Below are 54,955 nucleotides of genomic sequence, written 5' to 3'. Positions count from 1 at the left end.
TAACGAAGACATCCACCTCAGTGCAGATGGACAGATCAACCAAATTGCACAAGGAAGCATCAACACCAGTACCCAAGACAGCATACTTAGCCATGCCAGCAAAAAGATCAGTTTATTTGCCGCGCAAGAAGGGGCACGACTGTATGCAGGGAAAGGTAAGATCGAGATTCAAGCACAAGGAGATGGTGCTGACCTGATTGCTAGAAAGGGTGTGCAGATTATTTCCACGGAGGCAAATGTCGACATCACGAGTGCGAAAGAAATCGTACTGACCGCAGGCGGTTCACAGCTAAAAATAAATGCTTCAGGGGTATTTCCTACGACTGCAAGTAAGTTTGAGGTTAAGGCAGGGCAGCATCAGTTTGTGGGGGCCAGTTCTATAAGTTATGAAATTCCGTTACTACCTATTACAGATATTTATTCGCATCAATTCATTTTAAAAAACAAATTTGGGTTGGTTCTAACGAATACTAAATATGTACTAACAGGTAAAAATGGTAAATTGATCAGAGGTATTACGGACAGAGAAGGAAAAACAAAGAGAATTTATACTTCTGAAAAAGAAAATTTCAATTTGGACGTAGATATTTAAAATGAATAATAAACAATATCAAACTGATTTAGATAATCCCATATCTGAAGTAGCCTTAGATGAATATTATGTGGTTATTGGAACAGAGACTAATTTGCCAGAATTGGCTTATTTACCTAAAAGAACCTTTGCTTTGAAAAGTAAAAATCATCACGATTTGAAATCAGAGTTCCCAGAAAATAATAATAGTGGCGAATGGGGTCATGCATTTTTTTATATCACGAAAAATCAAGAGGTATTAACATTTTTTAGTTTTGGGCCTGCAGCTAATGGAAATAATATTATAGGCAACTTATCAACCTGTGATTATCCTATAACCGAAGTTAGCTATTTATATCGTGCTAAAATAAATGAAGATAGTGCAAGAAAAATTATGTTTGATGTAAATCAGATTAGAAAAAAAAGCTTGAGTATGATTTTTGATGAGGAAAAACAAGAATACATTGAAAATAATTCCTCTGAAAAAAAGTATAGGGCTTTAACGAATTCAACTTGTGCAAAAGAAGCTGAGAAAATTCTAAAAAAAAACTTAGGTGATATAATTCCAGATGGGAAAGGTTTCGTAAAGTACGGTCCTATATCAATTCCTGCAGTCAATCCATATTCTTGGTGGGAAAAATTACAAAAGTCATCGTTAAATAAATTTAAATATCCACAATATCCCGAGCTTGGTATTGCTAAATCAATGCTTGGAAAAATAATGAAAGATAATGAACCAAACTATGTCCATAGACTTTATGGAAGAAATTTGACTCATTATTATAATTCAGAAGATATCATCTGGAGAGAAGGTGATGATGCCACAAAAGAAGAGTATTGGGTTTTGGGAGTGGGTGATGTTGATCCGTTAGTAGATTGGGGCTATATAAATGAATAAATTTCTCACATATATGTTTCTAACTCTACTTTGTTTTTACTCAAATGTTACAGCATCAAATATAATTAAAGAATCAAATCGTGAGGCTATTGTGATAGATAATCAAAATTTCTGCACTGTTTTGAATGAGATATTTAAAGTATCTGAAAGTCAGAATTTAAATAGTGCTAAAAATTTAGGACCATTTCAATTGCATGTTTTCAAAGATGGTCGTCCTTCTAGTTGGGGTATGTATAGATTATCAAAGAGTATATTGGGTACTCCTGGTAAAATTGTTGTGTATCTAGATGGTGGAGTTGCAAGTGAGATGATTCTATCACCTAATGCAAGGCATCACTTCAAAAATGACTTAATTTTAAATGCAAATTGCATTAATAATCTTAATATCAGATATATCAATACAGAGCTAAAAAATAATCAAGATTACATATATGTACATGTATTTTCAATCAATCTAAATACTAAGAAAGTAGTGATGAGATTTTTCTCAAACATAGAATTCAAAGGCAATGATCTGAGTTTTAACCGATTAACTTTAAAAATTGATTGATAAATTAACGAGAAAGAGCTCTTTAGCGGTTTTTTTAAAAAGACATTACATATTCGAATAGCTCACACTACCTGCACCCTCAGGTGGAACCTAAGTAATTTTTTATAACGGATCTTTAGTTAAGATTAATTTGGCTGCGGAAAAATATCACCGTTTAATGTTGGATGATAAAGGCGTGCCTTTTTACATCAGGAATTAAAAACAATAACGGGGTGGAGTCAGAGCAAAGCAAACTTTCTCTTTGGAATACATCCAAGTAGTAATGAAGGGAAAAAATAACGATTTTTTTAACAAAAGTTTCAATATGAAAAATTATCTGAGTTTAATTTTTGGATTTTCGATATGTTGCCTATTATTGGCTTGTACTCCAAATACGAAAAGTAAAGGAAATGAAATCATGCCACCACAAAGTGCTATTTTACATTTTGGACAGCAAGGATTAAAAGATTTTATTCAATATAGTAACGCGCCAATAGACCGCCAACCTGCGGGGATGAATTTTTTGTCACTAGATTGGAGACCGCCCAAACTGGGACAGGTTAAAATTGTAACTGAACAAAGTAACTTTGAAATTGATAATGTTATTAGTGTAATGGGGACGCAAATTGCACGAATGGGCAATGATGGTGTTTTGATTATGGATGTAACCGCTAGTTTACATGCTAATGAATATACGACTAGAGAAGATGCATATCAGGCTTATGTAAAACTTATGAAGCAAATGAGTGAGAAAAACTGGAAGCAGTATTTTTTACCTTATTCGGAACGTATAGATAAAAAAGATAATTTAAAATATATGAGTCAAAACATGGGAGAGGTTATTGACCCTAGCTATATTTTAAGTTTTAAAGAGTGGCAAGAAATGATGGATCTGACTAATGGCCATATGTATTTTAATTTATATAATAGTAATATTAATTTGGGGATATCTCTTTCTAAAACATATAAAGATGATAAAAAAGAACAGTATATGCTGAGATACAGTTTTGAGCATTTTAGATATACTGGTTTTAATGCTATTTCTAACTCAGATGAAATGACAGCAGAACAGTTAAAACAAGCCTTTTTAGATGAAAGGAAGGAAAATGAAAAAGATCGTAAATTTAAGGAACAAAAAATTAAACTGGAAGGCTATCATATTGATGGCAGCTATGTAGACCCTGATGTTTGGCAATATATGAGATAGGATATTTGGTGGGCTTTGTTTCACAAAGTTGTTTGTTAGGTTTAATTTAGCAATATAATTGTGAGACGAGTAAGCCCACACCTAAAATCTATTCGACATCCAACTGGCCTAATTACAATAAAAAGTTTTAATTAATCGTGGAAATATTTCGATTTGTTTCGATCTTCAGACTCAATGGTGCACAAAATTACTGCAGTAGTTTCGCTAAGAAAAATGCAAACCTTGGAAAGATAAAACTGAGTTCCTAGAACGTAATGAGTTACTTCGAATAATTTACTGTTTAGGTTTAGGCAGAAACCTATGAAAATAATGGTTGGTTTATCATCGTCGCTTTGGTAGAAACCAAGATACATCGCATCAAATATAGATAAGCTGACAAAATGCACTGAGCCAGCGAACACTGATGATACCTAAAGCAGCCATGGTGGTATTAAGAAAGGGTTAGATGTTTATATGGCATCAGACCAAGATGATAAGGTTAAGGGTTCAGTCGGTACAACGGTGAGTGATGGGGTGCAAATGTCACATTTATGGATTGCTAATAAGATAAAAAGCTCAAAATTATTGAGTTACATGAAGAAAAATTGATTTTACAAATAGAAGATTGGCGACGAGTTAAATTCAAACCATCCACAGAAAGAAAACTAGGTAAAACCATCGCAATTCGATGCCCATATGATCAAAGTTTGGTTACTATTACTGGTGATAAATTCGATCATCATGAAAAATGTAAAGGCTTAAATAAACCTAATTGTACACGGACAGTAACTGCACACGGTATTAAATTAGAATTTGTTTTACCAAACGAGATGTTGGAGAGATGAAAGAATGTCAACACAAGTAGATGATCAAGAAATAGATTGGCAAAAATGGTTGAGTTTAGAAGTAAAAGATACAAGTTTATTTAGAGATAAGCTGCTTGAGCAAGAAATGTATCACAAGAGATTTGATACGTTTGTTAATGGTATATATACAGTTGTTGATGGATTTAGCGATTATAAAAATGATTCTAAATTGGGTGGATATATAGCATCTGGTCATCAAAGATTAAAAGATGCTCTGAACTTGATATCTTTACAATATTCAGCAGGTGGAGATTTAAATTTTATAAAAGAACTTTACCCGTATCTTCTTCATTGGGCAGAAGAATATGCTGAAACGAGTCATCTTTATAATTTAAGCCCTGATGCAGGTGGACGTTATGTCTGGCATATTTCCTTGGGAACTGAAGATTATTGGTATATTGCTTTACGATTGATATGCTTTGGTTTACTGACAGGGTATGCAGATCAAATGAGTCGAATTATGACGATTATCGACTACACAGAAGCAACACCTGAAGGACAAGAAAAAGATGGCTTAATCGAGCGATTGGTTGCTCCATTTGTAACAGATCGAGGCATACCACCGAATGATGCACGTCGTCATTTGCCTTATCGTAAGCTCATTAAAGTTTTTGATGCTGCACCTGAAAAACGTCCAGCGATGATGTTGCAATACTTAGAAGATTGGTATGAAGCCAGTCGTCGTGAACCTTATCATGATCAACATCCACAACCTGATATTAGATCAGGTATCAGTTATTTTGGTTATTGGTCATGGGAAGCGGCAGCTGTTACATGGTTGTTAGATATTGATGATACAAATTATCGAGAGCATCAATTTTATCCAAAAGATTTAGTCGATTTTGCTAAAGCACAATCAGAAAAAGTACAAACACAAGATTCAGTAGAAAAAATTAAAATCAAAGGTGGGGATAAATGTCCAAAAACAGGTTATTGGACGACTCCAGCCCAACCAAATGAACGTCAATATTTTGATAGAGGTGACATTTTACCAATGCTTTCAGAACAAGACTGGGGTGAAGTATATTGGTATTTTGATGGTGAAGAATAAAACTATATCGCTCAAGGGGAAACTTTCGTATTTATCGAAGTTTAATAAAAAACCCGCTTACGCGGGTTTTTTGATCTCAAACGAGATTACATATTCGGATAGTTCGGACCACCCGCACCCTCAGGTACAACCCAAGTAATGTTTTGTGACGGATCTTTAATATCACAAGTCTTACAGTGAACACAGTTCGCAGCATTAATTTGGAAACGCTTAGAACCATCATCATTTTCCATGATTTCGTATACGCCAGCAGGACAGTAGCGCTGAGCAGGCTCATCCCATTGAGGAAGGTTAACGTTTACTGGAATTGATGGATCAGTTAATTTTAAATGCGCTGGCTGGTTTTCTTCGTGTACTGTATTTGAAACAAACACTGAAGATAAACGGTCAAATGTAAGCTTACCATCTGGTTTTAGATAGTTTGGTTTGAAGTTCACTGCATCAACAGTTTTTAAAGCACTGTAGTCAGGTGTCAAATCACGTAAAGTGAACGGAACTTTAAATACATTTTGATCGATAAAGTTGAATGCGCCACCGAAGAATGTACCAAACTTATGCATTGCAGGGCCAAAGTTACGAGCATTATATAACTCTTCTTTTAACCAACTGTTGTTAAATTTCTCTGTATATGACGTTAACTCTTTAGCAAAGAAATCTTCGCCTTCTGTCACACGAGCAATTGCAAGGTCGCCGCCTTTTTCTACACCAGCTTTAATTGCTTCAAATACAGCCTCACCACATAACATGCCTGATTTCATAGCAGTGTGTGAACCTTTAATTTTTGCAAAGTTCAAGAAGCCAGCATCATCACCAATTAAGCTTCCGCCTGGGAAGGTGAATTTAGGAAGAGAGTTAAAACCACCTTTAACCACTGCACGTGCACCGTATGAAATACGTTTACCGCCTTCCAATACATCTTTAATTAATGGATGTGTTTTCCAACGTTGCATTTCCATAAATGGATACATATGAGGGTTTTGGTAAGATAAGTCGACAATCATACCCAATGATACTTGGTTATTTTCAGCGTGATATAACCACCAACCACCAGATGAACCAGTTTCAGTTAAAGGCCACCCCGCACCGTGCATGACTTTACCTGGTTTGTGCTTCGCTGGATCAATTTCCCAAAGTTCTTTAATACCGATACCGTAATGTTGAGGATCAGCATCTTTATCTAAGCCGAATTGAGCGATTAGGCGTTTACCTAAATGACCACGGCAGCCTTCAGCGAATAACGTGTATTTCGCATGGAGCTCATAGCCTGGGGTAAAGTTATGTGTTGGCTCACCATCTTTACCAATACCCATATCACCTGTTTGGATACCTTTTACAGTACCATCAGCATGATACAGAATTTCCGCCGCTGCGAAGCCCGGGAAAATGGAAACTTCAAGCTCTTCAGCTTTTTGTCCTAACCAGCGTACAACGTTACCCAGAGAGATGACATAGTTACCGTCGTTGTGCATTGTTTTAGGCACAAAAGCATGAGGCATTTTTTGAGATTTTTGATCTGAAAGAAGGAAGTATGTTTCATCTTCTGTAACAGGTACGTTTAAAGGTGCACCTTCTTCTTTCCAATTTGGGAACAATTCATTAATAGCGCGTGGTTCAAGCACTGCACCAGAAAGAATATGCGCACCTACTTCAGAGCCTTTTTCAACGACACATACAGATAAATCGTTGAGGTTGTTTTCAATTGCAAGTTGACGGATTTTGATCGCAGCTGAAAGACCCGCAGGGCCCGCTCCAACGATTACAACGTCAAACTCCATCGATTCACGTTCGATGTGTTCCATAAAGGACTCCTCATAAAGTAAAGGGTGGCAACCGATAATTCCGACGGTGCTGCCATGAGTGTTCTTAGTTGCAGGTACAATTTTGCTCTCGTACCTTTTATATATTTTGCGCTAGTATAGGTTCAAACCTTGATCAAGCCAATTGGCTGAGTCGCTTTATTTTCCGTCAGCAGGGCATAAACCATGGTAAAACAAAATGATTCTATAACAGCACAGCCTGATTCACTTGTACCTGATGATAAAAACTTAATCAATATCGTACAATATCTAAAAGATGCACAGTCAAGTCACAAAAGGTCAATCCCACCTCTTGAACAATGGAACCCAAAGCATTGTGGCTCAATGGATTTGAAAGTAAAAGCGAATGGTGAATGGTGGCACGAAGGTCAATTGATTAAAAGACAAAGCCTCATTGACCTATTCTCGACAGTACTATGGAAAGAAGACAACAAATTTTACTTAAAAACACCCGTTGAGCAAATCGAAATTGAAGTCGAAGATGAACCTTTATTGGTCAATCAGGTAGATCAAGTCGAGATTCAAGGGCTTTCCTATCTACAGCTAACAACGACCACTCAAGATCTCATTATTGTGGATCAAGATCATCCGATCTTTATGCGTGATTTTCAAGGAGAGATGCGTCCTTATGTGCATGTGCGCTTTGGCATCAACGCATTGATACAACGTTCAGCTTTTTTTCATTTAGTTGAAATGGGGGAGTTGAGCGAAAATGAGCAAGGTGAATCAGTTTTGAATTTAAAAAGTGGTAATCTGCTATTGCAATTAGGGACTTGAGGTTTAAGCTTAGCCCATTCATTTAAGCATTATAAAAGTAGTCGTTGAGATGTCTGCAATTTTACCCCAACCGAGCTCTAATGAGCCTATGCCTCATGCACTTGAACATGCCCCTATTGGGATTTTCGACTCGGGTATTGGTGGTTTATCAGTTGCATTGGAAATAGCAAAATATTTACCCAATGAGCATATCCTTTACTATGCAGATACAGCTCATGTCCCTTATGGTCCGCGCGAAGATCAAGATATTCGTCAGCTCACAGCACATGCAATTGAGTGGTTGTATCGTCAAGGATGTAAAGTTGCGGTTGTTGCGTGTAATACGGCATCAGCTTTTAGTCTGGATTACTTAAGGACGCATTATGGTGAGCGATTTCCGATCATTGGGTTGGTTCCTGCGTTAAAACCTGCAGTGTTACAGACACAGTCTAAAGTGGTGGCTGTATTGGCGACTCCAGCGACTTTTAGAGGCCAGTTAATCAAGGATGTAATGCAGAATTTTGCAGATCCTTTAGGTGTTAAAGTTCATCAAGTCACCAGTTTGGATTTGGTTCCTTTCGTGGAAGCAGGGCAACAAAATTCGCAAGCCTGTATTGCAACATTACAACGGATACTTGATCCCGTCATGCAAGATCAAGCCGATTATTTGGTGTTGGGTTGTACGCATTATCCATTTTTAAAATCTGCAATTGAGCATCTTTATGCAGAGCGACTGACTTTGGTTGATTCAGGATTTGCTGTTGCACGCCAAACAGCAAGAGTCCTTATCAAAAATAAATTCAATGCAACTCAACCATATGACAAATCAGTGCAGTTGCGTTGTGTCGTCAGTGGTGGAAATGCGCTTGAACTTCAGCCTGTATTACAAAATATGATCGGGCATGAAATACTATGGTCAATTGAAAATTTAACTGATACATTCGAAGAAGAATGATCAATATCAAGCTATACATTTTGAGCCTTATGAATAGGGCATTTTTACCTAGATGCAGGATTGGATTAAGGCATGCTAGATAAGCGTTACCAAGTGTTTATTACAACTTCTGGTAAAGAGATGCAGCCAGAACGTATGGTTGTGTCTCAAACGCTGATCGGAATGGGTTTTTTTTCATGGGGTTTAGAACAAAGAACACCTGTAACAACCGCTTTTGCACGCCGTCAAATTGATGATTGTGATTATGTACTTCTGCTTTTAGGAAGCCAGTATGGTGAGCAATCTGTCTCTGGCATTAGTTACATGCACTTGGAATATATCTATGCAGTGACTAAGCAAAAGCCCATCATTGTATTTATGCATGAACAGCCAGAATCGCGTGCGGAGCATTTACGAGAGCATGAAGCGGATCTTCAACAGCGCTTTCAAAATTTCCGTCAACAGATCGTGAAAGAAGTTGATCAGGTCGTATTTTTTAAAAGTGCTCGTGAATTAGAGCTTGCACTCAGGTCTCATATGCCTCAAATGCTTGAGCGTTACCCAGTTTTGGGTTGGGTAAGACCACAAAGCATTCAAGCAAAACAAGATGAGATTGATCGATTAAGAGCTCAGTTGGCACAAGCAAAAATGGAACAAGCCAAATCTGAAGTCGATCCTTTTCTATCTTTGCCTAGAATAGAATGGGATGATCAATTCAGTTTTGATTATCGTATGCATGCTTATGTTGATAGTCATTTTAAAGAAATTATTTGTATACGATCCATGCGATGGCATGAAATTTATACTGTTCTTGAGTCTCAATTTTCCCAAGCAACACCAGAAGATTTTTATTCTAAAGTGTTGAATCAGTATTTGACTGATACGGGGCTGGTCGATGCTCAATTGCAACTTCCTAAGGCACATATGGTATCTAGAGCACAGATTAATGTACGTGCATTGCATACCATCAAGCAACAAATGCGTAATAATGAATGGATCGTTCCTGTAGGACGAGATGATCGTCAGCGCATGTTATGGAAATGCATGAATAAATAGATCAAGTTCATATGATAGTTTTTCTCTGTCATTCACATTTTAAAAAGCAATCATAAAATCACGCCGAATTTACTTAGACTCTGATAAAGTATTTCTCAATTAAACAGTGAATTGATGTGGATCAGATGTCTGAGTTAAAGCCGAAAATCACCGTAATTATTGCCAACTTGGGAACACCAGATGCCCCGACAGTGCCTGCGGTACGAACTTTTCTAAAACAGTTTTTATCTGATCAGCGTGTGATTGAGATTCCATCGTTTTTGTGGAAAATTATCTTACATTGTTTTGTTTTACCATTTCGACCAAAGCATGTTTCTGAAGCATATGCGCAGGTGTGGAATGAAGATTCACCTATGCGTGAAATTCTGTTAAAGCAAACAGATTTAATCCGTCAAAAAGTTATTCAAGATTATCCAGATTTTGATGTTCAGGTCGTTCCTGCGATGACTTATGGTCATCCTAGTATTCATGAGGTTCTAAAAAAACTTTCTCAGACACCACAAGATCACGTCATTTTATTTCCACTTTTTCCTCAATATTCAGGGACATCTACAGCACCTTTGTATGATGCATTGGCGAAATGGGTTTTAACGCAGAGAAATTTACCTGGCTTAAGTTTAATACGCGATTATTATCAACATCCAAAATTTATTCAGGCTTTGGCAAAGAGTGTTCAGGTTTTTCAGGCGCAACACGGTAAAGCGGAAAAATTATTAATGTCTTTCCATGGGATTCCTCAGCCTTATGCAGATAAAGGTGATCCATATGCCGACCGTTGTAGAGTTACAGCGAAAAAAGTCGCAGAGGCTCTGGGATTACGTGACGATGAATGGGCTATCAGTTTCCAATCACGATTCGGTAAACAAGAGTGGGTCAAGCCATATACAGATGCGTTGCTGACTGAGTGGGGACAACAAGGAGTTCAATCTGTCCATGTGCTCAGCCCTGCTTTTTCAGCAGATTGCTTAGAGACTTTAGAAGAGTTGGCTGTGGAAAATGCCGAAACCTTTAAAACAGCGGGCGGGAAAGACTATGCCTATATTCCAGCGTTAAACACTGATGCAGCACATATTGATTTGTTGGTTGATTTAGTAGAAGCTCAACTGGATGCACTCAAGATTACCCTCCAACATTCTGCGTAAATTTAAAGGTTCCTATGCTTCAAGTTAAAATTATTCCTGTGACAGCATTTCAGCAAAATTGTTCATTGGTTTGGGATCAAGAGACCAAAGAAGCTGTGTTAATTGATGCAGGTGGTGAGCCTGAAAAAATTATGCAAGTTGTGCAAGAGTTAGACTTAACAGTGAAGGAGCTATGGTTAACTCATGGTCATCTTGATCATGCTGGTGCGGTCGGAGCATTGGCGAGAGAGTGGGGTATTCCAGTAATTGGTCCTCATAAAGAAGATGCATTTTGGTTAGATATGATTCAGGAAGTTTCAGCACGATATGGATTTCCGATACCTGAACCTGTTGTGGTTGATCAGTGGCTTGAAGGTGGTGAAACTTTAAAATTGGGGGATGAGTCCTTTGAAGTTCGATTCGCTCCCGGTCATACGCCTGGCCACGTCATGTTCTATAATGCTAACTATGGCTTGTTATGGACTGGCGATGTTCTTTTCAAGGGTTCAATTGGTCGAACAGATTTTCCCAAGGGAAATCATCAACAGTTGCTGGATTCGATTGAGAGAGAATGTTTTAGTTTGCCAGATGAAACACAGTTTATTTCAGGGCATGGTCCAATCAGTACCATTGGCTATGAGAAAAAGTTTAACCCGTTTGTGGCAGGTAAAGCTGGTTAATTAAAAACGAAAAAAGTGATCTCGATTGATGTCATTCAATTCCCAAAAGAGAAGGGCAGCGGCTAACACAATTAGTGCAGAGATTAAAATCAAGACGAAATCATGTTGATAAATGCCTAGACCTGCAAAAAGGAGGCCTAGGCAAGATAAAATTATACTGAGTGTGAATGTGAATTTATAAAGTCTCATGTATTTATGAAAGTAGAATTGTTGTTTTAATGTGATTATCATCACAATATCACAACACAAACCTAAATAAAATCTCATTTATTGAGTTTTCTTAAAAAAGCTAATTTTTTTGGTTGTGTAAATATAATTGAATTATTCTTTTAATACTGAGCAAAGTTGGCATTATTCATGATATTCCCCTTGATCAGCTTGAGGAGAATCCTGTGTTGGAAGGCGATATTCATCATTTGCCCAAGCTCCTAAATCGATAAGTTTGCATCGTTCAGAACAAAATGGACGAAATTCATTGCCAGTCCATTGACTAGGCTGTCCACAGCGTGGGCACGGAAATGTTTTTGGCATAAATCAATCCTAGTAAAATAAAACAGCTAAAATAGGCAAAAGCATTTAGAGTTGCTAGACTTGTCGCGTTTTCATAAGTTTGATCTGATTATGCCGATTCGTCAATTTCAAGCACAGCGTATGCATGCGCCACGCGATTTTCAACCGATTCTAGCTGAACCACTATGTGTTGAGATTGGGGCGGGTAAAGGTAAACATGCTTTATTGTTTACGCAACAAAATCCGCAAAGACAACTAATCGCGATTGAACGAACTAGAGAAAAATTTCTAGCGATGCAAAAACAGCATCAATTAGACGGTCAAACCAATTTGCGACCTGTACATGCAGATGCAATCCCTTGGATCGTACATGCGCTATTTCCACAGCAAGTTGAAGATTTTTTTATTTTATATCCGAATCCTGAACCTCATAATCCAGCGCAACGTTGGTTGAATATGCCTTTTTTTGAATTTTTACTGTCTCGATTGCAACCGAATGGTACGATCACTTTAGCCAGCAATATTCCTGAATATATTGACGAGGCAGAGCAACAACTGCTTAATGTTTGGAACCTTTCTTATGTTAAAGAAAGAATCCCTTCAACTTCGGCAAGAACGCATTTTGAAGTAAAGTATCTAGAGCGTGGTGAATTATGCCAGCAGTTGATTATTCAAAAACCTGAAGCGTACCAAACTCGCTTCGATCACTTTATGCCTCTGCAAGGGCAAATGCCGATCTCTTCTGAAAATCAACAAACGAATAATCTATGAATTTGGAATATTCAAAGCGAATCGCAATCGTAGGCGCAGGTCCAGCAGGTTTAATGGCTGCTGAAGTTTTATCTGCTCATCCTGCATTTGAAGTTCATATTTTTGAACAAAAGCCTTCAGCTGCACGTAAATTTTTGATGGCAGGTAAAACAGGTTTAAATATTTCTCATGCCGAACCTATCGATCAATTTATTGGTCGTTATGATCATGCCGAATGGCTTGCACCTTGGGTAAAAAAATGGGATGCGCGTTGGATTCGAAATTGGATGAAAAACCTAGGGATTGAATCCTATGTTGGAAGCTCTGGTCGTATATTTCCCAATGAAATGAAAGCAGCTCCATTACTGCGTGCTTGGTTAAAAAGTTTAGTAGATACCAAGGTCAATTTTCATTATCGGCATCAAATTACCGCGCTTAATCAAAATGAACTGACAGTTTTTGATACTCAATCCAATTCAATACGAACTGAGCAATTTGATGCGATTGTATTGGCGTGTGGCGCTGTGTCATGGGCGCAGTTGGGTAGTGATGGGGCTTGGCAGTCATGGTTGGCTAAAGAAGAGTTAAAAGCGTTTTCCCCGAGTAATGCTGGTGTAGTCAGAGCTTGGTCTTCGTATATGGAACCTATATTTGGCTCGCCACTCAAACGAGTTGAAGCTTGGGTGGATCATCAGCCCAAAGCTAAGGGTGATATCGTGATCACCCATTATGGTTTGGAGAGTGGGTTGGTCTATAAGCATGGTCGGGCACTTCGAACACAATTGCAATATCAAGATTCCATGGTTTTAAATTTAGATTTACTGCCAGAATTATCTGAGCATGAAATCATCTCTAAACTTAAGAATGCTAAGAAGCAAAGCATGAATAATATTTGGCGAAAAATGGGATTAGACACTGCAAAGTCAAATTTATTACGTGAATTGACCTCAAAGCATGATTGGGCGATTGCAGAGAAAATGGCTCAGCATATTAAACATTTATCTATCAAACTAGACGGTTTTAGACCCATTGAAGAAGCCATTAGCTGCGCAGGTGGTGTACGGGAAATTGCCTTGACTAAACAGTTACAGTTGAAAAGTAATCCAATTGTTTTCTGCTGTGGAGAGATGTTGGATTGGGATGCCCCGACAGGTGGTTATTTACTTACAGCGTGTTTTGCAACAGGTCGAGCAGCAGGATTAGGTGTAATTGAATACCTAAATAAAACTGTTGAAAAAGACTAGCCAAGCGCTAGTCTTTATTTATGATTATTTCGCAGTGAGTGCATTTCCTTCAAATTTAATGCCATCCCATCCATGAATCATGAATTGACGGATATTTTGATGATCTGATGCTTCAGGTGTCGCCAGAACAGAAGCGTAGTGTTCTGCAAAAAGCTGTAATGTTTGTTCTTGAGAAAGACCATTTAATTTGGCAAAGGAAAAAACTTTAGCACTCCCTTGATTTTCATTACTGGCATTATATTGTTGACCATTACTAAATGCGGTTGGCGTATGTGTATAACCTGCTTCAATAAATGAAATTACGTCGGCAAATTTTGCTTCGCCATTTTTTAATTGTTCCAATAATGCTTGAGCCATAATTGAGTCCTTACACGTTTAAATTTGCTACATCTTAACGAAAAAACGCGTGAATCCAAGACAATAATTCGTTACTTTTTAAGGTAAAAATATGATCAATACACGAGAACGGACATAATATGAGTTGGTTATGGGTAGCATGTGGTGGAGCGATTGGTGCAACACTTCGATATATGACCAGTATGTGGTTCATGCAAAATGCAGATCAATTTCCATGGGCAACTTGGATTGTGAATATCTTGGGCTGTGTTCTAGCAGGGGGATTTTTTGCATTCAGTTTACAATATCCTGTATTACAACATGAGGCTCGCCTATTTTTTATGGTTGGCATATTAGGTGGTTTTACCACATTCTCTAGTTTTGGCTTGGAAACTTTTCAATTGATAAAATCTGGGCAATACAATTTGGCACTGATGTATGTTGTGAGTAGTATCATGATTGGACTCTTGGGATTGGTTTTGAGTTTTTTCTTTACTCAATTTTATTTAACCCATAAATAACGATAAGAATAAAAAAAAGCCTAAATTGGAGGAGTAAATTTAGGCTTTAAAATAGTGAGAGTCGAAAATTTTTTTATTTACGTTTAAAGCGACCGAAACGCTTATTGAAACTTGCCACACGTCCTTCATTATTAGCTTGACGGACTTCACCAGTATAGAAAGGGTGCGAAGCACTTGAAATATCTAGCGTGACATAGGGGTAAGTTTTCCCTTGATATTCTTTGGTTTGCTTTGACTGAATCGTACTACCGATGATGAAATACTGATCTGCGTTGGTATCATGAAACAGTACTTCATGGTATTCAGGATGAATATTGGGACGCATGGAAACACTCCGAATTATTTATATTTTGTTATAATATAACATAACAACAATGAGCATTGTAAGGTCTTGTTAATTTTTCAATTAGGAACGAGCGTTTCAAACAAATCATTGAGATTGTCATCGACTTTTAAGTTAATCAGATTCCAATAGTGTCCAGAAATAGTACGATTGACCATTAATGTGTCTGGAGAGGGCTTAAATGTATCCCAATACTTAAGTGATTTTTTCACTAAAATGACGCCATCATGATGAGATGAGTTTTCAGCAAAATTGTATTGAGTGGTAAGGGGTCTGAGCAACACTTCTAACCATTGTTTGTAAAGTTCCTCAGGGAATTTTCCTGTTTCAGCAAGAGCATCCAATGCGAATAAATGCTGTTCAATCTCTTGGATATTTTCAGCACGACCAGCGCGAACTAATTTTTTAAATCGATCCACCAGTTCAGCAGATAAGGTTTTAACACCACCGAAATCATAGATGATGACACTACCATCGGAGCGGAAAGCAAAATTGCCAGGATGCGGATCACAATGAAAACGTTTTAGATAGAAAATCTGATGACCAAGAGCTTGAATTAGTCGACGACCAATTTCGTTGCGTGTATCAAGCGGCCAAGTGCTTGCGGTTTCAATATTGTCACCTGCTTCTAAGCTCAATGTTAGAACTCGTCTGCTGGAATAATCTTTGAACACTTGTGGGATAATAATTTTAGAATCCAATGCTTGATGGAAGGTTCTAAATACCTCTAAATTCTGCGCTTCAATTTCATAGTTGAGCTCTTCGTGTAAGCTGTCTTGAATTTCTGCAAATAATCGATCTTGTAATTTTTTATCGACTTTTAGTACACCCATCAAACGTAAGGCCAAGCGAACTTGTTTTAGATCGCTTTCGCATGCTTCATCTACGCCTGGGTACTGTACTTTTACAACGACTTCTTGGCCATTTTTTAAGGTGGCTTTATGAACTTGCCCAATCGAAGCTGCTGCAAAAGGTTGTTCATCAAATGTTTTAAAAACATCTAACAGTGGCTGACCAAGTTCTTTTTCTACTTGTTGCTTGATTTGTTGGAAGGGCATCGCAGGGGCTTGACGTTGTAATTTAGCAATAGCCTTCGCGACTTCAGGCGGGAAAATATCTTTATATTGTGATGCAATTTGACCAACTTTCATTACAGCACCTTTCATTTCCCCAAGGGTATCTGCAATTTGAACACCAATGTCTTGAAATAGCTTACTTCGTGCTTCGTTTTTTTTATCATCATCTGCATTAAAGGTGCGGATAGAGTTGGACACGGTTTTAGTAGCAATACTTGCAGTCATACCTGCGAGTTTCATGAAACGACGGCCGGGAGAGCTCGCTTTGTTTGCCATGAGTTGAGAACCTCGATTCATTATTTTCATCTTCTGATTTGATCATAGGCGACAAATCAAAAGATGCATATTTGAAATTGTTAATGAGTTGTAAGTAAATGATTGGCATAAAAAAATAAATCCCGAGCATTCGGGATTTATTGTTCATGATGATTGACTACGCTCAAGTCGCTGATTATTCATATATAAACGTCCGAGTAAGAGTACACAGGCAATACTTAACCCCACGATCAATCCAATCCATACACCCGCAGGACCAATGTTGGTAAATCTAGAGAGATATACGCCTACAGGGAATGCAATCACCCAATAGGCAAGCATAGTAATCCACATAGGACCCTTCGTATCTTGCATGCCTCTTAGACATCCTGCAGCACTGATTTGCCAAGCGTCCATCAGTTGGTAAGCAACAGCGAATAGCACTAAGTAAACCGCAATTTGAGCCACCAATACATCAGAGGTGTACAACGCGACAATTTGATGGCGGAAGACCCACAATAAAATCATGGTCATCAATGCGAGTACAGTGCCTGTTGCTAAACCCAACCATTGGACTTTACGCATAGATTGGTAATCCTTTTCGCCATAATATGTTCCCACTCGGATGGTAAGTGCGATCGCCAGAGACATTGGGATCATAAATAATTGTGACGTAATGGAGATGGCAATTTGATGCGCTGCAACCGTAATTTCACCCAATGGACTCAATACAATTGCAGCGGTACTGAAAATACTGACCTCAAAGAAGATAGCCAAGCCAATTGGGAAACCTAAAGCAAGGATGCGTTTTAACCAGTAGCGATCAATTTTTTCAAAATGACTAAAGGGTTGGGTTTTTTGATATGCCTGATTATTCAAGATATACAATGCCAACGTGATCAGCATCAGCCACTGTAGAATTGCCGTTGCAAATCCACATCCAGCACTTCCTAATGCAGGAATTGGACCTAAACCATACATAAACACAAAATTAAGCGGAATAAGTACGACTAAGGCCATTAAACTGATCACAGTCACTGGGCGTGGATTACCAATCGCCTCAGAGTATCCTCGTAGTGCAGCAAACATGGTGACTGCTGGCATACCGAATCCAATCGCATGTAAGAATAGGCCAGCTTTAGGGTGAAGTGACTCTGGAACGCCAAGAAGAGGAAGCGTATAGGGGAGAATCTGTAAGACTAGACCAGCAATAATCCCGAGAACTAAAGCAACCCATAATGCTTGTCGTGTAATAGTGGCAATTTTCTCTGGAGTCCTCGCACCGTTTGCTTCAGCAACCAACGGCGTTGTTGCAATCATAATGCCGCTAAATAGCAACATGACAGGAATCCAAAGACCGACCCCGACAGCAATTGCCGCTAAGTCTAATGCAGATAAATGTCCTGCCATAATAGTATCAATCAGTCCTAATCCTGCTTGCGAAAATTGCGTAATCAAGATTGGGATCATGAGATGAAATAGTTTTTTTAATTCATAACTGATGTTGGAAGTTGCAGTCACATTAGACACAAAAATTACTCATCGTTTTTATGTGCTTAGAATGAAGGTTTAGCGTTGTAAAGTGAGAAGCACACCTATAAAAATCACCACGCCACCCAAAATGCGCTGCCAATTAATGGCAATTTTTTCTGTACCTAAAATTCCAAAATGGTCGACTATCATGGACATAACAATCTGTCCAAATATAATTAATGCCGATAAGGTTAAGAAACCTAATTTAGGTGCGGAATAAATACTAATACTGATGGCATAAACACCTAAAAAACCGCCAAGCCAAAGATGCCAAGGAATTTGTACAATTTCGCTCAATTGTGGTTTTTCAGTCTGTTGAAAAAAAACCAGTATTGCGAGAACTATTGTACCAATCAAAAATGATAAAAGTGCAGCTTGTAATGGAGAATATAAATATTCACGTAATTGTGTGTTAATCGCAGTTTGGAAGGTCATTGCGATTCCGATCCCCAGCGCTAAAGGGATAAAGAATAAAAATTGGCTCGCGACTTTAAACATAAATGCACCCACGTCCTTGTTTTATATTGAGTGTAAAGTAAAAACTGAATCAGTTCTGAGCGTTATGGTGTAGTCATGTTAAAATAAGTTTTTTAAGTTTTGAGCTGTACGTTTGGCTACTTTGAATCCACAAGATATTCCATTGTCACTTTATATTCATATGCCGTGGTGTGTGCGTAAATGTCCATATTGCGACTTTAATTCGCATGCAGTACCCAATGGGGCATTGTCCATGACGTTGGAGAAAGAATATTTACAAGCATTGGTTGAGGATTTCAAAACACAGATAAATTTTGCTCAGGGTCGTCAAATTCATAGCGTGTTCATAGGTGGAGGTACTCCTTCTCTCATTTCTGCTCAAGGGTATCAATGGCTATTTGCTCATCTAAGCGCTTTGATTCCGTTTGAGGATGATTGTGAAATTACCTTAGAAGCCAACCCGGGAACGGTAGAACATGATCCATTTGCAGATTATTTAAAGGCGGGGATCAATCGGTTGTCTTTAGGTGTCCAAAGCTTTAACTCGAATCATCTTCAAAAACTGGGGCGTATTCATTCCAACCAAGATGCAATTTCAGCAATTGGTTTGGCGAAAGATGCAGGCTTTAAGCGAATTAATGTCGATTTAATGCACGGCTTACCTGAACAAACGCTTGAACAAGCATTACTTGACTTAAAACTTGCCGTGGAGCACGGTGCTACACATATCTCGTGGTATCAGTTAACCATTGAGCCCAATACCGTATTTTTTCGAACTCAACCTATATTGCCTGTCGATGATGTATTAGAAGAAATTCAGGTACAGGGTGAGGCCTATTTAATCGAAAATGATTTTACTAACTACGAAGTGTCGGCTTGGCGTAAAGAAAAACCCTCAGCACATAATTTAAATTATTGGCAATTTGGCGATTACTTAGCGATTGGTGCTGGTGCGCATGCTAAAGTGACGCTAAGTGATGGTGTATATCGTTACCAAAAAACACGATTACCGAAAGATTATCTAGCGAAAGTCCCTGCAGAGCATTTGCATTTTAAGAAAATTGAAGCTGATGAAATGCCATTCGAATTTATGATGAATGCACTTCGACTTAATCAAGGTGTACCAACTTCACATTATGAAGCTCGTACAGGTTTATCTTTGCAATCAATCCAAGATCAAGTTCAATCATTGATTGACAGAAAATTAATGGTAGATGATCCAAACCGTTTGTCATGCACTGCTCAAGGACATTTATATTTGAACTCATTGCTTGAGGAGTTTCTGTAAGTTCTATAGTTAAACTCCAATGTAATTTTTAACAGCGAAACTGTTAAATCCACATTTATTTCGCTTTTTTACTGTGAAAATAATGATGATTTTTTTAATGGTTTTCATCAAGATAGGTAATAAAAATGAAATTAGTTCTAGTGGCTTCAATCTTGGGATTGGCATTCGTTGGTTGTGCTGATAAAAAACAAAAATAGTGAGCAAATGTCAGAACAAGAGAGACCAGCGCATTTAAATGCTGAAGCTTCAGCGCCTGTTGATCAAGTTGCTCGTGCTGAAGGTGAACAGGTGATCCATTTTACTGGACCAATGGATTTAACATTAGAGCTAAAAACAAAAGACAATTTTCAGACGGTAGAACTCAGGGATAACTCGGATGCGGTTTATCACTTGAAGAGCGCGGTTGCTGCAAGTGGTGTAAAACTTGCAAATAGAGATTGTGTTTCAATTCATTTTAAAAATTTCAATGGTTTGAATGAGGGAACAGTTGAACTCGTGAAAGATAAGCCAATAGAGATTAAAGAGTACCGTGAGCATTAAAATATATGCATTAATTTACAACACCTGATTGGTTGTTCAATCAGGTGCTTTTTTATTCCTTAATTTGAGCGTTGATCTTCAACATACTTTTTTAAATGATTGGCCATTTCCCACTGAGAACCAATAAAACGATATAGGGCTTCAACTTCTTGTTTTGTCGTGCCTTGAATAAATTTATCATCTAAAGTTACTTCAATTTTTCGTTCAAATTCTGTGCTATTGGCGTTGATACGATCAAATTCATAGGTAATTTTTGAATGGATTGGGACTTGAGCAAATTGCTCTATGGTTGCTATAACAAACTTCTTATCTTTCTCAAACTCAATCACATGCCATTCATTACTCCAATCTTTTATGCCTGGAATCGGGCTGCTAATAAACTCTTTAAAAGTCGTACCTTTTTGAACGCGAATATTCTTAGGCTCGATGGCTTGAGTTGCACCCAAATTAATTTTTGGCCAGAGATTCACATTGGTTAAAATATTGAAGACTTCACTCACAGGGCGATGAATAATGACCTCAGCAGATCCACTCGTCGAGTAATTCAAATTCTTTGTTGAATACGTCGTGGTTTTTTGGTGATGTTTAATATCCGATTCAGCGAAGCTATTTGTAGCGAAAAAGACTGCAATGAGTAAAGAGAGGGAGATCAAGGTCTTATGCATATTATTTTCCTTTTTGTATATTGATAAAAGCTCGTTTGGAATATTTATATCGCTTGATCAAGATACCACTGTTGTATTCTTGCTCTAAATGTAATTTCGTATTCTTAAAGTAAGATAGTTTATTCGATCAATAAAAAAAGACCGCCTTGGCGGTCTTTTTTCTATGAAATCTTAGTAATCAAAACTGAAGTGTTCAGCTTCTAAAGACATTAAAGTTTTCGAAGGGTTAACCATAGATTCAGCATGACCTTGAGCACGAGGAAGTAAACGCTCAAAGTAGAAATCTGCAACTTTGATTTTCGCTTTGTAGAATTCTGGAGTTTCTTGACCATCACCTGAAGCCAACTTCGCTGATGCCACTGCCGCTTGTTGAGCCCAGTAATATGCCATCATTGCATAACCAGAGAACATTAAGTAATCCACAGAAGCACTTGAAACGATGTCGCGATCTTTGCGTGCAGCAAGCATAATACGTACAGTTAATGCGTTCCATTGTGCACAAATCTTAGTTAAGTCCCAAGCAAAACGGCGCATGTATTTATTGCGTGCGTGCTGGCCACAGAATTTTAAGATTTCAGCTGTATAGTCACGAACGACTTTACCTTTAGAAGATAACAGTACTTTACGACCGATTAAGTCTAGTGCTTGAACACCAGTTGTACCTTCGTAAAGCGTTGAAATACGCGCATCACGAACGATCTGCTCCATACCATGTTCTTTGATATAACCATGGCCACCAAAGACTTGCATACCGTGGTTTGCTGCTTCTAAACCTAACTCTGTTAAGAAGCCTTTCAAAATTGGGGTATAGAAACCTAATTTATCATCGTAATCATCAAACTTCGCTTGATCACCTTGAGCTAAAGCATCAGTCATTTTGTCAGCAAGCTGTGCAGCATGATAGATCATTGCACGGCCACCTTCAGCAATCGCTTTTTGAGTCAAAAGCATACGGCGAACATCAGCATGATGGATAATTGAGTCAGCTACTTTTTCAGGCTCTTTTTTACCTGAGAGTGCGCGCATTGACATACGTTCTTTTGCATAAGGTAATGCACCTTGGAATGCAAGTTCTGCATGTGCTAAACCTTGAACAGCAGTTCCGATACGCGCCGTATTCATGAAGGTAAACATTGCGTGTAAGCCTTTGTTGACTTCACCAATCAGATAACCCGTTGCAGCATCAAAGTTCAGTACGGCAGTAGCAGATGCTCTGATCCCCATTTTGTGTTCAATAGAACCGCAAGTCACAGGATTGCGTTCGCCTACACCACCATCAGCAGTTGGGATGAATTTTGGAACGATGAATAATGAAATACCACGCGTACCAGCTGGAGAGTCTGGAAGACGTGCCAACACAATATGAATGATATTTTCAGTTAAATCGTGTTCACCCGCAGAAATAAAGATTTTAGTACCTGTGATAGCATAAGTACCGTCACCTTTAGGTTCAGCTTTAGTTTTAACTTGACCCAAGTCTGTACCACATTGTGGTTCAGTTAAACACATTGTGCCTGACCATGTACCAGCAGTAAGGTGAGGCATGTAGGTGTTTTTCTGTTCTTCAGTACCAAATTGCATGATGGTATTCATACAACCCATACTTAAGCCCGGATACATCGTGAAAGACCAGTTTGCTGTACCCATCATTTCTGATTTGATCAGGTTCAGCGACATAGGCAGTGCTTGACCACCAAACTCTTCAGGATACGAAAGACCTTGCCAGCCACCTTGTACAAACTGCTTGTAAGCTTCTTTGAAACCTTTAGGCGTTTTGACTTCGCCATCTTTAAAATGACAGCCTTCTTCATCTCCAGACTGATTAAGTGGAGATAATACATTTTCACAGAAATCTGCAGCACCTTCGATAATCATATCGACAGTATCAGAGTCAGCAGCTTCGCCGTTGCTTAGAGTTTTATAGTGCGCAGGATAATCAAAAACTTCGTTCATTAAGAAACGAATATCACGTACGGGCGCTTTATATGCAGGCATTGAACTTTTCCTAATTTGAATAGAGAAAATACTTGTTAGATGATCCGATTATTGACCTACAACACTAAAAAAACATTGATGTAAGTCACGGAAATAAATGTCAGAATTGCGAATTAGTGTTTAGGCTCTTGAATGAATATAAACTGAATTCATTTGTTGTAGTAGGAGTTTATTAGAAAAAATAATATTATTAATACATAAGCTTAGGTTGGTTTTGTTGTGTGGATGACCATATGTTTAATTTGAATTTATTCAATTTGAATATGCACTAAAAATATGTCACTAAAATCAATTCGAAGAGATTTAATCGATATTATAGAGAGAAAAAAGTGCAATTTAAAAAATTGCACTGTTCACAAGGCACTAAACGTGTGCAAAAACTAAATAAAATCTTTTAATTCTGGACGCACACCATTCCAAATCGCGAAAGATTCAATCGCTTGTCCAACGAGCATTCCAAATCCTTCTGCAGTCGGAATTCCACGCTGTTTCGCTTGATCAAGGAAAGTGGAAGGTTTGCCATAGGCCATTTCATAGGCATATTTGAATTTTAACTGTTGAGGTAGAGTGATTGCATCGCCAGATAAGCTTGCCGAGGTAGCATTAATAACAATATCAAATTCACCTGCTATGTGATCAAGACCACAAGCGTTTAGCTCTAGATCTGGGACAGCAGGTTGTAAGTCCTGAATCAATTGCTCTGCGCGAGCAACCGTTCGATTAGCAATCATGATTTTATTTACACCAGCTTTATGCAGTGGATAAATCACGCCACGTGTTGCACCACCTGCGCCTAAAATAAGCACGCTTGCTTGCTCAAGAGGCCAATTTAAATGTTGAATGGCTGCAACAAGTCCTTGGCCATCGGTATTGTCGCCATGCAATACACCATCTTTCATCCATAGTGTATTTACTGCTTTTGCAATTTTGGCACGTTCAGTGAGTACATCACATTGTGCAAAAGCTTGTTCTTTAAACGGCACCGTGACATTCAGACCAATACCACCAGCCTTAAAAAATTCATTGATACTCTGTGTAAAACCATCGAGAGGAGCAAGGCGTTTGCTATATTCAAGGATCACCCCAGTCTTTTGTGCGAACGCATGATGAAGCTCTGGAGATCGAGATTGTTCAATGGGATTTCCAATTACGGCAAATTGTTTGCGCATTGCTCTAATTCCTGATGAAGAAGTGGCAAACAATATACGTCAAATGCAGAAAGTTCCCAATATGAACATATTCAATGAAGTGTATTAATGACTTGGGTTACAAATTTCAAATAGGGTATGAAGTAAAATATGCGCAATGTTGAGCAGTAGACCAACAGCTGCAAACACCATCAAGCTAAAACCAAAGCTATCATTGAGTAGTGTTTCTGAAAATATAGTGGTACTGATTGCACTCAAAAGAGCAATAACCAGTGTCCAAAATACGACAACACGTGCGCGAATAGAGTTGTGTTGCATATCGATTCCTTATGCAGAAGTAAAAACTTCCATGAGTAATACAAGTAAAAATTGATTGTACAGTACTTTGCTTAAATTAAACTTAAGAGCTGTGTCAGAAGTGTGACAAAATTTAATCAATTTTATCTATTGTGCCTTTTTTTCTAAGAGAATGTAATGGAATTATTCAATTTCGTTAGACAATGGGATGAATATATTGCTCAACAAAAAAGCCCTGTTTTTAACAGGGCGAGTGATTTACATTTAATGCAGTTCAGCGAGCCAATCTCTCGGTTTTAAATAGTAGTCGGTTAATTTTTTTTCAGCAGAGCCTTCATCCCATTCAGGTCTGTATTTCCAACCCGTTAATGGAGGAAGACTTACTAAAATAGACTCAATTCGACCGCCAGTTTGTAATCCAAATAACGTCCCTCGATCGTAAACTAAGTTATATTCCACATAGCGCCCACGACGATACAATTGGAAATCGCGTTGAGCTTCACTATAGGGTTTATCTTGATTACGTTGGAAGATTGGTAGAATCGCATTGAGATATCCATTGCCTACAGCTTGCATGTATTTAAAACAAGTTTCGAAATCCCACTGATTTAAGTCATCAAAAAATAACCCACCGACACCACGTTGTTCATCACGATGCTTCAAATAAAAATAATCATCACACCATTTTTTATGATCTTGGTAGACATGATCGCCAAAAGGTGCACAAAGATCGTGCGCAGTTTGATGCCATGATTTAACATCTTCATCATTCGGATAAAATGGCGTTAAATCAAAACCGCCGCCAAACCACCAAATAGGATCTTGTCCTTCTTTTTCTGCGACAAATAGTCTTACGTTGGCATGTGAGGTCGGCACATTTGGATTTCTAGGATGGATCACTAAAGAAACCCCCATGGCTTGTGCTTGTGCACCAGCTATATGTGGGTGCCGTTCGGTAGCAGATGCTGGTAACTTTGAGATATTGATGTGCGAGAACATCACACCACCTTTTTCGATCACTGTACCATCTTGCAATACGCGTGATCTGCCACCACCACCTTCGGGACGTTCCCAATCATCGATCTCAAATTGGGCATTACCGCCACCTTGTTGTTCTTGTTGTTCAAGCGCAGCACAAATTCGAGTTTGTAAGTCGAGTAAAAATTCACGAACACGTTGAATATCTGCAGAAGTCGGGTGTGACATACCAAGCCTCTTGGGCAATGAAAAACTAGCTACATCAAAACATAAATTGTATGAAAGATTAAGGTGATTTTATCGATATAGCAGATCGAGATTTAAGTTTAGTCAGGGTAAACGTACTTTGTGATTTGAATTTGCTTATGAATCCTGACCAAGATACTAGGTTGAATTAAAAGAATAAGCTCCTCAAAATAGGATGACTGAAAGCAGTTAAGCTTTTAATATGTGGTGATTTTAAAGGTGGGGATATGTTCGAAAACGTTATTTCACTGGTGCAAAAATATAATGTTCCAGGTCCTCGATATACGAGCTATCCCACAGTTCCGTATTGGGAGCAGTCGACTTTTGATCAAGTACTATGGCAGCAAAAACTAAAAATACGTTTTGATCACTCGAATAGCCAACATGGTATTAGCCTTTACATTCACTTACCTTTTTGCGAGTCCTTATGTACTTTTTGTGGATGTCATAAAAAAATCACTAAAAAACATGAAATGGAACAGCCCTATATTTTGGCTTTGTTAAAAGAATGGAAATTGTATTGTGAGTTATTTGTAGAGCGTCCTTTGATTAAAGAGATACATCTAGGGGGGGGGACACCTACATTTTTTTCTCCTCAGCATCTTAAACAGTTGATTGATGGGCTTTTAGCGCTATCACAAGTAGCTGAAGATCATCAATTTAGTTTTGAAGGACATCCTAATAATACTTCTTACGATCATTTAAAGACGCTGTTTGAATTGGGTTTTAGACGCGTTAGCTTTGGTGTGCAGGATTATAATGAAACCGTGCAGAAAGCGATCCACCGAATTCAACCTATTGAACACGTAAAGCAGGTTACAGAATGGGCGCGTGAAATTGGTTATACGTCTATTTCGCATGATTTGGTCTACGGGCTGCCCTTTCAATATTTAGATGATGTTTTAAACACAATTGATCAAACCATTCAAATTAAGCCAGATCGTTTAGCCTTTTACAGTTATGCACATGTACCATGGATCAAAGGTAATGGGCAACGTGGTTTTAAAGACCATGATGTTCCGCGCGATGAAGAGAAAAGACAGTGTTATGAGCAAGGAAAACAAAAATTATTGTCTGCTGGATATCATGAAATAGGAATGGATCATTTTGCGCTTGAGCATGATGATATGTATCAGGTATTTCAAGCCCAACAGTTACATCGTAATTTTATGGGATATACCGTTTCAAAAACAGAAGTGATGATTGGCTTAGGGATATCAGCTATTGGCGATTGTTGGCAAGGTTTTGCCCAAAATGAAAAGACGCTTGAAAATTATTATGCTCGATTAGAACAAAATGAAATTCCAGTTTTTAAAGGTCATCTTTTAACAGAAGAAGATTTGAAAATCAGAAAACACATTTTAAATCTCATGTGCCACTTTGAGACGAATTGGCAAGGTGACATGGATTTTGCACAGCGACCACAAGTTTTAGAAGATTTAGCTGAAATGCAAAATGACCAACTTGTGAAGATGAGTGAATATGGATTGAAGGTAACGGAAGCTGGAAAACCATTTGTACGAAATATCTGTATGGCTTTCGATTTAAGGTTAAAAAGAAACAAACCTGAAAATCGGATATTTTCTATGACGATATAGTCATCTTCACAAATTAGATTGAGTCTAAGTGAAAAAATACCCCTAAGCATCGGGGTATTTTTTTACAACGATTAAATTATGCTGTAGTTAAAAATCATCCTTTTGATACATATGTGACATGCGCTCATGTTTGGTTTTTAAGTATTCTTCATTGAATTTATTCAAACCGACCGTTAACGGGACACGATCAACCACATCAATTCCTAAATCAGTTAAAGCTTTAATTTTGAGAGGATTATTCGTAACCAGTTTGACTTTTTTCACTTGTAAGTGATCCAGCATGATACTGCACATATCGTATTTACGCGCATCAGCGGGTAAGTTGAGCATCAGGTTGGCATCCACTGTGTCATGCCCTTGATCTTGCAAGGCATAAGCACGAATTTTATTGGTTAAACCAATACCACGACCTTCTTGACGTAAATATAAAATTACGCCTTGTCCTGCTTCGTTAATCAGTTTTTGAGTTGCTTGAAGTTGTGGGCCACAATCACATTTTAATGAAGCAAAAGCATCACCTGTTAAACATTCGGAATGGATTCTTACCAAGACAGGAGAGGTGGGTGCTGTATCTAATCCTTTTGACAATGCTACGTGTTCTTCACCTGTTTTAGGATCTTGAAAAACAGTGATTTTAAAATCACCAAAGGCAGTGGGTAATTTAGATGTGGCAACAAACTCTATAGGCACAGCGACTTCCATTACATGTTCATAATTTGGCTAAAGTATAGCTGAATGATCAGACCATAGTTGAGTATCATTGTGCAAATTTACACAGAAGATTTCCTTTTTTTTGCAAAGCACAAGATAATAGTTGATAAGTAGCATCGATATTCAGGATAATCTAGCTACCTAACAACGCCCGTTTAGCGAAAGCTCAACACTGGACCAATATAAATGTGGTTGATTTAAGGTGTTTTTTTTCGATTTCTCGATCAATAAGAAGAATCGAGCTAACCCATTTACCTAGCTTAGGATTTGCCAGGCTTTAGAAGGCATTGCCACATATGTTGTATACCGAAATACCTAGTCAACGTCCTGTTACGCCTTTGTTGGATGCGATTGATCATCCAATGCAATTGCGTCAACTAGCCAAAGAACAATTGAGTCAAGTGTCGGACGAGCTACGTCAATTTATTTTGTATGCTGCTGGACAAAGTGGTGGGCATTTCGGTGCCAATCTAGGTGTAATCGAATTAACTGTTGCTTTGCATTATTGTTTCAATACACCACATGATCGTCTTATTTGGGATGTGGGTCATCAAGCATATCCACATAAAGCTTTGACTGGACGTCGTGAGCAACTAACAACAATTCGTGCAAAAAATGGCTTAGCGGCGTTCCCCGCTCGTGAAGAGTCTGAGTTTGATACTTTTGGTGTGGGTCACTCATCAACTGCTATTTCAGCGGGTTTGGGAATGGCTTTAGCTCGTCGTTATCAAAAAGATCCTTGTGAAGTGGTTGCAATTATCGGTGATGGTGCAATGACAGCAGGGATGGCATTCGAAGCCATGAATGATGCTGTTGCACATAATGCTGATCTCATGGTGGTACTGAACGATAATGATATGTCGATTTCATGTAGCACGGGTGGTTTTGCAAAACATTTGGCTGCGATTTGGGAAAAAGGGCAATCTGTACACATTGATGAGCAGGGCAATCCATTTATTCGGGATTATCCTGAGTGGGACTACACTTCACGCTTACATTGTGCTGCTACAGAGGCTGCAGATAACTTATTTAAAGCGATTGGATTTGACTATTTTGGTCCATTCGATGGTCATAATGTCGATGAACTTGTTAATGTATTTAGTGCCTTAAAAAAACGTAAGGGGCCGCGCTTAATTCATATCTATACCAAGAAAGGTAAGGGCTTCGCACCTGCTGAAGCAGATCAAATAAAATATCACGCAATTGCTAAATTAAATGCTGCATCAGCTTCAACAAAAGCACCCAAATATTCTGATGTTTTTGGGCAATGGTTGTGTGATGAAGCCCAGTTGGATGATAAGTTGTTAGCCATTACACCTGCCATGTGTGAAGGTTCAGGTATGGTGCAATTCGCCAAACAATATCCTGATCGTTACTTTGATGTGGCAATTGCAGAACAACATGCAGTGACCTTAGCTGCTGGTATGGCATGTGAAGGTTTAAAACCAGTAGTGGCAATTTATTCAACCTTCTTACAGCGTGGTTATGATCAGCTCATTCATGATGTGGCATTACAAAACCTTGATGTCACATTTGGTATCGATCGTGCAGGTTTAGTAGGTGAGGATGGACCAACTCATGCTGGTGCATATGATTACGCATTTATGCGTACAGTTCCGAATATCGTGATTATGGCACCAAAAGATGAAAATGAATGCCGTCAAATGCTACATACCGCTTATTTGCACCCGGGTCCTGCTGCAGTACGTTATCCACGCGGAAATGGTTTAGGTGTTGAAATTCAAAAAGAACTGACAGCGCTTGAAATTGGTAAAGCTGAGTTAACTTTGGAGCTGAATGTAAAAGCCGAAGAAGTGATTACTATTTTAGCTTTCGGTAGCCGCGTGAGTGTTGCAGAAAATGCTGCTCAGCTTTTAGTTGATCAATTGGATGTTGCAGTACGCGTTTTGAATATGCGTTTTGTTAAACCCCTAGATGGTCAAATCATTCGACAATATGCAGATCAAACCCAACTTTTTGTAACGGTTGAAGAGCATGCAGTCATGGGTGGTGCTGGAAGTGCTGTGAATGAATTTATAATGGCTGAACACATTCTCAAGCCAGTTTTGAACATAGGCTTACCTGATCAATTCTTAGCACAAGCCAGTCATGGTGAGATGCTTAAAGATTGTGGATTGGATGCAGAAGGTATCCAATCTTCAATTCAACAAGCTTGGTTAAAGCTTGTACAGGTGGTTTAAATACAAGTCATAAAATTTTAGAAACATTTTTTACCTAAAAGCGCCGATATTTGATAAAATGTCGGCGCTTTTATGCATTATTCTTTATCAGTATCTTCAAATTTGTAGTGGGTGTTCAATGGAACCTATGGTGGTGATGGCTGCGCGTGCGGCTCAAACAGTTGGTCAAGAGCTTTTAAAAGCGCATCAGAATCGTCATAAACTTGATCTGCAAGTTGAAGAAAAAGGTATCGAAGGTCCTGTGACTCGCGTTGATCGCTATGTTGAAGAATTGACGATCGATATCTTGCGCAAAAGCTATAAAAATCACAGCTTCCTTGGTGAAGAGTTTGGTATGCAAGAAGGTAAAGGTCACGATGCTGATTGGTGTTGGGTGATCGATCCTTTAGATGGTACTTTAAACTTCATTAATGGTGTCCCACACTTCTGTATTTCTATTGCAGTTCAACACAAAGGCGTGACTCAACACGGTGTTGTGTATGACCCAATCAAAGATGAATTGTTCTCTGCGAGTCGCGGTCGCGGTGCAATGATGAACCAACGTCGTATTCGTGTGAATGTAAAAGATAGTTTAGATCGTACGTTCTTGGCTGTTGGTCATGCATATCGTGCTAAACGCGATGGCGAAGTAGTTTCTTATGCAAAAAATCACTTCGATTCTTTGTTGGCAGTAACTGAGCAAGGTGCTCAATTCCGCCGTTTAGGTTCAGCAGCACTCGACTTAGCTTATGTTGCTGCTGGTCGTTACGATGGTTATTTCGAACTTGGTTTGAAACCATGGGATATCGCAGCGGGTGAGCTAATCGTTAAAGAAGCTGGTGGTACAGTAGTTGATGCGCGCGGTGGTTCAAATTCAATGGAAAATGGTCAAGTCTTGGCTTGTTCTATGAAATTATTGAAACCATTGATGCAAGCAGTTGTCCCAGCTTGGGGTGCTGCTGCTAAATAAGCAGATCAAATTTATGAAAGCTCCCTAATAGGGAGCTTTTTTATCTCCAAAACATGATAAATTTGAATATTTGTACTTGAACGCATCAAAAAGCAATTAAACTTAATGACATTATAAAAAAATCTGTTATACTCCGCGCACGCACTAAATTTCGTTCATTACCTGAACATTTCTCTTCTATATTGTGTATGCGCGTCCGGTCCAAAGAGAGGACATTATTTCGCGCCCCACCCAATCGCTAAAAGCGATTCCTTCAGGTTCAGGCTGTAATCATGTGTGCGTTATACGCATCGTCGTTCTCGGATCGCCGCTGATTCTATATTTTCAGCGATTATTGCTGTACCGCTTTTTGCCGATGTCCATCAGACTTTATTTAATGGAGCACCCAATTTTCGGGTGAAAAACTCTATGAGCAAAACTTTTGCTGATTTTCCACTACACGAATCACTTCAACAAGCATTACAAGCATTAGGCTTTACATCGCCTACTCCTGTTCAGGAACAATCAATTCCTGCTGCTTTAGATGGTAAAGATCTTTTAGTATCAAGCCAAACAGGTTCTGGTAAAACTGCTGCATTCTTATTACCTACACTTCACGCTTTAGCGGGTAGTGAAGATACGTTGCTTTCTTTCAAAGAGCGTATGCGTGCTGTAACTGCACCTACAATTTTAGTACTTTGCCCAACACGTGAATTGGCTCAACAGGTCAGCCAAGATGCGATTGCATTTGTACGTCACATGAAAGGTGTTCGTATTGCTGCGATTATGGGTGGTATGCCTTTTGGTAAACAAATCCAACAATTAAAAGGTGCACAAGTTGTTGTGGCGACTCCAGGTCGTTTACTTGATCTTGTAAACCGTCGTCAAATCAAATTGGACAAAGTTAAATCATTAATCGTAGATGAAGCAGACCGTATGCTTGATCTTGGTTTCTCTGAAGATTTAGAGGCGATCAGTGATTTAGCGGGTAACCGTGATCAAACATTAATGTTCTCTGCGACGTTCGCACCACGTATTATTACGTTGGCAGAACGTATGATGAATGAGCCAGAACGTATTGCGATTGAAACTGGTCACACGACGAATACTGACATCACTCAGACTCTACATTGGACTGATGGTTTTGAGCACAAGAAAAAGCTTTTAACACATTGGTTGAATGAAGAAGATCTTGATCAAGCTGTTGTATTTGCTTCTACGCAAGAAGATACAGATATGCTTGCAGAAGAACTGTCTGAAGCTGGTCTTTCAGTTGTAGCACTTCATGGTGCAATGCCACAGACTGTACGTAACCGTCGTTTGCGCAGCATCCGTGAAGGTCGCGCAAAAATTTTAGTTGCAACTGATGTTGCAGCACGTGGTCTAGATGTACCAACAATTTCACACGTGATTAACTTTGGTCTTCCAATGAAGAACGAAGATTATGTACACCGTATTGGTCGTACAGGTCGTGCAGGTCGTACTGGTAAAGCAATCACATTAGCGACTTACCGTGAACGTGGTAAAATTCGTGCTTTAGAAGACTACTTAGATGCACGTCTAGAAGTTTCTGAAATTGAAGGTCTTGAGCCATCTCCACCTCCAGCACGCGGTAGTCGTGATGGCGCTGGTCGCGGTCGTGGCCGTGGTGGTGAAGGCCGTGGCCGTGGTGGTTTCGGTGGTGGTCGTCGTTTTGAAGGTGAATCAAACTTCAAACGTCGCGAAGGTAACCGTGATGGCGAACGCCGTTCGTTTGGTGAAGATCGTCCACGTCGCGAGTTCAACAACGACCGTCCACGTCGTGAGTTTAATGGCGAAGATCGTCCGCGTCGCGAGTTCAACAACGATCGTCCACGTCGTGAATTCAATGGTGAAGATCGTCCACGTCGCGAGTTTAACAATGACCGTCCACGTCGTGAGTTTAATGGCGAAGATCGTCCACGTCGCGATTTCGGTGACCGTCCGCAACGTTCATTTGATGATCGTCCAAAGCGTGATTTCGGTGATCGCCCTCGTTCTAACGATGACAATCGTGGTAACCGTGTAGATTATAAACCTCGTGAAAACAGTTTTGGTGACCGTCCAAAACGTGATTTCGGTGACCGTCCAGCACGTCGAGAAGGTGGTTTTGATCGTCCAAAACGTACATTTGGTGATGACCGCCCAAAGCGTGAATTCAATAGCGATCGCCCACGTCGTAAATTTAACGACTAATCGGTATAGCTAAATAAACCAGCCTTCGGGCTGGTTTTTTTATTGCTCATATCAAAAAATCTGTTAGAATAAAAGTGAATAATTTCACATTATTTATGGTAAATGTAAAATATGAATAATAAGATTATAATGATTGAGACGAAGCAAATGAATGTTGGTGCAATCATGATGTACGTGTTCTTTTTATTGGTATTACTTAATCTTGCCTATTACTTTTTTAGTATCACATTATAAATTTATAAAAAAGAATAATTTCAAATCATTGTTTCATAAATAAAACACATCTTTCTATAAGCAAAATTAATAAAAATGATCAATAATGCTACAATGTCCGCTTAACCTTGTATTTTATAAATAACATTTAAATTCAGTTATTTCAGAGTATAGTATGCAAGCTGAAAAATTGTAGGAACACGCTCAGCTATGAATAATCAAATACAAATCGATGAGCAAGCGTTGATCGAAGTAAAAAATTTAAGCTTTAATCGTGGTGATCGTGTTATTTACGACCAAGTCAATTTAAAGATTCGTAAGGGTCAAATTACTGCCATTATGGGGCCTTCAGGGACGGGGAAAACCACGCTTCTTAGACTCATTGGGGGGCAACTTGTACCTGATGCAGGCGAGGTCTTGTTGGATGGTAAAAATATTAGCCAAATGAGTCGTCAGGAATTGTTTAAAGCACGTGCTCGTATGGGGATGCTCTTTCAGAGTGGTGCGCTTTTCACTGATATGACTGTCTATGAAAATGTAGCTTTCCCTATCCGCGCCCATACTCAATTGCCTGAACATTTGATTGCAGAACTGGTCGCTTTAAAACTCGAATCTGTAGGATTACGTGGCGCTGAGCAAATGATGCCTTCTGAGCTTTCAGGGGGGATGAATCGCCGTGTGGCGTTAGCTCGTGCAATTGCACTAGATCCAGATTTGATTATGTACGATGAACCATTTGCTGGTCAGGATCCCATCGTAATGGGGGTTTTAACCCGATTGATTCGTTCTTTACGAGAAGCGTTAGACCTAACGACCATTATCGTGTCTCACGATGTTGCTGAAACATTATCGATCGCAGATTACATTTATGTGGTTGCGGAAGGTAAAGTACAAGGCGAGGGCACACCTGATCAGTTAAAGAATCATAGTTCGCCTTTCGTCCGTCAATTCTTAACAGGTTCGGTCGAAGGTCCTGTGGATTATCAATTTAGTCATCAAGCATATTTAAGTGATGAGGTGCGTACATGAATGCGATAGCCTCACTAGGTAGACGCGTTATAGAACGTGTTCAAGGTATTGGCGTTGCAGCCATTATGCTAGTTCAAATTTTATTTTCGATGCCGACTTGGATTGGAGTCAAACTCTTTATCTATCAAATGTATCGTGTTGGCGTATTATCATTGCTTATCATTGTGGTGTCAGGGCTGTTTATAGGTGCAGTCTTGGGTTTACAGATGTATAGCATTTTGGTCACTTTCGGCAGTGAAGCGATGCTTGGAGCAGCAGTTTCGTTGACCTTGTTGCGTGAACTTGCGCCAGTGGTTGCAGCCCTTCTTTTTGCGGGGCGTGCAGGATCTGCTTTAACCGCCGAAATTGGTTTGATGAAAGCGACTGAGCAATTGTCTAGTATGGAAATGATCGGTGTTGATCCACTTAAACGCATTATTTCACCACGTTTATGGGCGGGTATATTTAGTTTGCCTATGCTTGCCGTAATTTTTGCTGCTGTGGGGATCATGGGCGGAAAAATGGTCGGTGTGGATTTTTTAGGTGCTGATGAAGGTTCGTATTGGAGTGGTATGGAAAGTGCCGTTCAATTTTATAAAGATGTCTTTAATGGCACGATCATCAAAAGCTTTGTATTTGCTTTAATCTGTACGTGGATTGCCGTATATCAGGGGTATTCATGCGAGCCTACATCAGAAGGCATTGCGACAGCAACAACAAGAACGGTAGTGTATTCATCACTATGTGTTTTAGGATTTGATTTTGTTTTGACTGCGGTCATGTTTGGAGGTGTGTAATGAAATCACGTACGAGTGAGCTCGCAGTTGGAATATTCGTGATTCTATTTGGTTGTGCATTATTTTTCTTGGCAATGAAAGTAAGTGGCTTAGCTGGGACAAATTTAAAAGATAGTTATAGCATGACGGCAACTTTTGATAACGTGAATGGTATTAAACCACGTGCTAAAGTTGCACTAAGCGGAGTAAAAGTAGGTGAAGTTGAGTCAATCACATTAGATCCGTTAACACGTCTTGCAACAGTGAAAATTAATTTAGATGGTGAGCTGACATCTTTCAATGATGAACAACTTAAAACTGTGCAAGAAGGTGCTTTAGAAGAGTTGCGTTATAGCAGTGACTATGAAGCTGCTACGCCATCGCAACAAAAAGAAATGGAAAAGCAACTGATCGCTAACATGAACTCCATCACCAATATTGATGAAGATGCTTACATTATGGTAGCGACAAATGGCTTACTGGGCGAGAAGTATCTCAAAATTGTTCCAGGTGGTGGTTTAAATTATTTAAAACGTGGTGATCAAATTGGCAACACACAAAGCACAATGGAAATTGAAGACTTAGTGTCTAAATTTGTGACTGGTGGTGCTGGTGATTCAGCTGCGAAAAAAGATTCAAATGGTTCATCAGATGCAGAAACTGTAGAATTCACAGATGAAACTGCTTCTTTTGTTGAATGATTAAATAGAGGAAAAATAAATGAATACGTTCGTAAAGCAAACACTGACTGTTAGCGTTTTATCGACGATGATTGCGAGTACAGCATTTGCTGCACCTACGGAGACTCCTCCTGCATTTATCAAAAAAGTAGCTGATGGCTTAATTTCACGTTTAAAAGCAGACCAAGCTAAGTTACAAAATAACCCTGCTGCGGTACGCGCAATTGTTCGTCAAAATTTAGATCCATATATTGATTCGCAATCATTTACTCGTATCGTGATGGGAACTTATGCGACGAATCAATATAGTAATGCTGCTCAACGCGCACAGTTTGAGAAGAACTTCCGTGAAACATTGATTGAAAACTATGGCAGTGCTTTCTCTAAGTTTTCTAATCAGACATATACAATTCGTCCGTATAAAGCATCTAACACTAAAAACCCTGTTGTAACGATTGATTTTATTAACAAGGGTGAGAAGATCCCTGTATCGTTCCAATTGGCTGATAAAGGTGATCAGTGGAAGATTCGCAATATCAACGTTTCTGGAATTGACTTAGGTTTGCAATTCCGTAATCAGTTTGCTGCTACTGTGAAGCGTAATGGTGGCGATATCAATAAAGCAATTGCAAACTTCAAGCCTGATGCTGAAGCTGCAGTTGAGAAAAAATAACAGAGAACAATTGTGATTTCACTCAAAGATCAAGAAATTATGGTTTCTGGAAAAATTAGCTTCGACAATGCTGAACAGTATTATCAACAAGGTTTAATGTTGATTCAGCAGGCAAAGCAGTTTCCACTTACTGTAAATTTATCAGGTCTTGAACATGGTAGTACTCTGGCGCTAGCTGTTTTAGTGCGTTTATTGCGTCAAGCACCTGGAACATCGAGTTTACATTTTAAATCTGTGCCAGAAAAAATGATGAAAATCATTCAATCTTGCCATTTAGAAAATGATTTAAAATTGATTTGATTGAAAAATAAAAAAGCACCTTAGTGTGCTTTTTTATCGCTTTAAAATAGTAATTTACTCAACAGAAGGTACTTCATACGTTGTTTAAAAAACGCGACATCAAAGCGTACTCAAATCCATTTTTTCCATCTAAAATAAATCAGTGGTCCAAATAAGAACACTAGGATAATCAAACTGACAACAACAAAGCTCGTCGTTCCTTGAGCAAAGGGCAGTACATCAGTGTTCATACCATAAATACTGGCCACCAACATCGGGGGAGCAAGCATGCTAGGTAAAATCGAGAATCGACGAATCGTATCATTCTGTTCAGTATTAATGAAACCCGAAGTGGTATCCAATAGGAATCGAACCTTCTGGAACAAGAATGCATCATGTTCTACTAATGAGCGAACATCCTCACTGAGTTCTCGAATATCAGCATCATAAATATGACTGCCTAAGGCACGGGGTCTTGCTAAGAAGGTCAGAACGCGGCGTAAGTCAATTAAACAGAGTTGCGCTTTACCCAACATATCTTCTTTTTGAGCAAGACGGGTAATCATATCATCGAGATCAAGAATTTGCTCACGGTGGCGAACATTCAATACTTCTGTAGAGTAGAGTTCTAGATCCTTGTGGATATCTTCTAAGATATCCGCAAGCTCATCGAGTTTAGCTTCGAGTAAACCCAAAAGTATCCAAGTCGGATCTTTATAGTCAATGTCGTAATCATTACGGCGAGCACGTGCTCGAAAGGCACGGAAAGCAACGAGCTTTTCACCACGTAAAGTAAATAGTCGATCTTTATGTAAAATAAATGCAACGGTTTGAACCGTTCCTAGCATATTGGATGACTCTTCAGGGTCACCATCGACTTGGTAGTTTTTATTTTTCGTTAAAAAATACGTACTGATATGTAAAATGCCATCATCATCACGGTAGAATCGTGCAGATGAAGAAATATCTTCTAATGATTTTAGTGTTGGAAGATTTTGTTTATAGGTATCTAAAACCCATTCTTGCTCATCTTGAGAGGGTGCAATTAAATCGATCCAAACCAATTCAGGGTGTAAATCAAACCCACCATTGATCGTTGCATCTTCTAGACTACCGCGCTCTGTGGCATAAAAGGCTTCAAGCATTTTATCTTTTCTCCCTTGCGCAGTTTGTGTGTGAACGATGGGTGTATTTTAGACAAGGATGCCATGAAAAAAAACCAATTCCATCATTAATTGGGTTAAAAAACACAGAACATATCATTTTAATTGTTGTTATAAAAACTTAAGGCTAATTTTAAATGAATTCTATTGCAATATTTTGTGGTTCAACATTAGGTTCCGATCCTGTTTATGCTGATGCAGCAAAGAAAACAGGGAAATATTTAGCGCAACAAGGCAAGACCTTGGTGTATGGTGGCGGTCGTTCAGGATTAATGGGTATTGTTGCGGATAGTGCATTAGAGGCTGGTGGAAAGGTCATTGGCGTGATTCCACAAGGATTGGTGGATCGTGAATTAGCACATCCAAATTTGACTGAACTTCACGTTGTTACCAGTATGCATGAGCGTAAAACGCTGATGGCAGATTTGTCGGATGGTTTTATTGCCTTACCGGGTGGTGCAGGAACAATTGAAGAAATTTTTGAACAATGGACATGGGCGCAACTCGGTATTCATCTTAAACCCTGCGCATTTTTAAACATCAACGGGTTTTATGATGGTTTATTAAAATTCATTCAACATACGACAGATCAAGAGTTTACTCGAGCTCGTTTTACCAATGCATTAATCAATTCAACTTCAATCGAGGATATTGTGTCAAAATTCGAGTCTTATCAGGCACCACTACCGAAATGGGGTGTCCAAGATCGAGAAGATTTGGTGAAACTAGATACATGAGCAAAATCATTACTGTCGCAGCAGCGATTATTTCCAATGAGGATCAGCAGTTGTTGTTGGTTCGAAAAAAGAATACCCAGTTTTTCATGCAGGTTGGTGGGAAGTTAGAGGAGAATGAGCCTTCTGAGGACACGATTCTGCGAGAAATTAAAGAAGAAATTGGCGCTGAGGCAGTAATAGATCAATATATAGGTCGTTTTGAAACCAAAGCTGCAAATGAAGCGGATCATCAGTTGATTAGTTATCTCTATCGAGTTCAGCTTAAACAAGAGCCTCACATTCATGCAGAAATTGCTGAAATGAAATGGATCGATTTAGATGATGATGCTACGCCTTTAGCACCGTTAACCCGAGAAATCGTGATTCCTTGGTGTAGGCAGCATTTTAATGCCGATTAAAGCTTAAAGTGACTGTGTCAATATTCTGCGGCTGCAATGCATGCGATCTGAATGTTCTGACAGCCGAGTTTTTCTAGTGCATTGGCCAACGCATTGACTGAACTCCCTGTGGTCACGACATCGTCAATAATCAGGATATTTCTAAACTTTCCTTTTTCTGAACGTATAGGTTTGAATTGAGATTGAATATCCTCGATTCTTTCTACACGTGTTAAGCCTTTCTGTGAGTGTTGTGCTGAACGTTCAATTGGCTGCCAAATGGGTATTTGCAGTTTTTTGGAAAGAACTTTTCCGATGACCATCATTTGATTATAACCACGCTCTTTCAAGCGCTCGTTTGAAATAGGCATAGGTACAATCGCTTGAAAACGTTTCAGTTTAAGTTCTAGCAATGTGTGTGCTAGAAAAGTTTGATAATGAAGTTGTTGTTCATATTTGAATAAGTGAATAATGCGATCTATAGGAAAGCTATAGTCGAAACAAGCATAAATATTTCTTTCATGTCGATGAATGAGTGAAGGGCTTTTCCATGGGAGCATTGTCCAACAGTCATCACATAGTCTGTGGGTTTGAGTTGAGGAGAATCCACATAATTGGCAAGCGCGTCGTGATAATAATGTGTGATAGAGGTTATGAATAGGGCTCAGCATCATGGCTCAAGTTATTTTTATTGTGAGTACCTATGATTATAACTGAGCTCGTTGATTAAGGAACATATTAAACATACGCATATCTAGGTGCTTCTGGTAACCATCGTTTAAGAAGAGCATCCGCTTGATGTGGGTAATCTTTTAAAATTTGAGTCGCGACATAGTGCGCTTGAGTTAACAGATGGTCATCACGTTCCAATTTAGCCACGCGAAAACCCATGTCTCCAGTTTGTTTCGTTCCTAACAGTTCGCCTGGGCCACGGATTTCCAAATCTTTTTCTGCTATTAAAAAGCCATCATTGGTTTCACGCATAATGCGTAAACGCTCTTGTCCATTCTGCGATAAAGGACTTTTATACAATAATGCGCAAAAACTTGCTTTAGCACCTCGACCCACACGCCCCCTTAATTGATGTAGTTGAGATAGACCCAGTCGCTCCGCATTTTCAATGACCATGATGGATGCATTTGGTACATCCACTCCAACTTCGATCACAGTTGTTGCGATCAGTAGTTGTAATTGATTGTCTTTGAACTGTTGCATGACGGCTTGTTTTTCATCAGCTTTCATTTTGCCATGAACCAAACCAATATTGAGGTGCGGAAAGCATTCTTTAATCTCCTGATAAGTCGCTTCAGCAGCTTGGGCATCTAACGTCTCTGATTGTTCCACTAATGTACAGACCCAATAAGCCTGCTTACCTTCAGCGCAGTTTGTCGCAATACGCTGCAGGACCTCTTCACGACGATCGAGTGGAATAGTGACTGTTTGGATTGGGGTACGCCCTGGGGGTAACTCATCAATCACAGAAGTATCTAAATCGCCGTACGCTGACATTGCTAATGTACGTGGGATAGGCGTGGCGGTCATTACTAACTGATGTGGTGTCGTATCCTGTGCCCCTTTATTTCGTAATGCTAGACGCTGGTCAACTCCAAACCGATGCTGTTCATCAATGATGACAAGACCCAATTTACGAAACTGGACGTTATCCTGAAATAGTGCATGAGTACCGACGACCAATTGGGCAGAACCTTCTCTAATCTGCTGTTCTGCAGCAGCGCGTGCTTTCCCTTTTTGTTTGCCTGATAACCAAGAAACTTGGATGCCGAGTGGTTCGAACCATTTTTTAAAATTTAAATAATGTTGTTCTGCGAGGATTTCAGTCGGTGCCATAAGGGCAACTTGCCATCCCTCTTCGAGTGGATGACATGCCGCAATGCCTGCTACTAAGGTTTTGCCTGCGCCTACATCACCTTGCACCAGTCTGAGCATCGGTTTGTTTTGTTTAAGATCTTTCACAATTTCATTTGAAACACGTTTTTGAGCATTCGTCATTTCAAAGGGAAGTGTGGAGAGAAGTTGTTTGGCAAATGTTCGACTGGCTGAAAATGCAGGTGCGGAGATCTGTTGAATGTATGCACGACGAGTCAACAAACTAATTTGATGACTGACTAATTCTTCAAAGATGAGACGTTGCTGCGCAGGATGCTGCCCTCCAGCCAGTTGCAACATATTGGCATCGGTGGGAGGGTGATGAATATATTCTAGTGCTTCTTTTAAAGCATACCCATTGGTAAATTTTGCAGGAATCAGTTCTGGTAAATCATGGGCATGTTGTGCTAAAGCTTGTTTAATATATTCGCGCAGTTTAGGTTGAGTGAGTCCTTCCGTTGATGGGTAAATTGCGGTTAGCTGCGTTTTTGGAAGTGGTGTATGTTCAGTAATCAATTGAATTTCTGGGTGATACATTTCTAGGCCACGAGCGCCTACTCGGACTTCACCAAACACTCTTAAACGATTTCCAGGCTTTGCGCGATCCATCAATGCTTTATAAATATGATAAAAACGTAAGGTGACTTTTCCAAAATCATCTTGTATTAATATTGCCATGGATTTGCGTTTACCAGGCGGCATATCCATTGATGCGACAGTGCCTTCAAGTAAATAGCTTCGACCTACTTGAAGTTGATTCATGGGCACAATAGTACTGCGATCTTCATAATCTCGAGGCAGATGAAACAAAAGATCATCCGTATTCCAGATATTTAATTTTTCGAGTAAAGCGGCAGCGGCGTTTCCTACACCTTGCAACTGATGGACTGCAGTCATGTCCCCTCAACTTTGCTTAAATTGAATTTATAACACTAGAGAATAGGTCTTACATGCATATTCTATTTATCGGTTATGGTAAAACATCCCAACATGTTGCTAAACAATTATTTCAACAAGGACATCAAATTACCACAGTCAGTTTAAGCAGGAAAGATCAAGCAGGTGCTATGCATCTTCAACAAGATATACACCAACTTGATTTATCGACATTGTCGCCTATTGATGCAGTATACGTGTTGATTGCACCCAAAGACCCATCACTAAACGGGTATAAAGCAGCTTTCATAGATGCGATTCCACATATGAGAAATCAGCTTGCATTGCATCCTATCCAAAAGATTATTGTTGTCTCATCGACACGCGTTTACGGACAAGATCAAGGGGAGGAGATTGATGATCAAACAGAGATCAATCCGAAAGATGAGAAAGCATTAGTGTTAGCCACAATGGAGAAACTTTGGCAAGAAGCCTTCCCACAGCAATGTATCATTGTGAGACCCACTGGTATTTATGGCGTATCCGTGAAGAGAATGATGCAGCTTGCTCAAAATACAATGACCTATCCCAATGTGCATTGGTCGAATCGAATTCATATCGAAGATTTAGCGGGTTTTCTTGTCCATTTACTTCACGTGGAACATCCAGAAAAAACTTATATTTGTAGTAATAATCAACCTATTCCATTACATGAAATTATTCTGTGGTTCCAAAAGCAGTTAAACATCCCTCCATTAAAATTGTTGAGTGAGGCACAGCGTGGAAAGAAAATTTATGCCTCTCGAATGTTAAGCACTGGTTTTAAATTGAGACATGATCAATTTTTTAAGGATTATCGAGATCTCATTTAGACATAAAAAAAACCCTCGCTGGGGAGGGTTTTAAATACTATTTTTTCTTGCGTTTTAAGCGTTTTTTGGCTTGTTGATCAGCAACTGCATCCAAAGCTTCTTTGAGCTCTTCATCGTTAAATGAAGTGATATGTTGCAACATTTGTAAGGTTACATCATCTAGTACCAAGTTGGCATATTGAGCAACCTCTTTAAATTGTGCATCAAAGACTATTGCGCCTTCTTCGTTATTACTGATATAGCCTTGTTGAGTCAGAACTTTGATAAAACTTTGGAAGAGCGCTTTATCAAAGAATTCAGGTGAGTTGAACTCATAAAGTACAGATAAACGCTGACCTAATAGATGGCTTAAATCTTCGACCTGCTTGGTCGTAATATTTCCAGAGCCACGTTGAGTAATTAGGGCAAGTGTCATGTAGTAGCGTTCAATACTTTGCTTCACTGGAGCAGCAAGCACGACTAACTGATTGTGTTGTTCAGAGTTAGGTGCAGGGCTACATAAATTTCCATGTTCATCAATCGTAATCAACTGTGCTTCTACCAGACCCTGAACATAGTTACAGATCTGTTCTTTAAGCTCATCCGTATTCCACTTAAGGAAAAGTTCAGCTTTCAAGAATGGATAAAGTGTACGAATGACATTAATCAAATCGCCCTGTGAAATTTTACCATTGTGCTCGACCATCGCAGCAATCAGTGATGGCAAGACATAAGCATGCAAAATATTATTGCGGAAATATGTCAGTAATACTGCTTGACCATCTTCAATCGCAATGATGTCGCCAAGGACATGTTTTACACGCTTAATCAACTTGAGTTTTAAACCATAAGCAATGATTTCTTTACCAGACAGTGGTGTGATTTGAACTCGATGATCATAAGGTAAAGCTGTTAGAAGATTGCGATAGGTATCTAACTGTTTAATACAAATCTCTTCATCAAGCGTGTGCTTGGAAGTCGATAGAAGAATAAGTGACAATAACGAAACTGGGTTGATAACAGCAGCACGGTTAATATTTTCAAGAATTGCATTTGCTGAGGTGTTGACTGCATCAGAAACTTCTTGAGGAATCGGGTCATCATTCTTCTCAATTTTGATATGTTCAGCACCATGCTGTTTCAAAATCTCATCAAGGAAGACGGGTTCACCAAAGTTTACGTGTACTTTACCGAAGATGCGTTCAATCTTTCTTAAGGTTTGTAAAATACCAAAGATAGATTCGGCCTCTTTAGGCTTACCATTCATTTCACCGACGTAAGTTGCACCTTCCATCAGGCGTTCATAACCAAAATAGGTCGGGACAAATACAATAGGTTTAGCACGACCACGCAAATGACTATGCACAGTCATTGCCAACATACCTGTTTTCGGCGGTAATAAACGTCCAGTACGTGAACGTCCACCTTCAATAAAGTATTCTAATGGCGTGTTGCGCGATAGGATACTGTATAAATATTCTTTGAATACAGTGGTGTATAACGCATTTCCACGGAAGGTTCGACGTATAAAGAATGCACCGCCACCACGTAAAAGCTGTCCAACGAATGGCATATTCAGGTTATCACCTGCAGCAATGTACGGTACCATCATCCCACGCTTATAAATCACATAAGAGAGTAATAGGTAGTCAATATGGCTACGATGACAAGGTGTATAAATAATTTCGTAGTCTTTCGCTAATTCACGAACTGTATTGAAATTATGTACTTCTACGCCGTCATAGAGTTGAGTCCAAAGACGCGTCAGGGCTTGTTCTGCAAAACGTACGGTTGCATGAGAATAGTCTGATGCAATTTCATTCACGTAGCCGATCGCACGGCGCTCAGCTTCAATCAAACTGATTTTAGAGCGAATACTTTCTTTGCGAATTCCGTCCTGAACATCTTGAGATTTAATCAATGATTGCATCACGTTTCGACGATCTGACAAATCTGGACCTAATACAACTTCACGCTGACGATCTAGATAATCATTGAGTTGATTGACGATATATGTTGCAGGAGACAAGTTTGGATGTGTTACACGTGCGTAATCTACCAATTCGCGCAGTGATTTTGGTTCATGAAATTCAAGAAAAGATTGGCGACCATGTAAACCAATATTCATCAGTTGTTTAACAGTACTTGGCGTTGCCCAAGTGTCCGTAAATAGCAATTTAAATAATGAATCTTCTTTGTCCGGTGAGCGGCCCCACAATACAGTCACAGGTACAAGTTCAATGTCAGTATCTGGATGCTTATCCAATATCTCGATCAATCTGAGGAGACGAGGTGGAAATGCATGGGGTGGCGGATTAAGTAAGTTTGTTTCATCTTGGTGTTGTAAAAATAATACAGCAGCTTTCTCTTTATGGTCCCCGATCATGAGTGGGTCAAGTGCTGGCGCGAGATTTAATCGACGAGTTTCGCCGTCAACCACTAACGCATTACTACGCGAGTAATTTTGTAATACATAGCACACCACTTTTTTGTGAGTCGTGTTATTTTCAGTGGGTGGTGTTGAAGGTTGGGTTTCAGTAGGAACCTCTCCAAGAACATGCGGTGTTACTACGAGGTCAAGCAACTTACTGGAAAGTCGACGATACATTTGACCAAAGCCATTCTTGGACATACATACTCCTAGCCAAAGACGAATTTCGCATGACGCGAATGAAGGCAATTATTTTCTTAAATCTGTGATCAAAACAATATGTCATTTTCTAACAAAATGCACAGAATTTGGATGAATTTTCGTTAATAATCGTATTTTTAGCCAAAATATCAAATTTGTTTTATGACAATATAGTCAAGCAAAGTTTAGTTGTTTACTCGGAAATTATGGCAATATAGAGATTGAGTCATTAAATTGGAAAATCTGTTTAAATTCAACAGGCCCAATTTAATGTCGTAGCAATGAAATATATAGGTCCGATATGAATCAGCTCACGCAAGAACTCGTAGATTTACTCACGCTAGAAAGACTTGAAGAAAACATTTTTAGAGGCAAAAGCCAAAATTTGGTTGGCAAACGTGTCTTTGGTGGGCAAGTTCTAGGTCAAGCGTTACGTGCTGCTTCATATACAACTGATCGCCCTGCACACTCATTGCATGCATATTTCTTATTTGGTGGAGATGTTAATGCACCCATTATTTATGAGGTAGATCGAATCCGAGATGGGCGTAGTTTTGTGAGTCGCCAAGTTCGTGCGATTCAACATGGCAAGACGATATTCATGTGTATGGTATCTTTTGCAGACCAAGAAGAGGGTCTCAATTATCAAGTTGCTGAACCCGAATACCCGCCAGTAGATGGGTTAAAATCTGAAGCTGAACTCAAGAAAATGATTGTGGATTTTGTACCAGAGAATGTGCGTGCCAGCTTTATGCGTGATCGTCATGTTGAAATTAAGCCTGTAATGCCAGTGAATCCATTCCAACCACAACCTGAGGCGCCGTCTTACGCGCACTATATTCGTACACATGATCGTTTGGCTGATGATGTAGATGAAAACGCATTACATCAGGCGATCGCTGCTTTTTATTCAGACTTTACTTTGATGACAACCGCGCTACGACCACATGGACTCAGTTATATTTCACCGAGTTTACAGTGTGCCAGCATTGACCATACCATGTACTTTCATAAACCATTTCGTGTAGATGATTGGATGCTCTATGACATGGAGGCAACGATTAGTGCAAGTTCTAGAGGATTGAACTTTGGACGAATGTGGCAAAATGGACAATTGGTCTGTAGTACAGTACAAGAAGGTCTAATTAGAATTCGTGAAATCGAAACGCAATAAGATAATTGATCTATGCTTCAAGCCAAATCTTCAGATTTGGCTTTTTTTACTTCATATTTGTATTTATAAATTATTCGTTTCGGTTGCAAAGCTAACAAGAAAAAATGATCGATTCTTGAAGTCGCTCATGGCATAGTGCGACTAATAAATCAAAATGAAAAGCACAGGACATGAGTCTAAATACGCAAATTTTAATTGCTGCAATTTTAGGTGTGGCTTTTGGCATCTTGTTAAATGTATTCCCTGATACAGCATTTTTTAACGGAAGTTTATATGGCTTAGGGATTGCCAGTAGTATCTTTATCGGCCTACTTAAACTCTTACTGATTCCTCTAATCTTTAGTTCTATTGTTGTCGGAGTTTCCAATCTACAGACTGGCGGACAACTTGGTAGAACTTGGAAAATCACCCTCGCTTGTTGTGTAACAACCACAACGTTGGCACTGATTTTGGGGCTTGCGTGTGCGCATCTTTTCGAGGTCGGGAAGGGTGTAGACATCACTATTTTTCAAGAGACTATGAATCAGCATCAGACGCCTGATACTTTGACTCCTTCGAGTTTTTTTACCAACTTTATCCAAAATACACTAATAAACCCGTTTAAAGCATTTGCTGAAGGTAATGTGTTAGCCGTTGTCGTTTTTGCACTTTTAATTGGGGTGTCTCTCGTTAAAGGTGGTGAAAAATTTAAAACAGTGAAAGCGTTGAGTCAGCAATTTTTTGAAATCATGATGTTGATGATTGGTTGGGTGATGAAGCTAGCACCAATAGGGATTTTTGCGTTGCTGGCAAAGTTAATCGCGACGGAGGACCTATCCGTTCTGAGTCGATTAGCAGAATTTGCAGCTGTAGTCACGGGAACGACCATCTTTCATGGCCTTGTTGTTTTGCCTTTGTTGCTCTGGGTTTTTGGAAGAATGAATCCAATTACATTTTTTAAGGGAACACGAGCAGCCTTGATTACGGCGTTTGCTACCAGCTCAAGTTCCGCAACCATGCCGCTATCAATGAAGTGTGCTCAGGAAAATTTAGGAGTAAGACCTCAGACTGCAGGATTTGTGATCCCTCTCGGGACACAGTTGAATATGGATGGGACGGCATTGTATGAGGCTGCGGCGGCGCTGTTTATTGCGAATTTAATGGGGCTTGACTTAACGTTAGGACAACAATTGATTGTGTGTGCGACAGCAATGATTGCATCTTTAGGGGCACCAGGTATACCTAGCGCAGGTATGGTTACCATGATTATGGTTTTACAATCAGTTGGACTTCCAGCAGAAGCAATCGCGATATTATTGCCGATTGACCGTTTGTTAGATACCGTTAGAACAGTGGTGAATGTGCAGGGGGATATGATGATTAGTGTTGTTGTAGATCGTTACACGAATCCTGATCATGAACCTATTGAAAAAAATACAGCTTAAAAGATTAGATCAGATATAAAAAAAGCAGGGATCACCCTGCTTTTTTATTGAATACATTATGCAACTTTCAGTGCTGCGCGCTCCGCTGCTGGTGACTGATTTAGATAGTTGATCGCATCTTCAGTTTTTGCTTCATGAACAGGGTCATACCAAGGCATTAAATAGCCGAGTTGTTGAGAAACAAGCCAGAATGGGTGAGGGAGTAAACCATTATCTTTTTGGGCAATTCGTGCCCATTCACGCCAAATCCAAGGTTTGTAAACAGCTGGTTTAATTGATTTAAAGCGAGGGTCTTGACCCATAATATGAGCAGCACCATCAACCCATAAACCTAATACAGCAGCAATCACAACTACACTTTGATAATAGCGAGAAATATAACCACCGCCGAGATGACGATATAAGTCAAATGCAACGGTACGGTGTTCAATTTCCTCAGCACCATGCCATTTTACGAGATCGAGCATATTGGCATCAGCGCCTAATTCTCCCCATTTTTTGTTGTACAAGGCATATTTGCCGAGGACACAAGTCATATGTTCAACGGTAGCGATAATACCCAATCTGAATAAATCCCACTGATGATCTAGGGATTTTGGGACGTTTAGACCTAAAGGTTTATCTGCTAAAAGTTTTCCAAAAAGAAAGTCCATGATATCGAGGTTACGTTGAATATCGATATGACGTGCGCTGAGATATTCTTTATTCGCTGAATTATGTGCTTGAGCGTGCATCGCTTCTTGGCGAATAAAAGCTTTCACATCTTCTGCAAGTTTTTCATCAGTAATTTTGGGCAAAACTTTGTTGTACAGACGACAAAACCAAAATTCGCCTGCTGGTAAGATGTTATTAATTTCATTGATAAAATAACTAACGAAAGGCTGATTTGGAACCCAATCTACTGGTGTATCCGCCCACTCAAATTTAACTTTACGAGGTTTGATGTGATACTCAATAGAAGATCCAATCTTACTATTTCTTAATCGAGACAATAATTTCATCACACTTTCCTGAATTTTTGTTGTGATTATCATTTTTCAGTATAAAAAAATGCCCTCAAATAACCTTAGCATTTGAGGACATTGATGTATCAATTAGTGAATGTAATGATTTAACCATTCGGTAGGGTAGATACTATTCGGCTTTGTTGGATTCTAGTTCAGTTGTTTCGCTTGGTGATTCATCATCTTGTTGAATATCATGATCAAAATCTTCATCGATGTCTGATTCACTTACTTCAGGAATTGCACTTAGATCAAATCCGTTAGGCTGCTCAAGCGTAAAATTTAAACGACCAGCAATAACGCTTGCGAGTTCTTCAAGACCTTGCTTATTGAGGGATGAGAACAATTGGATAGAGAAGTTAAGCTTCATTTTCTTTAATTGAGCTTTGACTTCTTGCAATGCTTTGGAAGCTGGACCACGATTTAACTTATCTGATTTTGTTAATAAAACATGGACAAATAATTTACGTGAATATGCCCATTCTAACATCATGACATCGAAATGTTGTAAAGGGTGTCGTATGTCCATTAACAATACAAGCCCTTGTAAACTTTCACGATGAATGAGGTAGTTTTCAAGCTCTTTTTGCCAAACGATTTTCATGCTTTCAGGTACAGCAGCATAGCCATATCCAGGAAGGTCAACTAATCTTTGTTCGGCATTGCCCATGCTAAAAAAGTTAATCATTTGTGTGCGACCAGGTTTTTTAGACGCACGTGCAAGTTGTTTTTGATTAGTTAATGCATTAATCGCACTCGATTTACCAGCATTCGAACGACCTGCAAAAGCAATCTCATAACCTGTGTCTTCTACACATAAATTCAGTTTTGGTGCACTCATTAAGAATTCGGCTTTGCGCAACCAGTTGAGCGCTTGAACCGAATATTCAGTAATCGCTGGATCGGCTTTTTTCTCATAGCTGATCTTTTGCTTTGGGGCATTTGACGCCTTACTGTTTTTCGACTTTCCTCTGCTGTGATGCATAGCTCAACTTCAATAACTCAATTTACAATCAGCTATTATAAAGGAAGTCGCGCATGCAAGCGAATACTCAATCGAATTGAGTCGATCTATGGTGTAACTTGAATGAACGGAATGGGCGAATCTGAATTTAATTTTATACCTGAGGTGGGTATAACATCTTTTAATTGAAATTGATCTAAATGCTGATAAAACTGTTTGACTGCATGATCTAAAATGCCTTTTAAGCCACAGTCACTTCTTAATACGCATGGTGGGTTATGACACTCTACAATTTGCTGATCGCCTTGAAGTGTTCTCACTAAAGTCCCTAATGAGATATTCAGAGTTTGAGGGGCTAGACGTATACCGCCACCTTTGCCTCGAGTGGTCATTAGCCAATTTTTTTTTGCCATAAAGTGAACGATTTTCATGGCGTGGTTTTCTGAGACCTGCAATTGGTTTGCCAGCTCTGCAATGGTATAAGGCAAGTCGCGAGGTTGTGCGACATACATCAATATACGCAGGGCATAGTCGGTAAATTTATTCAGTTGCATAGATCATCATAAAAGACAGCTTATTCCTATCTTAACATTGAAAGCCCCGCGAACGGAGCTTTCAGTGATCTCTTAATATCTTATTTCGGTTGAAGATTTAGATGAATCAATTTTTTAGTGGCGCAGATACCTCAACAACATCACCTACTTGATAGTGGTTTAATAAGATATTTGCCACAGAATATTCAGTTGCTTCATCTACCGCTTTTACTGTGATTTGATACTGGTCAGCTTGTGCAGCATCAAAGCTAAATTGTTGTGGTTGGCGCATCTCTTGCCCTGGTACTTGGACTCGTACCGAAATATATTCACCTGCTTCAGCCGTCGCAATGGTGTGACCGTCTTTGGCAGCTAAAGTTAAGGTTTTGGTGTTAGCTCCAGCTTCAATCGCTGTAATTTTAAATTCACGCCAGCCAGCCCAACCGCCATTTTGTGCAGTCAAAGCTTCATATTTTGATTTTTCGACACCAATTAAAATGTCTGCCAATTGCATATACGCGGCTTTCCAAGCAGCAATCAGATCAGAGTCCATTGGCACATCTAATACTTCGCTGATTGAATGCAGAAGGTTTTTACCCACAATCGAGTATTGATCCGCTTGAATGTCTAAACTTACGTGTTTAGTGGTAATTCGCTCAATCGCTTTTGCCAAAACTGTAGGATTTTCAATATTTTCAGCATATGCCAAAACAGCAGCAGCTAAAGCACGTGGCTGACGACCAGTACTTTGATGATCCATGTTAAATGTATTTTTTAACTCGGGGTTGTTGTTCAACATGCGATTATAGAAATAAGTCGTAAGGGCAACACCATTCTCACGCAGAACGGGAACAGTCGCTTTTACAAGTTCAATATGTTGTGGCGTCATGAGCTTCAACTTTAGTTTTATTAAAAGATATATTTAAAATACATCTTTTAGGGTCGAGCTGCAATATGACTTGCATAGAAAACCTTAAAATAATTATGGGATATTAAAATATCCCATAATGAAGTTAAAAATGATGCGTAAAGGGAGGGCTATTTTTTTCCAAATAATGAGCCCAGTAGACCGCGTACGATTTTTTGTCCAGTGCTTCCGCCGAGGCTTCGTGCAGCACTTTTAGCAAACGTACCGACAATATCTTGGGTGAGTTTCTCGCGTTGTTTGGCTGCACGTTCTGCTTCTTTTTGTTGTTCACGGGCAAGGCGTTCTTGTTCTTTGGCTTGCTTTTTTACGAAAGCTTCTTGCTCTTTAGCAATTTGCTTCGCGTAGGCCTCTTGTTCCTTAGCTTGTTGTTTTGCTAATGCTTCTTGTTCGGCTTGTTGTTGACGCTGAACTACTTTGTTTTGCAGCATTTCAAAAGCACTTTCTCGATCAAGTACTTGCTCATAAACACCTGCAACCACACTGTTTGTCATGAGCGTCTTGCGCTCTTCAAGCGTGATGGGTGTAAAAGATGAATATGGGGGCATGACCCAGCCGCGTTCAACCATTTGTGGCGTGCCTTTCTCATCTAGACAGCTAATCAGCGCTTCACCAACTGCCAACTCTGTAATGGCGTCCTGTACTTTGAATGCAGGATTGGGTCTAAAAGTATCAGCTGCAGTTTTTACTGCTTTTTGATCTTTTGGTGTGAAGGCACGAAGTGCATGCTGAACACGGTTACCCAGTTGTCCTAAAACACTTTCAGGTAAATCGAGTGGATTTTGGGTGACAAAATAAATACCTACTCCCTTAGAGCGGATTAAGCGTACCACTTGTTCGATCTTTTCTTGCAAACCAGAGCTGGCATTGTCAAACAGTAAATGAGCTTCATCGAAGAAAAATACCAATTTCGGTTTATCCATATCACCGACTTCAGGTAATTGTTCAAACAGTTCGGAAAGCATCCACAGTAAGAAAGTCGCATAAAGCTTTGGTGTGTTCATTAATTTATCGGCAGCGAGCAAATTAATATTGCCGTGACCTTGTGCATCGGTTTGGATAAAATCCATGAGGTCTAATGCAGGCTCACCAAAAAATTGATCACCGCCTTGATCGGACAGTGCTAGCAAATTACGTTGGATTGCACCCAAGCTGGCAAGAGAAAGATTGCCGTATTCTGCTTTAAAGTCAGCTGCATGCTCAGTCACATAAGTGATCATCGCCTTGAGGTCTTTAAAGTCGATCAGTAATAAACCTTGATCATCCGCGATGCGGAAAATCGCAGAAAGCACACCTTCTTGGGTGTCATTCAAATTTAGCATTCGGGCTAAAAGCAATGGACCAATTTCTGATACTGTAGTCCGAATCGGGTGACCTTGTTCGCCAAATAAATCCCAAAAGACCACAGGTGATGCGCTAAATGGGATTGATTCAATATTGAGGCTCTTGATGCGTTCATCAAATTTTGAATTGCTTTCACCTGCTTTGGCAAGGCTAGAGACATCACCTTTTGCATCGGCTAAAAATACCGGCACACCAATACGAGAAAAGTTTTCTGCCAAGACCTTTAAAGTGACTGTTTTGCCTGTTCCTGTTGCGCCGGCAATCAAGCCATGTCGGTTTGCCAGTTGCGAATGTAAAACAATCTCTTGGGATGTATCTGAGGTTTTTTTTGCGATGACAATTGGTGTGCCCATAATTATTCCTTTTTATTCGATCTTTTGTTGTTGCATTATTTTGAGTGCTTGTTGAATATCTTCTATCAAATCGTGAGGATGTTCCAGTCCTATACAAAAACGAACCAATATTCCTTCTTGTAAATGTGGATGTGCAAGCTCACGCATTTGATCAATTTGATAGAGCATTACTAAACTCACTGGGCCACCCCAGCTAAAACCTAATTTAAACAGGTGGAGAGCATCACAAAAATTGCGTATATCTTGAAGATTATATTTTTGATCAAAAATTACACTGATTAAACCTGCACTTAATTCTGATATGCAAACTTCCTTCCAAAAAGTATGACCTGCAGATTTGGGATTGGCAGGGTGTAACACTTGTGCAAACTCATTTTGCTGTTGAAGCCAGCTCAATAAAGTTAGCGCTGATTTAGATTGGTGCGTATAACGGAGTTCCATTGAAGATAGGCTGCGCTGAATCTGTGCAGTATCATCGCCTGATATAGAAATCCCTTGAATTGCATGCATACGAAATAACTTGTGGTATAAATCCTTGGTTTTTGTAACGACACTCCCCATGAGAATGTCACCACCACCGCTTGGATATTTTGTGAGTGCATGAACGGTAATATCGACTGCTAAGTGTTCTGTACCAAAATCAAAAGCATTAAAAGCTAGACCCGCTCCCCAAGTATTATCAAGTGCGGTAAGGATCTTATGAGCTTGAGCTTTTTTCACCAGATTCGTTAAATCTGGAAATTCAAGTGTTAAAGATCCTGCAGCTTCTAACCAAATTAACTTAGCTTTATCACTTGGTTTAAAGCTCTCAACATCAATCGGGTTATAGACCTTAACGGCAATACCATAACGTGATTCTAGGTTTCGCAAATGCTCCATATTTGGACCGTAAATATTGTCCGCGACCCAAACTTCATCACCATGTGCTAAAAAACAAGAATTCACCAAGTTGATTGCAGAGAGTCCGCTTGGTGCAAGTAGACAGTATTCTCCGCCTTCTAATTGTGCAATATTGTCGCCTAGCGTAAATGTGGTAGGGGTGCCATGCGTTCCGTAACTATAGTCATAAGCATCGGTCCAATGGCGATTGAAAAGAGCATCGGTATTTTCAAAAATGATCGTTGATGCGCGATAAATAGGAGGTTGAATACTATTTAAAAGTTGAGGTGCTTTTCTAGGGCTGTGTATGAGTTGAGTTTGCGTATTTATTTTCACAATTTACCTGTCTAAACCGTCATTTTATAACTAACAAAACATACTACTAAAAAACTGCATCGCTGTGCTTTGTTTAAAATTATTTAACAACCCATAGATTGGCTTCATTTTTGCAACTGCTAGTGCAATATAAGAAAAGTTCGGGTTGGAAAATGAAGCCATTAAAAGTGCATTACTTTCAGCATATTGCTGGTGAAGGGTTCGGAAGTTGTTATGAGTATTTAAAATCAATTGGAGCACAAATTAGTGCTACGGAGTTTTTTGCATTACCTGTTGAGATGGCATTAGAAATCGAGGCGTTACCAGCAATTGAAGATATTGATTTACTAATCATCATGGGTGGAGCAATGAGTGTAAATGATGAGGCAAATTATCCATGGCTAAAAATAGAAAAAAGATGGATCCGTCGATATTTATCACTAGGCAAGCCTGCAATTGGTTTGTGTCTCGGAGGTCAGCTTATAGCCAATGCTTTGGGAGCAAGTGTACGTTTAAATGAACAACAAGAGTTAGGTTGGACTAAAGTCTTCAGAACTCAACATGGTTTA

Annotated in this window: 53 protein-coding genes and 1 pseudogene (1 of these 54 running past the window's edge); 31 read left to right on the top strand and 23 right to left on the bottom strand. The window is 39.3% G+C overall.

Annotated features, from left to right (window positions below):
* From AC1M9K_RS12735 to AC1M9K_RS12710, 6 genes and pseudogenes are all read left to right on the top strand, one after another.
* Positions 1-592, top strand: a 592-nt coding sequence (locus AC1M9K_RS12735; RefSeq protein ID WP_481589458.1) for a DUF2345 domain-containing protein, incomplete at its 5' end; no start/stop codon positions are given.
* Position 593: 1 nt separating this feature from the next.
* Positions 594-1,469, top strand: a complete 876-nt coding sequence (locus tag AC1M9K_RS12730) for a hypothetical protein (protein ID WP_481589457.1) — start codon at positions 594-596, stop codon at positions 1,467-1,469.
* Positions 1,462-2,019 (top strand): hypothetical protein, encoded by a 558-nt coding sequence (locus AC1M9K_RS12725; RefSeq protein WP_481589456.1) that lies wholly within the window; start codon positions 1,462-1,464, stop codon positions 2,017-2,019. The genes AC1M9K_RS12730 and AC1M9K_RS12725 overlap by 8 nt, the downstream gene beginning before the upstream one ends.
* A gap of 397 nt (positions 2,020-2,416) precedes the next feature.
* Positions 2,417-3,205 carry a hypothetical protein gene (locus tag AC1M9K_RS12720; RefSeq protein WP_481589455.1) on the top strand — a complete coding sequence of 263 codons (789 nt, stop codon included), beginning with the start codon at positions 2,417-2,419 and terminating at the stop codon, positions 3,203-3,205.
* Positions 3,206-3,584: 379 nt separating this feature from the next.
* Positions 3,585-4,029 (top strand): annotated as a pseudogene (locus tag AC1M9K_RS12715) (hypothetical protein); the annotation flags it as partial.
* A 4-nt stretch (positions 4,030-4,033) separates the two neighbouring features.
* Positions 4,034-5,101, top strand: a complete 1,068-nt coding sequence (locus AC1M9K_RS12710) for a PoNe immunity protein domain-containing protein (RefSeq protein WP_481589454.1) — start codon at positions 4,034-4,036, stop codon at positions 5,099-5,101.
* An 86-nt stretch (positions 5,102-5,187) separates the two neighbouring features.
* Here AC1M9K_RS12710 and AC1M9K_RS12705 read toward each other — a convergent pair whose 3' ends face one another.
* On the bottom strand, positions 5,188-6,900 hold the full coding sequence (locus tag AC1M9K_RS12705; protein ID WP_481589453.1) for an electron transfer flavoprotein-ubiquinone oxidoreductase: 1,713 nt from the start codon (positions 6,898-6,900) through the stop codon (positions 5,188-5,190).
* Positions 6,901-7,083: 183 nt separating this feature from the next.
* On the opposite strand from AC1M9K_RS12705, the gene AC1M9K_RS12700 reads away from it, so the two are divergent.
* From AC1M9K_RS12700 to AC1M9K_RS12680, 5 genes are all read left to right on the top strand, one after another.
* Positions 7,084-7,695 (top strand): DUF1285 domain-containing protein, encoded by a 612-nt coding sequence (locus AC1M9K_RS12700; RefSeq protein WP_092768147.1) that lies wholly within the window; start codon positions 7,084-7,086, stop codon positions 7,693-7,695.
* Between the two features lie 49 nt (positions 7,696-7,744).
* Positions 7,745-8,629: a glutamate racemase gene (gene murI / locus AC1M9K_RS12695; protein WP_035264968.1), complete on the top strand. Its 885-nt coding sequence runs from the start codon at positions 7,745-7,747 to the stop codon at positions 8,627-8,629.
* A 72-nt stretch (positions 8,630-8,701) separates the two neighbouring features.
* On the top strand, positions 8,702-9,664 hold the full coding sequence (locus AC1M9K_RS12690) for a DUF4062 domain-containing protein (RefSeq protein WP_481589452.1): 963 nt from the start codon (positions 8,702-8,704) through the stop codon (positions 9,662-9,664).
* Positions 9,665-9,789: 125 nt separating this feature from the next.
* Positions 9,790-10,806, top strand: coding sequence for a ferrochelatase (gene hemH / locus AC1M9K_RS12685; protein WP_481589451.1), 1,017 nt, complete (start codon positions 9,790-9,792; stop codon positions 10,804-10,806).
* A 14-nt stretch (positions 10,807-10,820) separates the two neighbouring features.
* On the top strand, positions 10,821-11,465 hold the full coding sequence (locus AC1M9K_RS12680; protein ID WP_092768141.1) for an MBL fold metallo-hydrolase: 645 nt from the start codon (positions 10,821-10,823) through the stop codon (positions 11,463-11,465).
* Positions 11,466-11,816: 351 nt separating this feature from the next.
* On the opposite strand, the gene AC1M9K_RS12675 is transcribed toward AC1M9K_RS12680, so the two are convergent.
* Entirely contained in the window at positions 11,817-11,996 is a 180-nt protein-coding gene (locus AC1M9K_RS12675) for a DNA gyrase inhibitor YacG (RefSeq protein ID WP_035264978.1), read from the bottom strand.
* A gap of 84 nt (positions 11,997-12,080) precedes the next feature.
* On the opposite strand from AC1M9K_RS12675, the gene AC1M9K_RS12670 reads away from it, so the two are divergent.
* Complete coding sequence (locus AC1M9K_RS12670; protein ID WP_481589464.1) at positions 12,081-12,746, top strand: class I SAM-dependent methyltransferase; 666 nt, start codon at positions 12,081-12,083, stop codon at positions 12,744-12,746.
* Positions 12,743-13,969, top strand: coding sequence for a TIGR03862 family flavoprotein (locus AC1M9K_RS12665; protein ID WP_481589450.1), 1,227 nt, complete (start codon positions 12,743-12,745; stop codon positions 13,967-13,969). The genes AC1M9K_RS12670 and AC1M9K_RS12665 overlap by 4 nt, the downstream gene beginning before the upstream one ends.
* Before the next feature lie 24 nt (positions 13,970-13,993).
* On the opposite strand, the gene AC1M9K_RS12660 is transcribed toward AC1M9K_RS12665, so the two are convergent.
* Entirely contained in the window at positions 13,994-14,326 is a 333-nt protein-coding gene (locus tag AC1M9K_RS12660; protein WP_035264987.1) for a HopJ type III effector protein, read from the bottom strand.
* Between the two features lie 119 nt (positions 14,327-14,445).
* Here AC1M9K_RS12660 and crcB point away from each other — a divergent pair, with 119 nt between their 5' ends.
* The gene (crcB, locus tag AC1M9K_RS12655; protein WP_092768135.1) at positions 14,446-14,826 is read left to right on the top strand and encodes a fluoride efflux transporter CrcB; all 381 of its coding nucleotides are present in this window, start codon (positions 14,446-14,448) and stop codon (positions 14,824-14,826) included.
* Positions 14,827-14,899: 73 nt separating this feature from the next.
* Here the strand turns inward: crcB and AC1M9K_RS12650 are convergent, their stop codons facing one another.
* The 4 genes from AC1M9K_RS12650 to AC1M9K_RS12635 form a co-directional block, all read right to left on the bottom strand.
* Positions 14,900-15,151, bottom strand: coding sequence for a type B 50S ribosomal protein L31 (locus AC1M9K_RS12650; protein ID WP_035264993.1), 252 nt, complete (start codon positions 15,149-15,151; stop codon positions 14,900-14,902).
* 77 nt (positions 15,152-15,228) lie between these two features.
* Positions 15,229-16,521, bottom strand: a complete 1,293-nt coding sequence (locus tag AC1M9K_RS12645) for an ABC1 kinase family protein (RefSeq protein ID WP_092768161.1) — start codon at positions 16,519-16,521, stop codon at positions 15,229-15,231.
* A 144-nt stretch (positions 16,522-16,665) separates the two neighbouring features.
* Entirely contained in the window at positions 16,666-17,970 is a 1,305-nt protein-coding gene (locus AC1M9K_RS12640) for an MATE family efflux transporter (protein ID WP_481589463.1), read from the bottom strand.
* A 99-nt stretch (positions 17,971-18,069) separates the two neighbouring features.
* The gene (locus AC1M9K_RS12635; RefSeq protein WP_035264998.1) at positions 18,070-18,531 is read right to left on the bottom strand and encodes a DMT family transporter; all 462 of its coding nucleotides are present in this window, start codon (positions 18,529-18,531) and stop codon (positions 18,070-18,072) included.
* A gap of 112 nt (positions 18,532-18,643) precedes the next feature.
* On the opposite strand from AC1M9K_RS12635, the gene hemW reads away from it, so the two are divergent.
* Together hemW and AC1M9K_RS12625 are read left to right on the top strand one after the other, a co-directional pair.
* Positions 18,644-19,798, top strand: coding sequence for a radical SAM family heme chaperone HemW (hemW, locus tag AC1M9K_RS12630; RefSeq protein ID WP_481589449.1), 1,155 nt, complete (start codon positions 18,644-18,646; stop codon positions 19,796-19,798).
* A 204-nt stretch (positions 19,799-20,002) separates the two neighbouring features.
* Positions 20,003-20,338, top strand: a complete 336-nt coding sequence (locus tag AC1M9K_RS12625) for a hypothetical protein (protein WP_481589448.1) — start codon at positions 20,003-20,005, stop codon at positions 20,336-20,338.
* Positions 20,339-20,397: 59 nt separating this feature from the next.
* Here AC1M9K_RS12625 and AC1M9K_RS12620 read toward each other — a convergent pair whose 3' ends face one another.
* The 5 genes from AC1M9K_RS12620 to hemF all read right to left on the bottom strand — a co-directional run bounded on the left by AC1M9K_RS12620 (position 20,398) and on the right by hemF (position 25,649).
* Complete coding sequence (locus tag AC1M9K_RS12620; RefSeq protein ID WP_481589447.1) at positions 20,398-21,003, bottom strand: SRPBCC family protein; 606 nt, start codon at positions 21,001-21,003, stop codon at positions 20,398-20,400.
* A gap of 171 nt (positions 21,004-21,174) precedes the next feature.
* Entirely contained in the window at positions 21,175-22,998 is a 1,824-nt protein-coding gene (locus tag AC1M9K_RS12615) for an acyl-CoA dehydrogenase C-terminal domain-containing protein (protein ID WP_481589446.1), read from the bottom strand.
* A gap of 380 nt (positions 22,999-23,378) precedes the next feature.
* A complete protein-coding gene (gene aroE, locus AC1M9K_RS12610) occupies positions 23,379-24,167 on the bottom strand; it encodes a shikimate dehydrogenase (protein ID WP_092768124.1) in 789 nt (262 codons plus the stop codon).
* A gap of 84 nt (positions 24,168-24,251) precedes the next feature.
* Positions 24,252-24,464 (bottom strand): hypothetical protein, encoded by a 213-nt coding sequence (locus AC1M9K_RS12605; RefSeq protein WP_035265018.1) that lies wholly within the window; start codon positions 24,462-24,464, stop codon positions 24,252-24,254.
* 243 nt (positions 24,465-24,707) lie between these two features.
* Positions 24,708-25,649: an oxygen-dependent coproporphyrinogen oxidase gene (gene hemF / locus AC1M9K_RS12600; RefSeq protein WP_035265021.1), complete on the bottom strand. Its 942-nt coding sequence runs from the start codon at positions 25,647-25,649 to the stop codon at positions 24,708-24,710.
* Positions 25,650-25,894: 245 nt separating this feature from the next.
* Between hemF and hemN the strand changes: the two genes are divergently transcribed.
* Positions 25,895-27,265: an oxygen-independent coproporphyrinogen III oxidase gene (gene hemN, locus AC1M9K_RS12595; protein WP_481589445.1), complete on the top strand. Its 1,371-nt coding sequence runs from the start codon at positions 25,895-25,897 to the stop codon at positions 27,263-27,265.
* An 87-nt stretch (positions 27,266-27,352) separates the two neighbouring features.
* On the opposite strand, the gene ribA is transcribed toward hemN, so the two are convergent.
* Complete coding sequence (gene ribA / locus AC1M9K_RS12590) at positions 27,353-27,955, bottom strand: GTP cyclohydrolase II (protein ID WP_180028265.1); 603 nt, start codon at positions 27,953-27,955, stop codon at positions 27,353-27,355.
* 317 nt (positions 27,956-28,272) lie between these two features.
* On the opposite strand from ribA, the gene dxs reads away from it, so the two are divergent.
* From dxs to AC1M9K_RS12550, 8 genes are all read left to right on the top strand, one after another.
* On the top strand, positions 28,273-30,177 hold the full coding sequence (dxs, locus tag AC1M9K_RS12585) for a 1-deoxy-D-xylulose-5-phosphate synthase (protein ID WP_481589444.1): 1,905 nt from the start codon (positions 28,273-28,275) through the stop codon (positions 30,175-30,177).
* Between the two features lie 118 nt (positions 30,178-30,295).
* Positions 30,296-31,126, top strand: a complete 831-nt coding sequence (locus tag AC1M9K_RS12580; RefSeq protein WP_092768116.1) for an inositol monophosphatase family protein — start codon at positions 30,296-30,298, stop codon at positions 31,124-31,126.
* Positions 31,127-31,534: 408 nt separating this feature from the next.
* Positions 31,535-33,319: a DEAD/DEAH box helicase gene (locus AC1M9K_RS12575; protein ID WP_481589462.1), complete on the top strand. Its 1,785-nt coding sequence runs from the start codon at positions 31,535-31,537 to the stop codon at positions 33,317-33,319.
* 423 nt (positions 33,320-33,742) lie between these two features.
* Positions 33,743-34,561 (top strand): ABC transporter ATP-binding protein, encoded by an 819-nt coding sequence (locus AC1M9K_RS12570; RefSeq protein ID WP_035265033.1) that lies wholly within the window; start codon positions 33,743-33,745, stop codon positions 34,559-34,561.
* Positions 34,558-35,337: a lipid asymmetry maintenance ABC transporter permease subunit MlaE gene (gene mlaE / locus AC1M9K_RS12565; RefSeq protein WP_035265034.1), complete on the top strand. Its 780-nt coding sequence runs from the start codon at positions 34,558-34,560 to the stop codon at positions 35,335-35,337. The genes AC1M9K_RS12570 and mlaE overlap by 4 nt, the downstream gene beginning before the upstream one ends.
* The gene (gene mlaD, locus AC1M9K_RS12560; protein WP_180028249.1) at positions 35,337-36,017 is read left to right on the top strand and encodes an outer membrane lipid asymmetry maintenance protein MlaD; all 681 of its coding nucleotides are present in this window, start codon (positions 35,337-35,339) and stop codon (positions 36,015-36,017) included. The genes mlaE and mlaD overlap by 1 nt, the downstream gene beginning before the upstream one ends.
* A 19-nt stretch (positions 36,018-36,036) precedes the next feature.
* The gene (locus AC1M9K_RS12555) at positions 36,037-36,669 is read left to right on the top strand and encodes an MlaC/ttg2D family ABC transporter substrate-binding protein (protein WP_035265038.1); all 633 of its coding nucleotides are present in this window, start codon (positions 36,037-36,039) and stop codon (positions 36,667-36,669) included.
* A gap of 39 nt (positions 36,670-36,708) precedes the next feature.
* Positions 36,709-36,969: an STAS domain-containing protein gene (locus AC1M9K_RS12550; protein WP_481589461.1), complete on the top strand. Its 261-nt coding sequence runs from the start codon at positions 36,709-36,711 to the stop codon at positions 36,967-36,969.
* A gap of 110 nt (positions 36,970-37,079) precedes the next feature.
* On the opposite strand, the gene AC1M9K_RS12545 is transcribed toward AC1M9K_RS12550, so the two are convergent.
* Positions 37,080-38,093 carry a CorA family divalent cation transporter gene (locus AC1M9K_RS12545; protein WP_481589443.1) on the bottom strand — a complete coding sequence of 338 codons (1,014 nt, stop codon included), beginning with the start codon at positions 38,091-38,093 and terminating at the stop codon, positions 37,080-37,082.
* 155 nt (positions 38,094-38,248) lie between these two features.
* Between AC1M9K_RS12545 and AC1M9K_RS12540 the strand changes: the two genes are divergently transcribed.
* Positions 38,249-38,848 (top strand): LOG family protein, encoded by a 600-nt coding sequence (locus tag AC1M9K_RS12540; protein WP_481589442.1) that lies wholly within the window; start codon positions 38,249-38,251, stop codon positions 38,846-38,848.
* The gene (locus tag AC1M9K_RS12535; protein WP_481589441.1) at positions 38,845-39,246 is read left to right on the top strand and encodes an NUDIX hydrolase; all 402 of its coding nucleotides are present in this window, start codon (positions 38,845-38,847) and stop codon (positions 39,244-39,246) included. The genes AC1M9K_RS12540 and AC1M9K_RS12535 overlap by 4 nt, the downstream gene beginning before the upstream one ends.
* A 17-nt stretch (positions 39,247-39,263) precedes the next feature.
* On the opposite strand, the gene AC1M9K_RS12530 is transcribed toward AC1M9K_RS12535, so the two are convergent.
* A complete protein-coding gene (locus AC1M9K_RS12530) occupies positions 39,264-39,896 on the bottom strand; it encodes a ComF family protein (protein ID WP_481589440.1) in 633 nt (210 codons plus the stop codon).
* Between the two features lie 67 nt (positions 39,897-39,963).
* Positions 39,964-42,009 (bottom strand): ATP-dependent DNA helicase RecG, encoded by a 2,046-nt coding sequence (gene recG / locus AC1M9K_RS12525; RefSeq protein ID WP_481589439.1) that lies wholly within the window; start codon positions 42,007-42,009, stop codon positions 39,964-39,966.
* Between the two features lie 53 nt (positions 42,010-42,062).
* On the opposite strand from recG, the gene AC1M9K_RS12520 reads away from it, so the two are divergent.
* On the top strand, positions 42,063-42,860 hold the full coding sequence (locus AC1M9K_RS12520) for an NAD-dependent epimerase/dehydratase family protein (protein ID WP_481589438.1): 798 nt from the start codon (positions 42,063-42,065) through the stop codon (positions 42,858-42,860).
* Positions 42,861-42,897: 37 nt separating this feature from the next.
* Here the strand turns inward: AC1M9K_RS12520 and plsB are convergent, their stop codons facing one another.
* On the bottom strand, positions 42,898-45,471 hold the full coding sequence (plsB, locus tag AC1M9K_RS12515; protein WP_180028255.1) for a glycerol-3-phosphate 1-O-acyltransferase PlsB: 2,574 nt from the start codon (positions 45,469-45,471) through the stop codon (positions 42,898-42,900).
* A gap of 301 nt (positions 45,472-45,772) precedes the next feature.
* Here plsB and AC1M9K_RS12510 point away from each other — a divergent pair, with 301 nt between their 5' ends.
* Both AC1M9K_RS12510 and AC1M9K_RS12505 read left to right on the top strand, forming a co-directional pair.
* Positions 45,773-46,645 (top strand): acyl-CoA thioesterase, encoded by an 873-nt coding sequence (locus AC1M9K_RS12510; protein ID WP_035265059.1) that lies wholly within the window; start codon positions 45,773-45,775, stop codon positions 46,643-46,645.
* A gap of 170 nt (positions 46,646-46,815) precedes the next feature.
* Positions 46,816-48,069: a dicarboxylate/amino acid:cation symporter gene (locus AC1M9K_RS12505; RefSeq protein ID WP_481589437.1), complete on the top strand. Its 1,254-nt coding sequence runs from the start codon at positions 46,816-46,818 to the stop codon at positions 48,067-48,069.
* A 56-nt stretch (positions 48,070-48,125) separates the two neighbouring features.
* Here AC1M9K_RS12505 and AC1M9K_RS12500 read toward each other — a convergent pair whose 3' ends face one another.
* From AC1M9K_RS12500 to AC1M9K_RS12475, 6 genes are all read right to left on the bottom strand, one after another.
* Positions 48,126-49,070: a metal-dependent hydrolase gene (locus tag AC1M9K_RS12500; protein WP_481589436.1), complete on the bottom strand. Its 945-nt coding sequence runs from the start codon at positions 49,068-49,070 to the stop codon at positions 48,126-48,128.
* Between the two features lie 133 nt (positions 49,071-49,203).
* On the bottom strand, positions 49,204-50,058 hold the full coding sequence (yihA, locus tag AC1M9K_RS12495) for a ribosome biogenesis GTP-binding protein YihA/YsxC (protein WP_035265068.1): 855 nt from the start codon (positions 50,056-50,058) through the stop codon (positions 49,204-49,206).
* A gap of 86 nt (positions 50,059-50,144) precedes the next feature.
* Positions 50,145-50,591, bottom strand: a complete 447-nt coding sequence (locus AC1M9K_RS12490; RefSeq protein WP_481589435.1) for an RrF2 family transcriptional regulator — start codon at positions 50,589-50,591, stop codon at positions 50,145-50,147.
* A gap of 106 nt (positions 50,592-50,697) precedes the next feature.
* A complete protein-coding gene (locus tag AC1M9K_RS12485) occupies positions 50,698-51,459 on the bottom strand; it encodes a globin domain-containing protein (RefSeq protein ID WP_481589434.1) in 762 nt (253 codons plus the stop codon).
* 149 nt (positions 51,460-51,608) lie between these two features.
* A complete protein-coding gene (locus AC1M9K_RS12480) occupies positions 51,609-53,192 on the bottom strand; it encodes a helicase HerA-like domain-containing protein (RefSeq protein WP_481589433.1) in 1,584 nt (527 codons plus the stop codon).
* Between the two features lie 12 nt (positions 53,193-53,204).
* Positions 53,205-54,407, bottom strand: a complete 1,203-nt coding sequence (locus AC1M9K_RS12475) for a PLP-dependent transferase (RefSeq protein ID WP_481589432.1) — start codon at positions 54,405-54,407, stop codon at positions 53,205-53,207.
* Between the two features lie 152 nt (positions 54,408-54,559).
* Between AC1M9K_RS12475 and AC1M9K_RS12470 the strand changes: the two genes are divergently transcribed.
* Positions 54,560-54,955, top strand: partial view of a type 1 glutamine amidotransferase gene (locus AC1M9K_RS12470; RefSeq protein ID WP_179999267.1) — the 5' portion only. The gene runs 363 nt beyond the window's last position; only the first 396 of its 759 coding nucleotides appear in the window; it begins with the start codon at positions 54,560-54,562; the stop codon falls past the right edge of the window.

Source organism: Acinetobacter sp. 24-47-67 (assembly GCF_056779735.1).
Note: the sequence above shows the minus strand (reverse complement) of the source record. Positions and strands in the feature narration are given on the sequence as shown.

What these genes read in the sequence shown, in the direction of transcription:
- AC1M9K_RS12730 (WP_481589457.1), top strand. Translation starts at nt 594, where the DNA reads ATGAATAATAAACAATATCAAACTGATTTAGATAATCCCATATCTGAA.
- AC1M9K_RS12725 (WP_481589456.1), top strand. Translation starts at nt 1,462, where the DNA reads ATGAATAAATTTCTCACATATATGTTTCTAACTCTACTTTGTTTTTAC.
- AC1M9K_RS12720 (WP_481589455.1), top strand. Translation starts at nt 2,417, where the DNA reads ATGCCACCACAAAGTGCTATTTTACATTTTGGACAGCAAGGATTAAAA.
- AC1M9K_RS12710 (WP_481589454.1), top strand. Translation starts at nt 4,034, where the DNA reads ATGTCAACACAAGTAGATGATCAAGAAATAGATTGGCAAAAATGGTTG.
- AC1M9K_RS12705 (WP_481589453.1), bottom strand. Translation starts at nt 6,900, where the DNA reads ATGGAACACATCGAACGTGAATCGATGGAGTTTGACGTTGTAATCGTT.
- AC1M9K_RS12700 (WP_092768147.1), top strand. Translation starts at nt 7,084, where the DNA reads ATGGTAAAACAAAATGATTCTATAACAGCACAGCCTGATTCACTTGTA.
- murI (WP_035264968.1), top strand. Translation starts at nt 7,745, where the DNA reads ATGTCTGCAATTTTACCCCAACCGAGCTCTAATGAGCCTATGCCTCAT.
- AC1M9K_RS12690 (WP_481589452.1), top strand. Translation starts at nt 8,702, where the DNA reads ATGCTAGATAAGCGTTACCAAGTGTTTATTACAACTTCTGGTAAAGAG.
- hemH (WP_481589451.1), top strand. Translation starts at nt 9,790, where the DNA reads ATGTCTGAGTTAAAGCCGAAAATCACCGTAATTATTGCCAACTTGGGA.
- AC1M9K_RS12680 (WP_092768141.1), top strand. Translation starts at nt 10,821, where the DNA reads ATGCTTCAAGTTAAAATTATTCCTGTGACAGCATTTCAGCAAAATTGT.
- AC1M9K_RS12675 (WP_035264978.1), bottom strand. Translation starts at nt 11,996, where the DNA reads ATGCCAAAAACATTTCCGTGCCCACGCTGTGGACAGCCTAGTCAATGG.
- AC1M9K_RS12665 (WP_481589450.1), top strand. Translation starts at nt 12,743, where the DNA reads ATGAATTTGGAATATTCAAAGCGAATCGCAATCGTAGGCGCAGGTCCA.
- AC1M9K_RS12660 (WP_035264987.1), bottom strand. Translation starts at nt 14,326, where the DNA reads ATGGCTCAAGCATTATTGGAACAATTAAAAAATGGCGAAGCAAAATTT.
- crcB (WP_092768135.1), top strand. Translation starts at nt 14,446, where the DNA reads ATGAGTTGGTTATGGGTAGCATGTGGTGGAGCGATTGGTGCAACACTT.
- AC1M9K_RS12650 (WP_035264993.1), bottom strand. Translation starts at nt 15,151, where the DNA reads ATGCGTCCCAATATTCATCCTGAATACCATGAAGTACTGTTTCATGAT.
- AC1M9K_RS12645 (WP_092768161.1), bottom strand. Translation starts at nt 16,521, where the DNA reads ATGGCAAACAAAGCGAGCTCTCCCGGCCGTCGTTTCATGAAACTCGCA.
- AC1M9K_RS12640 (WP_481589463.1), bottom strand. Translation starts at nt 17,970, where the DNA reads ATGATCCCAATCTTGATTACGCAATTTTCGCAAGCAGGATTAGGACTG.
- AC1M9K_RS12635 (WP_035264998.1), bottom strand. Translation starts at nt 18,531, where the DNA reads ATGTTTAAAGTCGCGAGCCAATTTTTATTCTTTATCCCTTTAGCGCTG.
- AC1M9K_RS12625 (WP_481589448.1), top strand. Translation starts at nt 20,003, where the DNA reads ATGTCAGAACAAGAGAGACCAGCGCATTTAAATGCTGAAGCTTCAGCG.
- AC1M9K_RS12620 (WP_481589447.1), bottom strand. Translation starts at nt 21,003, where the DNA reads ATGCATAAGACCTTGATCTCCCTCTCTTTACTCATTGCAGTCTTTTTC.
- AC1M9K_RS12615 (WP_481589446.1), bottom strand. Translation starts at nt 22,998, where the DNA reads ATGCCTGCATATAAAGCGCCCGTACGTGATATTCGTTTCTTAATGAAC.
- aroE (WP_092768124.1), bottom strand. Translation starts at nt 24,167, where the DNA reads ATGCGCAAACAATTTGCCGTAATTGGAAATCCCATTGAACAATCTCGA.
- AC1M9K_RS12605 (WP_035265018.1), bottom strand. Translation starts at nt 24,464, where the DNA reads ATGCAACACAACTCTATTCGCGCACGTGTTGTCGTATTTTGGACACTG.
- hemF (WP_035265021.1), bottom strand. Translation starts at nt 25,649, where the DNA reads ATGTCACACCCGACTTCTGCAGATATTCAACGTGTTCGTGAATTTTTA.
- hemN (WP_481589445.1), top strand. Translation starts at nt 25,895, where the DNA reads ATGTTCGAAAACGTTATTTCACTGGTGCAAAAATATAATGTTCCAGGT.
- dxs (WP_481589444.1), top strand. Translation starts at nt 28,273, where the DNA reads ATGTTGTATACCGAAATACCTAGTCAACGTCCTGTTACGCCTTTGTTG.
- AC1M9K_RS12580 (WP_092768116.1), top strand. Translation starts at nt 30,296, where the DNA reads ATGGAACCTATGGTGGTGATGGCTGCGCGTGCGGCTCAAACAGTTGGT.
- AC1M9K_RS12575 (WP_481589462.1), top strand. Translation starts at nt 31,535, where the DNA reads ATGAGCAAAACTTTTGCTGATTTTCCACTACACGAATCACTTCAACAA.
- AC1M9K_RS12570 (WP_035265033.1), top strand. Translation starts at nt 33,743, where the DNA reads ATGAATAATCAAATACAAATCGATGAGCAAGCGTTGATCGAAGTAAAA.
- mlaE (WP_035265034.1), top strand. Translation starts at nt 34,558, where the DNA reads ATGAATGCGATAGCCTCACTAGGTAGACGCGTTATAGAACGTGTTCAA.
- mlaD (WP_180028249.1), top strand. Translation starts at nt 35,337, where the DNA reads ATGAAATCACGTACGAGTGAGCTCGCAGTTGGAATATTCGTGATTCTA.
- AC1M9K_RS12555 (WP_035265038.1), top strand. Translation starts at nt 36,037, where the DNA reads ATGAATACGTTCGTAAAGCAAACACTGACTGTTAGCGTTTTATCGACG.
- AC1M9K_RS12550 (WP_481589461.1), top strand. Translation starts at nt 36,709, where the DNA reads ATGGTTTCTGGAAAAATTAGCTTCGACAATGCTGAACAGTATTATCAA.
- AC1M9K_RS12545 (WP_481589443.1), bottom strand. Translation starts at nt 38,093, where the DNA reads ATGCTTGAAGCCTTTTATGCCACAGAGCGCGGTAGTCTAGAAGATGCA.
- AC1M9K_RS12540 (WP_481589442.1), top strand. Translation starts at nt 38,249, where the DNA reads ATGAATTCTATTGCAATATTTTGTGGTTCAACATTAGGTTCCGATCCT.
- AC1M9K_RS12535 (WP_481589441.1), top strand. Translation starts at nt 38,845, where the DNA reads ATGAGCAAAATCATTACTGTCGCAGCAGCGATTATTTCCAATGAGGAT.
- AC1M9K_RS12530 (WP_481589440.1), bottom strand. Translation starts at nt 39,896, where the DNA reads ATGCTGAGCCCTATTCATAACCTCTATCACACATTATTATCACGACGC.
- recG (WP_481589439.1), bottom strand. Translation starts at nt 42,009, where the DNA reads ATGACTGCAGTCCATCAGTTGCAAGGTGTAGGAAACGCCGCTGCCGCT.
- AC1M9K_RS12520 (WP_481589438.1), top strand. Translation starts at nt 42,063, where the DNA reads ATGCATATTCTATTTATCGGTTATGGTAAAACATCCCAACATGTTGCT.
- plsB (WP_180028255.1), bottom strand. Translation starts at nt 45,471, where the DNA reads ATGTCCAAGAATGGCTTTGGTCAAATGTATCGTCGACTTTCCAGTAAG.
- AC1M9K_RS12510 (WP_035265059.1), top strand. Translation starts at nt 45,773, where the DNA reads ATGAATCAGCTCACGCAAGAACTCGTAGATTTACTCACGCTAGAAAGA.
- AC1M9K_RS12505 (WP_481589437.1), top strand. Translation starts at nt 46,816, where the DNA reads ATGAGTCTAAATACGCAAATTTTAATTGCTGCAATTTTAGGTGTGGCT.
- AC1M9K_RS12500 (WP_481589436.1), bottom strand. Translation starts at nt 49,070, where the DNA reads ATGAAATTATTGTCTCGATTAAGAAATAGTAAGATTGGATCTTCTATT.
- yihA (WP_035265068.1), bottom strand. Translation starts at nt 50,058, where the DNA reads ATGCATCACAGCAGAGGAAAGTCGAAAAACAGTAAGGCGTCAAATGCC.
- AC1M9K_RS12490 (WP_481589435.1), bottom strand. Translation starts at nt 50,591, where the DNA reads ATGCAACTGAATAAATTTACCGACTATGCCCTGCGTATATTGATGTAT.
- AC1M9K_RS12485 (WP_481589434.1), bottom strand. Translation starts at nt 51,459, where the DNA reads ATGACGCCACAACATATTGAACTTGTAAAAGCGACTGTTCCCGTTCTG.
- AC1M9K_RS12480 (WP_481589433.1), bottom strand. Translation starts at nt 53,192, where the DNA reads ATGGGCACACCAATTGTCATCGCAAAAAAAACCTCAGATACATCCCAA.